Annotated in this window: 55 protein-coding genes and 3 tRNA genes (1 of these 58 only partly in view); 33 read left to right on the forward strand and 25 right to left on the reverse strand. The window is 64.0% G+C overall.

Features of this window, described 5'->3' with window-relative positions:
* Nucleotides 1–856 precede the first annotated feature (856 nt).
* A complete protein-coding gene (locus tag AX729_RS37790; protein WP_061030010.1) occupies nucleotides 857–3,319 on the forward strand; it encodes a putative bifunctional diguanylate cyclase/phosphodiesterase in 2,463 nt (820 codons plus the stop codon).
* Here the strand turns inward: AX729_RS37790 and AX729_RS37795 are convergent.
* On the reverse strand, nucleotides 3,305–4,573 hold the full coding sequence (locus AX729_RS37795) for a serine hydrolase domain-containing protein (protein WP_061030137.1): 1,269 nt from the start codon (nucleotides 4,571–4,573) through the stop codon (nucleotides 3,305–3,307). The two genes, AX729_RS37790 and AX729_RS37795, sit on opposite strands and share 15 nt — an antisense overlap.
* 62 nt (nucleotides 4,574–4,635) lie before the next feature.
* A complete protein-coding gene (locus tag AX729_RS37800; RefSeq protein ID WP_061030013.1) occupies nucleotides 4,636–5,199 on the reverse strand; it encodes a nitroreductase family protein in 564 nt (187 codons plus the stop codon).
* 153 nt (nucleotides 5,200–5,352) lie between these two features.
* Here AX729_RS37800 and AX729_RS37805 point away from each other — a divergent pair, with 153 nt between their 5' ends.
* Entirely contained in the window at nucleotides 5,353–5,658 is a 306-nt protein-coding gene (locus AX729_RS37805) for a type II toxin-antitoxin system HigB family toxin (protein WP_061030015.1), read from the forward strand.
* 10 nt (nucleotides 5,659–5,668) lie between these two features.
* Nucleotides 5,669–6,040: a helix-turn-helix domain-containing protein gene (locus AX729_RS37810; protein ID WP_061030140.1), complete on the forward strand. Its 372-nt coding sequence runs from the start codon at nucleotides 5,669–5,671 to the stop codon at nucleotides 6,038–6,040.
* A 6-nt stretch (nucleotides 6,041–6,046) separates the two neighbouring features.
* Here AX729_RS37810 and thrS read toward each other — a convergent pair whose 3' ends face one another.
* The gene (gene thrS, locus AX729_RS37815; RefSeq protein WP_061030017.1) at nucleotides 6,047–8,089 is read right to left on the reverse strand and encodes a threonine--tRNA ligase; all 2,043 of its coding nucleotides are present in this window, start codon (nucleotides 8,087–8,089) and stop codon (nucleotides 6,047–6,049) included.
* A 184-nt stretch (nucleotides 8,090–8,273) separates the two neighbouring features.
* On the opposite strand from thrS, the gene AX729_RS37820 reads away from it, so the two are divergent.
* Nucleotides 8,274–9,449, forward strand: coding sequence for an MFS transporter (locus AX729_RS37820; protein ID WP_061030019.1), 1,176 nt, complete (start codon nucleotides 8,274–8,276; stop codon nucleotides 9,447–9,449).
* A 90-nt stretch (nucleotides 9,450–9,539) separates the two neighbouring features.
* Complete coding sequence (locus AX729_RS37825) at nucleotides 9,540–9,917, forward strand: hypothetical protein (protein WP_061030021.1); 378 nt, start codon at nucleotides 9,540–9,542, stop codon at nucleotides 9,915–9,917.
* Nucleotides 9,918–9,983: 66 nt separating this feature from the next.
* Here AX729_RS37825 and AX729_RS37830 read toward each other — a convergent pair whose 3' ends face one another.
* Nucleotides 9,984–11,321 carry an alpha/beta hydrolase gene (locus tag AX729_RS37830; RefSeq protein WP_061030023.1) on the reverse strand — a complete coding sequence of 446 codons (1,338 nt, stop codon included), beginning with the start codon at nucleotides 11,319–11,321 and terminating at the stop codon, nucleotides 9,984–9,986.
* Nucleotides 11,322–11,648: 327 nt separating this feature from the next.
* Between AX729_RS37830 and AX729_RS37835 the strand changes: the two genes are divergently transcribed.
* Nucleotides 11,649–13,016: an APC family permease gene (locus AX729_RS37835; protein WP_061030025.1), complete on the forward strand. Its 1,368-nt coding sequence runs from the start codon at nucleotides 11,649–11,651 to the stop codon at nucleotides 13,014–13,016.
* A gap of 2 nt (nucleotides 13,017–13,018) precedes the next feature.
* Nucleotides 13,019–14,233: a hypothetical protein gene (locus tag AX729_RS37840; protein ID WP_156457441.1), complete on the forward strand. Its 1,215-nt coding sequence runs from the start codon at nucleotides 13,019–13,021 to the stop codon at nucleotides 14,231–14,233.
* A gap of 184 nt (nucleotides 14,234–14,417) precedes the next feature.
* Here the strand turns inward: AX729_RS37840 and AX729_RS37845 are convergent, their stop codons facing one another.
* The 3 genes from AX729_RS37845 to AX729_RS37855 form a co-directional block, all read right to left on the reverse strand.
* Entirely contained in the window at nucleotides 14,418–15,476 is a 1,059-nt protein-coding gene (locus AX729_RS37845; RefSeq protein ID WP_061030031.1) for a SphA family protein, read from the reverse strand.
* A 77-nt stretch (nucleotides 15,477–15,553) separates the two neighbouring features.
* Nucleotides 15,554–17,992, reverse strand: a complete 2,439-nt coding sequence (locus AX729_RS37850) for an arylsulfatase (RefSeq protein WP_061030033.1) — start codon at nucleotides 17,990–17,992, stop codon at nucleotides 15,554–15,556.
* A gap of 99 nt (nucleotides 17,993–18,091) precedes the next feature.
* Nucleotides 18,092–18,343 (reverse strand): hypothetical protein, encoded by a 252-nt coding sequence (locus AX729_RS37855; protein ID WP_061030142.1) that lies wholly within the window; start codon nucleotides 18,341–18,343, stop codon nucleotides 18,092–18,094.
* A gap of 121 nt (nucleotides 18,344–18,464) precedes the next feature.
* On the opposite strand from AX729_RS37855, the gene AX729_RS37860 reads away from it, so the two are divergent.
* Nucleotides 18,465–19,964 (forward strand): DUF1254 domain-containing protein, encoded by a 1,500-nt coding sequence (locus AX729_RS37860; RefSeq protein WP_061030036.1) that lies wholly within the window; start codon nucleotides 18,465–18,467, stop codon nucleotides 19,962–19,964.
* A gap of 281 nt (nucleotides 19,965–20,245) precedes the next feature.
* A complete protein-coding gene (locus AX729_RS37865) occupies nucleotides 20,246–22,597 on the forward strand; it encodes a tetratricopeptide repeat protein (protein WP_082770649.1) in 2,352 nt (783 codons plus the stop codon).
* 74 nt (nucleotides 22,598–22,671) lie between these two features.
* Here AX729_RS37865 and AX729_RS37870 read toward each other — a convergent pair whose 3' ends face one another.
* Nucleotides 22,672–22,878, reverse strand: coding sequence for a hypothetical protein (locus tag AX729_RS37870; protein ID WP_061030038.1), 207 nt, complete (start codon nucleotides 22,876–22,878; stop codon nucleotides 22,672–22,674).
* A 90-nt stretch (nucleotides 22,879–22,968) separates the two neighbouring features.
* Complete coding sequence (gene yidD / locus AX729_RS37875; RefSeq protein WP_061030042.1) at nucleotides 22,969–23,301, reverse strand: membrane protein insertion efficiency factor YidD; 333 nt, start codon at nucleotides 23,299–23,301, stop codon at nucleotides 22,969–22,971.
* 230 nt (nucleotides 23,302–23,531) lie between these two features.
* Here yidD and AX729_RS37880 point away from each other — a divergent pair, with 230 nt between their 5' ends.
* Nucleotides 23,532–24,431, forward strand: a complete 900-nt coding sequence (locus AX729_RS37880; protein WP_061030044.1) for a COG3904 family protein — start codon at nucleotides 23,532–23,534, stop codon at nucleotides 24,429–24,431.
* A gap of 85 nt (nucleotides 24,432–24,516) precedes the next feature.
* On the opposite strand, the gene AX729_RS37885 is transcribed toward AX729_RS37880, so the two are convergent.
* Nucleotides 24,517–24,984 carry an iron-sulfur cluster assembly scaffold protein gene (locus AX729_RS37885; RefSeq protein WP_027576793.1) on the reverse strand — a complete coding sequence of 156 codons (468 nt, stop codon included), beginning with the start codon at nucleotides 24,982–24,984 and terminating at the stop codon, nucleotides 24,517–24,519.
* A 242-nt stretch (nucleotides 24,985–25,226) separates the two neighbouring features.
* Here AX729_RS37885 and folE point away from each other — a divergent pair, with 242 nt between their 5' ends.
* The 4 genes from folE (at nucleotide 25,227) to AX729_RS37905 (ending at nucleotide 28,931) form a co-directional block, all read left to right on the forward strand.
* Nucleotides 25,227–25,919, forward strand: a complete 693-nt coding sequence (folE, locus tag AX729_RS37890) for a GTP cyclohydrolase I FolE (protein ID WP_061030047.1) — start codon at nucleotides 25,227–25,229, stop codon at nucleotides 25,917–25,919.
* Between the two features lie 27 nt (nucleotides 25,920–25,946).
* Nucleotides 25,947–26,369, forward strand: coding sequence for a phosphoribosyl-AMP cyclohydrolase (gene hisI / locus AX729_RS37895; protein ID WP_061030049.1), 423 nt, complete (start codon nucleotides 25,947–25,949; stop codon nucleotides 26,367–26,369).
* A 107-nt stretch (nucleotides 26,370–26,476) separates the two neighbouring features.
* Nucleotides 26,477–27,538 carry a hypothetical protein gene (locus AX729_RS37900; RefSeq protein WP_061030147.1) on the forward strand — a complete coding sequence of 354 codons (1,062 nt, stop codon included), beginning with the start codon at nucleotides 26,477–26,479 and terminating at the stop codon, nucleotides 27,536–27,538.
* Nucleotides 27,539–27,755: 217 nt separating this feature from the next.
* Complete coding sequence (locus tag AX729_RS37905) at nucleotides 27,756–28,931, forward strand: DUF2336 domain-containing protein (RefSeq protein ID WP_061030052.1); 1,176 nt, start codon at nucleotides 27,756–27,758, stop codon at nucleotides 28,929–28,931.
* Nucleotides 28,932–29,047: 116 nt separating this feature from the next.
* Here AX729_RS37905 and AX729_RS37910 read toward each other — a convergent pair whose 3' ends face one another.
* Together AX729_RS37910 and AX729_RS37915 are read right to left on the reverse strand one after the other, a co-directional pair.
* The gene (locus tag AX729_RS37910) at nucleotides 29,048–29,626 is read right to left on the reverse strand and encodes an Hpt domain-containing protein (protein WP_061030054.1); all 579 of its coding nucleotides are present in this window, start codon (nucleotides 29,624–29,626) and stop codon (nucleotides 29,048–29,050) included.
* A gap of 28 nt (nucleotides 29,627–29,654) precedes the next feature.
* Nucleotides 29,655–30,200: a response regulator gene (locus tag AX729_RS37915; protein ID WP_008549760.1), complete on the reverse strand. Its 546-nt coding sequence runs from the start codon at nucleotides 30,198–30,200 to the stop codon at nucleotides 29,655–29,657.
* 172 nt (nucleotides 30,201–30,372) lie between these two features.
* On the opposite strand from AX729_RS37915, the gene AX729_RS37920 reads away from it, so the two are divergent.
* The 3 genes from AX729_RS37920 to AX729_RS37930 are packed head-to-tail and all read left to right on the forward strand — an operon-like array spanning nucleotide 30,373 to nucleotide 31,833.
* Nucleotides 30,373–30,936 carry a DUF2975 domain-containing protein gene (locus tag AX729_RS37920; RefSeq protein ID WP_061030057.1) on the forward strand — a complete coding sequence of 188 codons (564 nt, stop codon included), beginning with the start codon at nucleotides 30,373–30,375 and terminating at the stop codon, nucleotides 30,934–30,936.
* Between the two features lie 2 nt (nucleotides 30,937–30,938).
* On the forward strand, nucleotides 30,939–31,193 hold the full coding sequence (locus AX729_RS37925; RefSeq protein WP_061030058.1) for a helix-turn-helix domain-containing protein: 255 nt from the start codon (nucleotides 30,939–30,941) through the stop codon (nucleotides 31,191–31,193).
* A 34-nt stretch (nucleotides 31,194–31,227) separates the two neighbouring features.
* On the forward strand, nucleotides 31,228–31,833 hold the full coding sequence (locus AX729_RS37930) for a hypothetical protein (protein WP_061030148.1): 606 nt from the start codon (nucleotides 31,228–31,230) through the stop codon (nucleotides 31,831–31,833).
* Here the strand turns inward: AX729_RS37930 and AX729_RS37935 are convergent.
* The gene (locus AX729_RS37935) at nucleotides 31,827–32,606 is read right to left on the reverse strand and encodes an NAD kinase (RefSeq protein WP_061030060.1); all 780 of its coding nucleotides are present in this window, start codon (nucleotides 32,604–32,606) and stop codon (nucleotides 31,827–31,829) included. The two genes, AX729_RS37930 and AX729_RS37935, sit on opposite strands and share 7 nt — an antisense overlap.
* A gap of 253 nt (nucleotides 32,607–32,859) precedes the next feature.
* Here AX729_RS37935 and AX729_RS37940 point away from each other — a divergent pair, with 253 nt between their 5' ends.
* Nucleotides 32,860–34,428 carry a S10 family peptidase gene (locus AX729_RS37940; RefSeq protein ID WP_061030064.1) on the forward strand — a complete coding sequence of 523 codons (1,569 nt, stop codon included), beginning with the start codon at nucleotides 32,860–32,862 and terminating at the stop codon, nucleotides 34,426–34,428.
* On the opposite strand, the gene AX729_RS37945 is transcribed toward AX729_RS37940, so the two are convergent.
* Both AX729_RS37945 and AX729_RS37950 read right to left on the reverse strand, forming a co-directional pair.
* Nucleotides 34,415–35,803, reverse strand: coding sequence for a serine hydrolase domain-containing protein (locus AX729_RS37945; protein WP_061030066.1), 1,389 nt, complete (start codon nucleotides 35,801–35,803; stop codon nucleotides 34,415–34,417). The genes AX729_RS37940 and AX729_RS37945 overlap by 14 nt on opposite strands.
* A gap of 123 nt (nucleotides 35,804–35,926) precedes the next feature.
* A complete protein-coding gene (locus tag AX729_RS37950; protein WP_061030068.1) occupies nucleotides 35,927–36,469 on the reverse strand; it encodes a tetratricopeptide repeat protein in 543 nt (180 codons plus the stop codon).
* 250 nt (nucleotides 36,470–36,719) lie between these two features.
* Here AX729_RS37950 and AX729_RS37955 point away from each other — a divergent pair, with 250 nt between their 5' ends.
* From AX729_RS37955 to AX729_RS37970, 4 genes are all read left to right on the forward strand, one after another.
* Nucleotides 36,720–37,112 carry a His-rich protein BRANT gene (locus AX729_RS37955; protein ID WP_061030071.1) on the forward strand — a complete coding sequence of 131 codons (393 nt, stop codon included), beginning with the start codon at nucleotides 36,720–36,722 and terminating at the stop codon, nucleotides 37,110–37,112.
* Nucleotides 37,113–37,341: 229 nt separating this feature from the next.
* Nucleotides 37,342–37,737: a hypothetical protein gene (locus AX729_RS37960; RefSeq protein WP_061030150.1), complete on the forward strand. Its 396-nt coding sequence runs from the start codon at nucleotides 37,342–37,344 to the stop codon at nucleotides 37,735–37,737.
* Nucleotides 37,738–38,022: 285 nt separating this feature from the next.
* Nucleotides 38,023–38,730 (forward strand): outer membrane protein, encoded by a 708-nt coding sequence (locus AX729_RS37965; RefSeq protein WP_061030073.1) that lies wholly within the window; start codon nucleotides 38,023–38,025, stop codon nucleotides 38,728–38,730.
* Nucleotides 38,731–38,974: 244 nt separating this feature from the next.
* Entirely contained in the window at nucleotides 38,975–39,217 is a 243-nt protein-coding gene (locus AX729_RS37970; protein WP_061030075.1) for a DUF6719 family protein, read from the forward strand.
* 28 nt (nucleotides 39,218–39,245) lie between these two features.
* Here the strand turns inward: AX729_RS37970 and AX729_RS37975 are convergent, their stop codons facing one another.
* The 3 genes from AX729_RS37975 to AX729_RS37985 all read right to left on the reverse strand — a co-directional run bounded on the left by AX729_RS37975 (nucleotide 39,246) and on the right by AX729_RS37985 (nucleotide 40,644).
* Nucleotides 39,246–39,500 carry a hypothetical protein gene (locus AX729_RS37975; RefSeq protein WP_061030077.1) on the reverse strand — a complete coding sequence of 85 codons (255 nt, stop codon included), beginning with the start codon at nucleotides 39,498–39,500 and terminating at the stop codon, nucleotides 39,246–39,248.
* A 299-nt stretch (nucleotides 39,501–39,799) separates the two neighbouring features.
* Nucleotides 39,800–40,174: a hypothetical protein gene (locus tag AX729_RS37980; RefSeq protein ID WP_061030080.1), complete on the reverse strand. Its 375-nt coding sequence runs from the start codon at nucleotides 40,172–40,174 to the stop codon at nucleotides 39,800–39,802.
* Nucleotides 40,175–40,443: 269 nt separating this feature from the next.
* Nucleotides 40,444–40,644, reverse strand: a complete 201-nt coding sequence (locus AX729_RS37985) for a hypothetical protein (protein ID WP_061030153.1) — start codon at nucleotides 40,642–40,644, stop codon at nucleotides 40,444–40,446.
* Between the two features lie 179 nt (nucleotides 40,645–40,823).
* On the opposite strand from AX729_RS37985, the gene AX729_RS37990 reads away from it, so the two are divergent.
* Nucleotides 40,824–41,537, forward strand: coding sequence for a class I SAM-dependent methyltransferase (locus tag AX729_RS37990; protein ID WP_061030155.1), 714 nt, complete (start codon nucleotides 40,824–40,826; stop codon nucleotides 41,535–41,537).
* 41 nt (nucleotides 41,538–41,578) lie between these two features.
* Here the strand turns inward: AX729_RS37990 and AX729_RS37995 are convergent.
* Both AX729_RS37995 and AX729_RS38000 read right to left on the reverse strand, forming a co-directional pair.
* Nucleotides 41,579–41,653, reverse strand: a tRNA-Thr gene (locus tag AX729_RS37995).
* A 179-nt stretch (nucleotides 41,654–41,832) separates the two neighbouring features.
* The gene (locus AX729_RS38000) at nucleotides 41,833–42,306 is read right to left on the reverse strand and encodes a hypothetical protein (RefSeq protein WP_061030082.1); all 474 of its coding nucleotides are present in this window, start codon (nucleotides 42,304–42,306) and stop codon (nucleotides 41,833–41,835) included.
* Between the two features lie 281 nt (nucleotides 42,307–42,587).
* Here AX729_RS38000 and AX729_RS38005 point away from each other — a divergent pair, with 281 nt between their 5' ends.
* Entirely contained in the window at nucleotides 42,588–43,073 is a 486-nt protein-coding gene (locus AX729_RS38005; protein ID WP_061030085.1) for a hypothetical protein, read from the forward strand.
* A 43-nt stretch (nucleotides 43,074–43,116) separates the two neighbouring features.
* Nucleotides 43,117–43,638 carry a hypothetical protein gene (locus AX729_RS38010; RefSeq protein WP_061030087.1) on the forward strand — a complete coding sequence of 174 codons (522 nt, stop codon included), beginning with the start codon at nucleotides 43,117–43,119 and terminating at the stop codon, nucleotides 43,636–43,638.
* A gap of 186 nt (nucleotides 43,639–43,824) precedes the next feature.
* Here AX729_RS38010 and AX729_RS38015 read toward each other — a convergent pair.
* Nucleotides 43,825–43,910, reverse strand: a tRNA-Tyr gene (locus AX729_RS38015).
* Between the two features lie 206 nt (nucleotides 43,911–44,116).
* Here AX729_RS38015 and rlmB point away from each other — a divergent pair.
* A complete protein-coding gene (gene rlmB / locus AX729_RS38020; RefSeq protein WP_061030089.1) occupies nucleotides 44,117–44,959 on the forward strand; it encodes a 23S rRNA (guanosine(2251)-2'-O)-methyltransferase RlmB in 843 nt (280 codons plus the stop codon).
* Between the two features lie 14 nt (nucleotides 44,960–44,973).
* Here rlmB and AX729_RS38025 read toward each other — a convergent pair whose 3' ends face one another.
* The 3 genes from AX729_RS38025 to AX729_RS38035 all read right to left on the reverse strand — a co-directional run bounded on the left by AX729_RS38025 (nucleotide 44,974) and on the right by AX729_RS38035 (nucleotide 49,195).
* Nucleotides 44,974–46,005, reverse strand: coding sequence for an LLM class flavin-dependent oxidoreductase (locus tag AX729_RS38025; RefSeq protein ID WP_061030091.1), 1,032 nt, complete (start codon nucleotides 46,003–46,005; stop codon nucleotides 44,974–44,976).
* A gap of 95 nt (nucleotides 46,006–46,100) precedes the next feature.
* Nucleotides 46,101–47,081 carry an NADPH:quinone oxidoreductase family protein gene (locus AX729_RS38030; RefSeq protein WP_061030094.1) on the reverse strand — a complete coding sequence of 327 codons (981 nt, stop codon included), beginning with the start codon at nucleotides 47,079–47,081 and terminating at the stop codon, nucleotides 46,101–46,103.
* 56 nt (nucleotides 47,082–47,137) lie between these two features.
* The gene (locus AX729_RS38035) at nucleotides 47,138–49,195 is read right to left on the reverse strand and encodes an ATP-dependent helicase (protein ID WP_061030096.1); all 2,058 of its coding nucleotides are present in this window, start codon (nucleotides 49,193–49,195) and stop codon (nucleotides 47,138–47,140) included.
* A gap of 128 nt (nucleotides 49,196–49,323) precedes the next feature.
* Here AX729_RS38035 and AX729_RS38040 point away from each other — a divergent pair, with 128 nt between their 5' ends.
* A complete protein-coding gene (locus tag AX729_RS38040; protein ID WP_061030098.1) occupies nucleotides 49,324–49,920 on the forward strand; it encodes a TMEM175 family protein in 597 nt (198 codons plus the stop codon).
* 9 nt (nucleotides 49,921–49,929) lie between these two features.
* On the opposite strand, the gene AX729_RS38045 is transcribed toward AX729_RS38040, so the two are convergent.
* Entirely contained in the window at nucleotides 49,930–50,310 is a 381-nt protein-coding gene (locus tag AX729_RS38045) for a YciI family protein (RefSeq protein WP_061030100.1), read from the reverse strand.
* A gap of 157 nt (nucleotides 50,311–50,467) precedes the next feature.
* Here AX729_RS38045 and AX729_RS38050 point away from each other — a divergent pair, with 157 nt between their 5' ends.
* The 6 genes from AX729_RS38050 to AX729_RS38075 form a co-directional block, all read left to right on the forward strand.
* Complete coding sequence (locus AX729_RS38050) at nucleotides 50,468–50,689, forward strand: hypothetical protein (protein WP_156457446.1); 222 nt, start codon at nucleotides 50,468–50,470, stop codon at nucleotides 50,687–50,689.
* 26 nt (nucleotides 50,690–50,715) lie between these two features.
* Nucleotides 50,716–50,919 carry a hypothetical protein gene (locus AX729_RS38055; RefSeq protein ID WP_061030102.1) on the forward strand — a complete coding sequence of 68 codons (204 nt, stop codon included), beginning with the start codon at nucleotides 50,716–50,718 and terminating at the stop codon, nucleotides 50,917–50,919.
* Nucleotides 50,920–51,258: 339 nt separating this feature from the next.
* Nucleotides 51,259–51,332, forward strand: a tRNA-Gly gene (locus tag AX729_RS38060).
* A 397-nt stretch (nucleotides 51,333–51,729) separates the two neighbouring features.
* Entirely contained in the window at nucleotides 51,730–53,058 is a 1,329-nt protein-coding gene (locus AX729_RS38065) for a TetR/AcrR family transcriptional regulator (protein ID WP_156457447.1), read from the forward strand.
* Between the two features lie 177 nt (nucleotides 53,059–53,235).
* The gene (locus AX729_RS38070) at nucleotides 53,236–54,468 is read left to right on the forward strand and encodes a branched-chain amino acid ABC transporter substrate-binding protein (protein WP_061030104.1); all 1,233 of its coding nucleotides are present in this window, start codon (nucleotides 53,236–53,238) and stop codon (nucleotides 54,466–54,468) included.
* 111 nt (nucleotides 54,469–54,579) lie between these two features.
* Nucleotides 54,580–55,074, forward strand: the 5' portion of a protein-coding gene (locus tag AX729_RS38075; RefSeq protein ID WP_061030158.1) for a branched-chain amino acid ABC transporter permease. The gene runs 453 nt beyond the window's last position; the window shows 495 of its 948 coding nt (coding positions 1–495); its start codon is at nucleotides 54,580–54,582; the stop codon falls past the right edge of the window.

Genomic DNA, 55,074 nt, shown 5'->3' on the forward strand with positions numbered 1-55,074 from the left:
TATTCCACTTTACCGAAATTCGGAAACGGCGTATGTGTCGCCGCAACCCGGCCCATGGAAGAGGGGCCGTATCGCGATCGTCACGACACGCGGGCCGGGCGGCGGTGGACGCTGATTGCATCGGCGCGAAGAGCTTCGCAGGGCGGGCAACCGTGAGCGAAGCCGTCGCGCACACGACCGGTGCCATCAGCGTACGGCAAAATCGTGTGGGCCTGGCGCCCGGGGTCTGTGCGCCAAGTCTTGCGGTGATGTGTACTGTCCGACCGGATACGCGCATCACTCATCCGCAAGGCGACGGGGGCAATAGTGCATCGCTCCCCGGGGAGAGCACGACATAAGCCGTAAAACCACTGCGCAGGGAAGGCCGGGATGTCTCCGGTTGCCCTGTTACCCGCTATGCATCGAAGCGCACGCAGTTTGCGTCCGGCATGGCGGTCGATGGGAGCCAACCGGCTCCCGGTCTTCCCTGCGCCCTTGTTCATCGGGGGTGAGGCATCGACGCAAAGCTCGGGCGAAATGCGCCGCGAGGATGCGCTCGTGCGTCTACAATAAAGATGCAATCGAAAAAGCCGCCGGTACCCCAAACTCCGTCATTGCGAGCGAAGCGACGAAGCAATCCAGAATCTATCCGCAGAGAGACTCTGGATTGCTTCGCTTCGCTCGCAATGACGGTTGAGCCAGTTGCATTCCAAACATCGATTGCCTTCGCACAACCGTCATAGTCTCTAACGTCCACTAACCAACGCCCGACTTAAAACTGTCATAATCGCTGAATGGAACCCGCGCCTGCGCGCTTTTTACACGGCGTTAAGCGCGCCTGCATTGGATGCAGCGGCAAAGTGCGTTGGGGACTGCAATGACTGCCGCAAAGAAGACGCCGGGGAAACCGGTCGCCGAAATGTTCGATGACATCCCGGTGCTTCAGCGCAAATGGTATGCGGCCCTGAAGCCGGGCGCGCGGCTGCCGCGCTACGAGGACGTCATGCTCGGCAGCCTCGGGCGGCTCGCCGATCACATCGCATTGTTGAAGAACGACGGTGTGCTCGAGCTGTCGCGCAGCGGGCGTTACGTGCAGAAATGGCTCGGCGAAGAACGCTGGGACATTCCGGTCGCCGAGCTCTCGCCCGATTGCGCCACCGCGCTGTCGGAGGCAGCAAGAAACGCGCTTGCGACCAGACGGCCGCACCGGGCGAGCGCGCATTGCGTGCGCGACGGCATGGTCAGGACCTACGATTTGCTGGCGCTGCCGACAGCCTCGCGCTGGGGCGCCACGCTGGTCGGCACCTACGTCAACGAGTCCGGCACGCAATACAATCTGCTGGACGCAATCTTTTCCTCGACCGACGACGCGGTGGTCTCCCTGGTGACGCTGCGTGATGCCGGCGGCAAGCCGTTCGATCTGCAGGTCGTGCACCACAACAAGAGCGCGAGCGAGCTGCTGGAGGTTGCGGGCGGAAGCCTGTTGTGGCGGCGGATCGGCGAGGGCGGCACGCTGCTGGCCAAGCCTGAGGTGTTTGAATTCCTGCTCGAGGCCCTTGCGGGCCGCGGCTGCGAGCAGCTCGAGCTCGAAAGCGATGGACGCTCCCTCAGGCTCAGCGCCACCGCGTTCGCGGACGTGGTCTCGCTGACGATCTCCGACGTCACCGCGCTGAAGCGGCGTGACGCTTCGTTCCGCCTGCTGTTCGACAACAACCCGATGCCGATGTGGGTGTTCGACGCAGAGACCAGGGGTTTCCTCAGCGTCAACGACGCCGCGGTCCAGCATTACGGCTACAGCCGCGCCACCTTCCTGCGCATGAAGCTGCATGAGATCTGGCCCGAGGACGAGTGGGAGCGCCACGCCGAGGCGCTCGAACGCGTCGGCGACGCCTATCATTCCCCGCGCAACTGGCGGCACCTGCGCGCCGACGGCAGCGAGATCGAGGTGCTCACCTTCGGACGCCGCGTCGCCTTCGACGATCGCGACGGCTACCTGGTCGCGGTCGTCGACATCACCGAACGGCGCAAGGCCGAGGCGCGGATCGCCCACATGGCCCATCATGACGGGCTCACCGATCTGCCGAACCGCGAATATTTCCAGGAGCGGCTGAAGCAGGCGCTCGACCAGGCCGGGGGAAGGCCGGTCGGTGTGCTCTACATCGATCTGGACCTGTTCAAGAACATCAACGACTCGTTCGGGCATCCGGCGGGCGACCGCCTGCTCAAGCAAGTCGCCGAACGACTGTCCACAGCGGTCCGCGGCGCCAATCTCGCGGCCCGGCTCGGGGGCGACGAATTCGCCGTCATCCTGGCGGCCGACATCTCGCCGAACGAGGCCAGCGCCTGCGCGACCCTGCTGATCGACATGTTGAAGGCACCCTATGACATCGACGGCCAGGAGATGGTGATCGGCGCCAGCATCGGCATCGCGCTGTCGCCGGGTGACGGCACGACGTCCGAGGAACTGATGCGCAACGCCGACATGGCGCTGTACCGGGCGAAGTCCGACGGCGGCGGCGTGCATCGTTTCTTCGAGCGCGAGATGGATCTGCAGGCGCAGAAGCGCCGCGACATGGAGCTCGACCTGCGCCGCGCGTTTGCCAATGGCGAGTTCGAACTGCACTATCAGCCGCTGGTGTCGATCGCCTCCGACCGCATCTCCGGCTTCGAATCACTGCTGCGCTGGCGTCATCCGGAGAAGGGCATGATCTCGCCCGCCGAGTTCATCCCGGTCGCCGAAGACATCGGCTTGATCACCCAGCTGGGTGAATGGGTGCTGCGAGAAGCTTGCGCCGAAGCCGCCAAATGGCCCGCCGACGTCAAGGTCGCGGTCAATCTGTCGCCGGCGCAATTCCGCAGCCGCAATTTGGTTCAGATCGTGATCTCGGCCCTGGCGCAATCCGGCCTGTCGCCGAAGCGGCTCGAGCTCGAGATCACCGAGTCGATCTTCCTGGCCGAGACCGAAGCCAATCTCGCCATCCTGCATCAGTTGCGCGAGCTCGGCGTCTCCATTTCGATGGATGATTTCGGCACGGGCTATTCCAGCCTGAGCTATCTTCGCAGCTTTCCCTTCGACAAGATCAAGATCGACCGGTCCTTCGTCAAGGATCTCGCGCAGCGGCCCGATTGCAGCGCGATCGTGCGCGCGATCTCCGGGCTCGGCCGCAGCCTCAACATCACCACGACCGCGGAGGGCGTCGAGACCGAGGATCAGCTCGACTGGCTGCGCGCCGAAGGCTGCCACGAGGTGCAAGGCTTCCTGTTCAGCGCCGCGCGACCGGCCGCCGAGATCGGCAAACTGCTTGCCGATTTCGGCCAGCGCGCCTCACGGGCGGCGTAGGCCCTCGGGGTAGCAGTCGTAGACCAGCGCCTTGAACGCCGGCGTGATGCGGCCGCGCTCGTTCTGGGTCTGCTGCATCATGAGGTAGACCATGTCGAGCTTGGGATCGACGCCGAAATAGGTGCCGGCGCCGCTGTCCCATTTCAACTCGCCGAGCGAGCCCGGCGGCGGCGGTTTCGCGTTGCCGGGATCGGTCCGCACCGCAAGGCCGTAGCCATAGCCGAAGCCGTCGCCCGGGAAGTAGAAATAGTCGCGTCCGACGCCGGAGCCCGGGCCGATGTGATCGGTCGTCATGGCCTTGAACGCGGCTCGGCTCAGATAGCGTTTGCCCTCGAACTCGCCGCCGTTGAGCAGCATCTGCGCGAAGCGCTGATAGTCGGTGATGGTCGAGAGCAGGCCGCCGCCGCCGGATTGCCATTCGGGATGGGCGAGGCGCTCGCGTTCGCCGGCAAGCAGGATGAAGTCGTTCGGCAGCGGCCGTGCCATCCGCGCCAGTTCGTTCTCCGTCGCGAGCACGAATCTGGTGCTGTTCATGCCGAGCGGATCGAAGATGCGCTGTTTCAGGAACTGATACAGCGTCTGCCCCGAGATGATCTCGATGACGCTGCCGAGCACGTCGGTCGAGTGGCCGTAGCGCCACAGCGTTCCAGGCTGCCGTGCCAACGGCAGCCTGGCGATGCGATCGGCGAACTCCCTGTTGTTGAACGGGCCTTCGAAGATGTTGGCGGCCTTGTAGGCCTGCTCGACCCATTCGCTGCCGATATAGTCGTAGCTGATGCCCGAGGTGTGCCGCAGCAGGTCCTCGATGTTGACGGGACGGAGCGGCGGAACGAGCTCGAGCTCCAGCTTGCCGTCCGGCCTGGTGATCTGGAGGCCCACCTTGGTGTCGGCAAAGAGGGGGACGTATTTCGACACGGGGTCGGTGAGCGCGAGCCTGCCCTCGTCGATCAGCATCATCGCGCCAAGGCAGGTGATCGGCTTGGTCATGGAGTGGATGGCGAAGATCGTGTCCGGCGTCATGGCGAGGCCCGTCCTGGTGTCGCGCACGCCGAAGGTCTTCAGGTAGACCGGCTTGCCATGCTGCTGCACCAGGATCACTGCGCCAGGCAGCCGGCCGCTTCCCACCTCGTTGTCGAAGTACGCCGTGATGCGGTCGAGCCCCTCGGACGAGGGGGCGGGAATATCGGCAGCACGGCTTCGCGCCATCGAGCCGGCGAGCATCGCGGCCCCGACAAGAAATTCACGCCGTCGCATCTGGGCTTCCTCCCTCGCGGGATCAAAGCCGTACAACGTTCTTGGCGTCAACAAGACATCGATTAAAATCGCGTCACGATTTCCGAAAGGAACGGCCGCGGACGGTCCTCGCTCGGCTTGGTCGGCTTGCCGATATGGATGAAGCCGGCGAGCTTTTCGTCCGGCTTGAGGCCGAGCCCATCGAGCACGTCGCGGTCGAACGAGAACCAGCCGGTGAGCCAGCAGGCGCCGTAGCCGAGCGCGGTCGCGGCCGTGACGACGTTCATGGCGCTGGCGCCCGCCGACAATTCCTGCTCGAAGGCCGGCACCTTCGGATGCGGCTTGGTGAAGCTGACGATGCCGATCACCAGCGGCGCATCCATGAGGCGGTTACGCTCGGTCTCGACGTCGGCGGCGGGCGCGCCGGGATTCTTGCGGGCGAAGACCTTCGCGATCACCTCGCCGGCGCGCTGGCGGGCGTCGCCCTCGAAGATGATGAAGCGCCAGGGCGCGAGCTTGCCATGGTCGGGCACGCGCGCGCCGATGGTGAGGATCGTCTCGAGCTCGGCCGGCGAGGGGCCGGGGCCGGTCATGTCGCGCGGCTTGACAGAGCGGCGGGTCTTCAGGAGTTCGATGGCGTCAGGCACTGCGGCGTCCTTATGGCATGGCTTGCTGTTCTCGCCCGGAGATAGGCCCGACAGACGACGAATGGAAGGGATTTTAGAGCGATTATGAGGTCGACAGCTGCGCCCGTCCAGAAAGTTATGGTCCCAAGATGGGACTATGCTAAGATGGGTTGAATGAGGATCATCGCGCTCAGCACGATCAAGGCTTTTCTGGATCGGGCCGGCGAGTCGGCCTCCGATGCGCACGATCCCCTGATGGCCTGGTTTCGGCAGGTCAAGCAGGCCGATTGGGCGAAGCCCGCGGACGTCAAGAGAGATATCAGAACCGCCAGTATCCTCAGGGATGGCCGCGTCGTCTTCAACGTCGCCGGCAACAAATATCGGGTCGTGGTCTGGATCAACTACCCATACCGCGTGGTCTACATCCGCTTTGTCGGAACGCACCGGCAGTACGACGCAATCGATGCGCAAACCATTTAGAAGGTCGATGATGGAAATCGCGCCAATCAAGTCCAACCGAGACTATCGTCGCGTGCTCAAGGAGATCGAGACGTTGATGAGTGCACGCCGGAACTCGCCTGAGGGCGATCGGCTGGATGTTCTTGTGACGCTCGTGGAAGCGTGGGAGCGGAAGCATTACCGGCTCGACCTTCCAGACCCGGTCGAAGCCATCAAGTATCACATGGAGCAGAGCGGTCTGCAGCCGAGGGACCTGATTCCCTTTATTGGCAGTCGCAACCGGGTTCACGAAGTGCTCAACCGGCGGCGCGAACTGACGCTCAGCATGATCCGACGTCTGCATGAGGGGCTCGGCATTCCCGCCGAGTCCCTCATCAAAGTTGGGCAAGACAGAGCCGCTTGAGCGCCGTCAGACCGCGCCGCGCGCTCGCTTCACGTCCGGCGGGGTCGCCTCGTCGACGAGGGCGGCGATCGCCTCGGCCGTCGTCATCACCTTCTGGCCGTCGCTGCCGAGCCGGCGGACGGAGACCGAATGCGTCTCGGCTTCCTTCTTGCCGACCACGAGCAGCGCCGGAATCTTGGCCAGCGAGTGCTCGCGGACCTTGTAGTTGATCTTCTCGTTGCGCAGGTCGATCTCGACGCGCAGGCCGGCGCGCCGTGCCTGTTCGAGAACCTGCTTGGCGTACTCGTCGCCTTCCGAGGTGATGGTCGTGACCACAGCCTGCACGGGCGAGAGCCAGAGCGGGAAGTTGCCGGCATAGTGCTCGATCAGGATGCCGATGTAGCGTTCCATCGAGCCGCAGATCGCGCGGTGCACCATCACGGGCGGCTTCTTGCCGCCGTCATGGTCGATGTAGAACGCGCCGAACCGCTCCGGCAGGTTGAAGTCGACCTGCGTCGTGCCGCACTGCCAGTCGCGGCCGATGGCGTCGCGCAGAACGTATTCGAACTTCGGCCCGTAGAAGGCGCCTTCGCCGGGATTGATCTCGGTCTTGATGTGGTTGTTCTGCGACTGGATCTCGCGCAGCACCGTGGCCATCACGCGCTCGGCGTGATCCCACATCTCGTCGGTGCCGACGCGCTTCTCCGGCCGGGTCGAGAGCTTGACCGTGAGGTCGCCGGTGAAGCCGAAATCGGCATAGGTCGACAGGATCAGATCGTTGATCTTCAGGCATTCCTCGGCGAGCTGGTCCTCGGTGCAGAAGACGTGCGCGTCGTCCTGGGTGAAGCCGCGCACGCGCATCAGGCCGTGCATGGCGCCCGAGGGCTCGTAGCGATGCACCACGCCGAACTCGGCGAGCCGCAGTGGCAGGTCGCGATAGCTCTTCAGCCCGTGCTTGAAGATCTGCACGTGACCGGGGCAGTTCATCGGCTTGAGCGCAAACCAGCGCTTGTCCTCGGCCTCGTCGCCGGCCGACTGCGCCGCGAACATGTTCTCGCGATACCAGCCCCAATGGCCCGAGGTCTCCCACAAAACCTTGTCGAGGATCTGCGGCGCATTGACCTCGTTGTAGTCGCCGGTCAGGCGTCGCCGCATATAGGCGATCAGCTGCTGGAAGATGGTCCAGCCCTTCGGATGCCAGAACACCACGCCCGGGCCTTCCTCCTGGAAGTGGAAGAGGTCGAGTTCGCGTCCGAGCTTGCGATGGTCGCGCTTCTCGGCTTCCTCGATCTGCTTGAGGTAGGCGTCGAGATCCTCCTGCTTGGCGAAGGCAGTGCCGTAGATGCGGGTCAGCATCGGGTTGTTGCTGTCGCCGCGCCAATAGGCGCCGGCCACCTTCATCAGCTTGAAGGCGTTGCCGACCTTGCCGGTCGAGGTCATGTGCGGGCCGCGGCACAGGTCGAACCAGTCGCCCTGGTAGTAGATCTTGATCGGCTCGTTGCCGGGAATGGCGTCGACCAGCTCGACCTTGAAGGCCTCGCCCTTGTCGCGGAACACCTGCTTGGTCTTCTCGCGATCCCAGACCTCTTTCGTGAACGGTTTGTCGCGCGCGATGATCTCGCGCATCTTCTTCTCGATCGCGGCAAAGTCTTCCGGCGTGAACGGCTCGTTGCGGAAGAAGTCGTAGTAAAAGCCGTTCTCGATCACGGGACCGATGGTGACCTGGGTGCCCGGCCACAGCGTCTGCACGGCTTCCGCCAGCACGTGCGCGCAATCGTGGCGGATCAGCTCGAGCGCGCGCGGGTCGTCACGGTTGACGAACTCGATCTTGGCGTCGGCTTCGATCGGATCGTTGAGATCGGCGAGGGTGCCGTCGAGTGCCATCGCCACCGTGCGCTTGGCCAGCGACGGCGAGATGCCTTTGGCGATGTCGAGGCCGGTGATGCCCTTGTCGAAATGGCGCTGGGCGCCGTCGGGGAAGGTGAGGCTGACTTTGGGAGCGGGGGTCACGGGCTTCAGATTGGACAGGCTGTACTGGAATCCGGACTCGGATTTGGGCTGGTCGGTCATTGCTTTTCTCCTGAGGCTCACTCCTGCGAACGAGCGCAGGTAAGCGGGAACGAGCGATATATCAGGCGATTCGGCCTGCGCAATCCGGCATTTCCAAGAAAGTGGCGCGCAAAAGCGGACAGTGCGCCAACTAATTGGCTTTGTGGCCTTTAACTCGTCGCGAGCGGCCGCTAGATGCGTTTGCATGGAAAAAGCCCCCGCCATCGGCCGTTTCGCGCCCACGGCGCTCATGCTCGGCAATCTCGTCACCGGCTGCTCGGTGCTGGCGCCCGCGGGGATGCTGCCGGAATTGGCGACCGGGCTCGGTGTCGGTATCCATGCGGCCGGGCTTCTGATCACCTTCGGCGCCGTCACACTGTGCATCGGCTCGCCGCTCACGGCCTGGCTGACCAGTCGCATCGAGCGGCGGATGCTGCTCACGGCGACGCTTGCTGTGCTGGCCTTCGGCAATCTCGCTTCGGCCTTTGCGCCCGACTACACCAGCCTCCTCGTCATCCGCCTCGTGATGCTCGCGGTGGGCGCGCTCTACACGCCGCAGGCCGCCGGCACGGCGGCGCTGATCGTGCCCGCGGCGCGGCGCGGCAGCACCATTGCGTACATTTTCCTCGGCTGGACGCTGGCGGCCGACGTCGGCCTGCCGCTGATCACCTTCATCGCCAGCCGCTACGGCTGGAGCGCGGCCTTTGGCGGGATCGGGGCGCTCGGCTGCATCAGTTTTCTGCTGTTGCTGCTGCGTCTGCCGGCGGGCTTGAAGGGCGCAGCGGTGGATCTGAAGACATGGGCTGCGGTTGGCCGAAGCAGGACGATCCTGCTGCTGCTCGCGATCACGATGCTGCAAATGTCGGGACAGTTCGTCGTTTTCACCTATATGCGCCCGCTGCTCAACAAGCTCGCCGGCGCCGGGCCCGATGCGGTCGGCATTGTGTTCGCGCTTTACGGCGTCTGCGGCTTCCTTGGCGTCGTCATCGCGACGCGCATCGTCGACACCTCGGGGCCCTATCGCACCTCGTTGCTGTTCACCTGCCTGCTGCTTGCCGGGATGACCGGCTGGGCGCTCGGCGCCGGCTCGCTCGTCTTGATGGCGGGCGCGGTCGCGATCTGGGGCCTCGGCTTTGCCTCGACCAATTCGATGCAACAGGTGCGATTGGTCGCCGCCGCGCCGCCGCTGGCATCGGCCACCGTCGCACTCAACACCTCGGTCCTCTATATCGGGCAGGCGGTCGGCTCGGCCATCGGCGGACTGCTTTTCGCCCACGAGTTCCTGCATACGCTCGGCTTCGTGGCGGTGGGTTTCGTCGTGCTGGCGCTGATCCTGGTGGTGCTGACCCGGCCGCGGTCGGCTGCCGCCACGACCGCTTGAACGCCGTCTTTCCTGTGCGCAAGGTGCTTGGCAAACCTCGCGTGAGGGGGCTAGAAGGCCGATCATGGGGACCAAAGAGAGTTGACTGAAATGAGGATGATTCTGGCGGTTGCCGCGGTGCTCTATTCAACCTCCGCATTTGCGCAAGCCGACAAGCCCCCGATGGTGGGGGACAAGCCGCTTGTGCAGGTCAAGCCCAAGGGGACTACAGAGGCTGCGGCCAAGCCCGCCGCCGCGGCGAAGGGCAAGCCGCAGTCGGTCGCCGTCCGACTTCAGGCCTGCCTCGATATCGACGACGGCACCAAGGATCGCCTCAACTGCTACGACGCCGTGATCCCGCCGGCTCCGAAGCCGAAGCCGGCGAAGGCCAAGGGCTACGCAGACTGCCGTTTCTTCAAGGAAGAGGACGAGCGGCTGACCTGCTTCAACGGCTTTGCCGAGAGCATCCCGAAGCTGCCCAAGAACTGATGGTCGTCAGCCTGAAGCGCGATGTGCGCCAAGGCTCGGCCGCCGATCGCGCTGGGCAATATGCGCCTAACGGCCCGATGCGGATGGATTGGTGGAGGCGACGCGCGTAAGCGCGAGCGAGGGCGTCGCCGACATCTTCACCAGCACGTCCTTGAGCGGATCCTGCGTCCAGGCCCGCGTCACGTAATCGCGATGCGTGATGCCCTCGCCGGTCTCGACGAACACCACGCTGCCGGGTTGTAACGGCCCGTCCATATCCTCGGAGAAGCTGATGCCCTTCTGGCGCAGCATGCTCATGAGCTCGCGGTCGCGCCGTGCCGTGTGGCGAGTGTAGGAGCTGACGAAGAAACCGGAACGGTGGTTCTCGATCCAGGAGGCGAACTTGTCCATTTCGCCGTAGACGGCGTCGAGCAACACCACGCCGCGGACGCGGTCGCTGATGCCGCCGACCTCTAGGCTCCAGGCCGTCGGCAGGAAACCGCCGCTGTAGCCGACGATCACGATCGGCATGTTGGCGAAAGCGCGCGCGCTGTTGGGATCGCCGCTGATGCGGGCGAGATGGTCGGCCGATTCCGCCATGAAGCGCTTGAAGCCGCCCGGTTGCCAGAACTTGCCGGCGCTGGAATCGGCGGCATCGACGGCCATCTGTGGTGCAAGGAGCACCGCATTGGCGCCGGAATCGGTGATCTGCTTGGGCACCAGCTGGCGATTGCGTACGTCGCGTTCGAGCGTCGCGCCGTTGCCGTGGAAGAACACCACGATCACGCCCGGCTTGCGCACGTCGAAATGCTCGGGCACGTGCACCAGCACGCGGCTGTCGCTGTAGGTTTCGTCCTGCCAGTAGACGCGCCCCGAATAGCTGCGATGACCGCGGCGCTCGCCCTTGGAGATGTTGAGGAAGGGCGCGTCGGAGGCGGGGTTGTTGCCGAAATAGGGGAAGGCCGAGGACTTCATGCTGACGAGCGTCGTCAGGTCGTCGCGCGGCGGTCGCTTGTAGGGGACTTGCGGCTCGAGCGAAGCCACCTTGTAGGGTGCCTGGTCCGCCGGTTGCTGCTGGACGGCGCGCTTGGGCGAGAAGTCCGACATCTGCCGCTGCAGGAAGCCTTCGCTCGCCGAAGGAAAACGCTCCCTGAACTGCGGGGCCGGAAAGCGATCCTCGAACGTATCGCCGCTCGCTACGCGCGGGTTGGAGGTTTGCGAATTGGTTTTGGCGACGACCTGGACATTGGCCTGCGAGTGCGCCGCCAGCGCCGCCGGATCGGGCGCCTTGCCGCATTGAACCAGCATCAGGGACAACGGCGCCAAGGCCGAGGTCAGGCCGATCCGGAGCGCGCGACCACGCGCGCCGGACGTCGTCCGATCGGCACGAAGGTCAGCTCTCAGTCTCGAAACGGCCCCGAACATCCACCCATGACCCCAAGCCACGACATCAAGTCCGTCGGCATTTTCAAGACAATTGAGCCGACTGGCATTTAGGCGACGTTAAGCGTCCGGAGAAACTTCCCCACATCCGGAACGCTCAAAAGGACCATGCAATCGTGTCCTGATTGTGGGGGCGGGGACGGGCCTTTCCGCCGGCTTGCCCAGGATTATTGGCCAAGACCACGCAAATAGGTGTCGAAATACCCGTTGCGGCTGCCTCATTTAACCCTTGTTAACCCTGCTTGAATTGACTGGATCAATCTGCACGATGCGTCCCACGAGCCGTGACGCCTGAGCTTAAGGACCCCGATGACGGCATCAGATGCGGGACCCGCGCCCTGGATTGGCCGGCTGACCGGGGGAGGGGCCGGGGTCTCCGTTCCGGTCGCAACCGCCATCGTCGTGGCCGACATGATCGGGGTCGGCGTCTTCACCAGCCTCGGTTTCCAGGTCAAGGATATCCCGTCCGGCTTCTCGATCCTGTTGCTCTGGACGATCGGCGGCGTCGTCGCGCTGTGCGGGGTGTTCGCATACAGCGAGTTGGGCGCGATGTTTCCGCGCTCGAGCGGCGAATACAACTTCCTCGGCCGGGCCTATCATCCGGCCTTCGGCTTTCTCGCCGGCTGGGTCTCGGCGACGGTGGGTTTCGCGGCGCCGGTTGCGCTCGCTGCGATGGCCTTCGGCGAATACGCCAAATCGGTCATGCCCGATCTGCCGCCGATCCCGCTGGCCATCGGCGTGGTGTGGCTGGTTTCGCTCGTGCAGCTGACCGGGGTCAGGCACTCCGCCACCTTCCAGCTGATCTCGACGATTCTGAAGGTCGTGCTGATCGTCGCCTTCCTGGTCGCCGGCTTCGTCATCGGCGTGCCGCAGCAGATCGCCTTCACGCCGCAGCCGGGCGACCTCGCCCACATCGTCAGCGCGCCCTTCGCGATCGGCCTCGTCTTCGTGATGTATTCGTTCTCGGGCTGGAATGCCGCGACCTACATCATTGGCGAGATGAAGACGCCGCAGCAGAGCCTGCCGCGCGCGCTGCTCGCGGGCACGCTGATCGTGCTCGTGCTGTACGTCGCGCTGAACGCGGTCTTTCTCTATTCCACGCCGGTCAGCGCTCTTGCCGGCCAGCTCGACGTTGCCAGCGTCGCCGGCAACGCCATTTTCGGCGAACTCGGCGGCCGGATCGTCGGCGCCATGATTTGCGTCGGCCTGATCTCCTCGATCAGTGCGATGATGTGGATCGGGCCGCGCGTGATGATGACGATGGGGGAGGACATTCCGGCCCTGCGCGTATTCTCGAGGCGATCGGTCAGCGGCGCGCCGGCCTATGCCGTCCTGTTCCAGCTCGCCATCGCCAACCTGCTGCTGTTCACGCGCAGCTTCGAGGCGGTGCTCGACTTCATCCAGTTCGCGCTGTTGTTCTGCTCGTTCTTCACGGTTGCCGGCGTCATCAAGCTGCGTATCACCGACCCCGACCTGCCGCGGCCCTATCGCGCCTGGGGATACCCGTTCACGCCGCTCGTTTTCCTGCTCGTGACCGCGTTCATGATGTACTACCTCTTGACCGAGCGGCCGGTGCAATCGCTCTCGGGGATGCTCGTCATGCTTTCGGGCCTGTTGATTTATGCTGTCTTCCGCAGGCGGCCGGTCGCCGCTGCCGCTTCACCGCATCGCGAATAGACATGTTCCGACCCATGAGAATTGCGGCGCTCGCTCTCGCCCTGCTGGCCGCGTCCGTCTCGTCCACGCGTGCCGCCGACGTCACCTTCGACGACACCGCGCGCTTCCTTGCGGGCATGCAGCCTTCGGCGGACTCGCCGCTGGTCCCGCTCACCAGGGACCCGGGCTGGCAGCGCCATGCAAAGTTCTTCGACGGCGCGTTCGCCCAGCTCGAGCAGCGCCAGCTCTCCAAGATCCGCAGCTGGGCCGACACCAATCTCGCCGCGCCCCGGCCGACCATGTTCTACATGTTCAGCGGCCCGGATTTCCTCTACGCCGACGCCTTCTATTCAAAGGCCAATACCTATGTGCTCGGTGCGCTGGAGCCGGTCGGCGCCGTGCCCGATCTGACGCGGCTGCCGCGCGGTTCGGTCGGCGCGGCGCTCTACAACGTCGAGCGCTCGCTCGGCTCGATCCTGAGCTTCTCCTTCTTCATCACCAAGCAGATGAAGGTCGACCTGCGTGCCAACCAGGTCAACGGCACCTTGCCGATCCTCTATGTCTTCCTCGCGCGCTCCGGCAAGACGATCCGCAATGTCGAGATGGTCGCGCTCGACGACAAGGGCGGGGTTCAGGTCGGCGACGACAATCCGGGCCGGAACGCGACGCGCGGCGTCCGCATCACCTTCGCCGGCAGCGATGGGGAAGCGCGCACGCTGTATTATTTCTCGACCGATCTTTCCAATTCCGGCGCGCGCGCGACCGGTTTCCTGAAATTCTGCGAGACGCTCGGGCCCGGCAACAGCCTGATCAAGAGCGCGTCCTATCTGATGCACTCCGGCAATTTCACCGTCGTGCGCGACTGGCTGCTTGCCAACAGCGCCACCATCATCCAGGACGATTCCGGCATTCCGCTTGCGAACTACAACGCGCGGCAATGGCGGTTCTTCCCGTTCGGCCGCTATCTCGGTCCGATCGACGAATTCCCCGGCCGGTATCAGGAGCGCTACGCCGAACTGTTCAGGCGCGCCCAGCCGATCGATTTCGGCGTCGGCTACCGCTGGCGGATGCATGAGTCGAACTTGCTGCTGTCGGTGAAGGTGCCGGGCAGCGAGACCGCGCCTTCCGCGGAGACCACTTCGGCTACCGAGCCGCCGCCAAAGCCGCCGCGACCGAAGCGGCTGCGGCCGCCGGAATCGATCCCGCCGCAGTCCGGGCGCTTCTTCTGGTTTCGCTAAAGCATGATCCGGACAAGTGCGCAGCGGTTTTCCGAAAAGATCATGCTTGAACAACAACCTGAAGCGCGATGACGACTCGTCCTATTCGCATCGCGTCGGGCGGACAGCTCAGGAACGTCCGCTGCGCTGATGAGGTCTGACGTCAAGTTCCCAACAATATCGGTTCGCGCCGGCCTCCGCTGGATTACTTCCGCACGTGATGCTTGGTCGATGTCACCGTGCTCGCTGGCGGCGCGGGCGAGATGGAGAACGTCAGCCAGGTATTCCAGCCGGACGGCCGATTTGCCGCGTCGAATTCTCCATAAGCTTTCACGTTCAAGTAGCCCTGCATGTCTCCGACGGGAAACAGGTAGCCGAATTGCGGGCCAACGCCCAGGACGCGCGAGCGGAATGGGCCGAGAATCGGGTGCTGACCGGAATCGTCGGTGATCTGCTGATAAGCATATCCAACGAAGCCCACGAACGCGTGCTTGGAGAGAAACTTGGATACGCCCCAGTCGAAATGAAAATCGATTCCGCTCTGGTACTGGGTGTCGGGGTTCTTGAAATTGTAGGTGAACCCGGCAACGCCGGAGAATTCCTGCCCCGTCGCGAGATCGAGATAGGTGTATCCGCCGCCGGCATCGATGGCGCCGTGACCGAGGCCGGTGTTGGCCAGACGGGTCGATTGATAATCTCCGACGGGAATGTCGCCAGTCGCATACGTCATCCAGTTGTGAACGCCGTTGTGCCACTTCAGCGACATCACCGGATAGAGATCGCCGACCGACACCAGCGTGTCGGAGAGACTGCCGGTTCGAGTCGAGCCGAACGGGCCGACGTTGGTGGTCAGAGTTCCGTCGATTCCGACGGCGCTCCGCGCGAATGTGCCGGTGAGACCCACGGCCAATCGTCCGCCCAGCACCGGCGTGCCGAACGTATAGCTCGGCGCCAGGATCAGGATATCGGCTTGTGCGTTGAGGCTGGCGTTCAGGCTGACATTGACCGTCGCTGGAAGTTTGCCGGTCGAGATCTGCCGCGACGCGGCGACCCCGCCGGAGCCGCCGACGGAGGTATGGTAATAGACGGTGCCGAGCGACCATCCAGGCATCATCGGCACGGCCGCCAGGCTGCCAAACTGGCCCGGAAGCCAGAACGAAATGCCGTTTTCGTCGGCGAGGGCCACCTGCGGAGAAAGCAAAGCAAGCGCGGCGGCAGCGAGAGCGCCACCCAACCGACGCGCGGGTGTAGCAATGTGCTTCATGGTTGCCGCCTCACAGCCAATCTGATGAAGTCTAGCGATCCCGCCGGGGCGAACCGGGGCTTCCGCCATGCGATTGCTCAATCCGACAAACCTCTCTTCAACATGGCCGCCTTGCGACCCTCTGCAGCTTCCTCGCTGTCGGCCCTCTTCATTTCCTTCAGCTCAATCGTCACCTGACTGATCTTGCCGGAGAATTTGAACGGCACCTTGTAGGCTTCAGTTACGGGAGTACCCTCGTCAGCACCGACGTCCGCGCCTTCGTCAGCCGAGAAGCCGCAGCATTGTGTCCGATCGATCCGGCCTGTCGCAACACTCTTTCCGTTGACGAACAGCGTGCCTACGGCGCCCTTGCCGATTCCGCCGCCATCGTAGGCGAACTCGAAACGGATCGTAGACTTGCCGGCAGGTAACCCCTGCGGGGCAGATATCGTAAATCGCTGGAGACCAAGGAAATTGTAGGTGTAGGTCGGTTTGCCGTCCTTCAGATACAAACTCCAGCCGCCGAACCGGCCGGCCTGGGCGAGGATGGCACCGCTGGTTCCGGCCTTGGGAATTTCCACATCGGCGGTGATCACATGCGAGCGGTTCTTCGTGTTGATGAAGACGTTCTCCGACATGCCGAGCATGCCCTCGTGAACCGTCAGCGAGGTGCGGCCCGCCATCAGGTCGGGGCGGCCGACGAGGGCCGGGTTCAGTCGCTCCAGAGTTCGGTCGTCGAGCGGCAGCACGGAATATTTGACGGCTTCCTTGAGGAAGAGATCCTGAAGCTCTTTTAGTTTGTCCGGATTCTTTGCTGCCAGATCGTTAGTCAGGCTGAAGTCCGATCGCGTGTCGTACAGCTCCCAGATATCCTGCTCGAGCGGCCTGCGGTTCGTCGTTTCCCACGCTGCACGGTGAATCGTGCCGGCCAGCCAGCCGTCGCTGTAAATTGCGCGATTGCCGAATATCTCGAAGTACTGAGTTGTATGCCGGCTCGAAGCGTTGGCATTGCCAAAACTGTAAGCCATGCTCACGCCCTCGATCGGGGCTTGTGCCGTTCCATTCACGCTCTTCGGTTCGGGAATCTTCGTGGCTTCGAGGATCGTCGGCACGATATCGATCACGTGATGCCACTGCGAGCGCACTTCACCCTTCGCCGCAATGCCCTTGGGCCAGTGAACGACCATGCCGTTGCGGGTGCCGCCATAGCTCGAAGCCACCTGCTTGGTCCACGTGAAGGGCGTATCGCCAGCGACGGCCCAACCGGCAGCATAGTGACTATACGTCATCGGGCTGCCCAATTCATCATAGTGCTTGAGAATGTCCTGAACGCTCTCCTGCACGCTGTTGAAATAGGTCATCTCGTTGAACAGCCCGTTCATGCCGCCTTCCGCACTCGCGCCATTGTCGCCGACGATGTAGAAGACCAGGGTGTTGTCGAGCTGACCGGTCGCCTTGACGGCGTCGACGAGGCGGCCGATCTCGGTGTCGGCGTATTCGCCAAAGCCGGCGAACACTTCCATCTGGCGAGCGAACAGCTTCCTTTCGTCAGGGCTCAGCGCGGCCCAATCCTTGATGGCTTCCGGCTTGGGCGCGAGCTTCGTCCCCGACGGCACCACACCGAGCTTGATCTGGCGGGCCAGCGTCTCCTCGCGCAGCTTGTCCCAGCCCTGATCGAACTTGCCCTTGTACTTCGCGATCCATTCCTTCGGCACGTGGTGCGGCGCATGGGTGGCGCCCGGCGCGAAGTACATGAAGAACGGCTTATCGGGCGTCAGCGACTTCTGGTACTGCATCCAGTCGATCGCCTTGTTGGTCATGTCCGTCATGAAGTTGTAGTTAGGATCCTTCGACGGCTCCACCTGCGTCATGCCGTCATAGATGAGGGGAGCCCATTGGTTGGTCTCGCCGCCCATGAAGCCGTAGAACTTGTCGAAGCCCTGGCGGGTCGGCCAGCGATCGGTCGGCCCGGAGGGACTCACCTCCCATGCCGCCGTCTCGTGGTTCTTGCCGAAATGGGCGGTGCTGTAGCCGTTCAGTCTCAGCATCTCCGCGATCGTGGCGACGCTGTTGGGGCGCTGTCCGGTCTGCCCGGGAAAGGTCGTCGCGGTTTCCGCGATCGATCCAAAGTTGTTCATGTGATGGTTGCGGCCGCTCAACAACGCAGAGCGCGTCGGCGAACAGAGCGCCGTGGTATGGAATTCGTTGTAGCGCAGCCCTTCATTCGCCAGCTTCTCCACCGTCGGCATGCGGATCGGACCGCCGAAGGCACCGGACTGGCCGAAGCCCATGTCGTCGATCAGCACAATGAGCACGTTGGGTGCGCCGACAGGTGCCCTGACCTCGAAGCGTGGCGGCGGCGTTGCATTGCGGGCGTCGAACACGATGCTGTGCGGATATGACGGCTCGGGAATCGGCAGCACCGTGCGATCGGTCGGAAGCACGACCGCGGGTGGAGCAACCTGCTGGGCATTCGCCGGAATTGGCAGCAGCAGGATCAAGGACAGCGCGGTGACCGCCGTCGTCATACGTCTCATGTCAGCTACCTCAGCGAAGAAGGAAAAATAGAAATCGATTGATCAAATGGCGGGATGCGACCAGCGCATCCCGCAGATCGACAACAGTTCGATGCCGTCTCAGCGCCGCCCGGCGCGATTGACCGGACCGCCGCGATTCACCGGTGTTCCCACCCGTCCGACTCCGGGGGTTGCCACGGCCCGTGCGACCGGCCGCGGCCGTAGCACGACGCCGGGCCTGACGATGCATCCGACGGGATAATCGACGTACTGGCAGTAGACCACCGCACTGGCCTGGTCTGTGCTCGCGGCTACGAAGCCGGCGACCAGTCCAGCCGTCAGCAGGGCAGACAATGCGATTGAGCGCTTCATCCCGGTGTCCTCCATTGTTGATTACCAAATTTACCCGATCGAACGACCGGTGGATTGACCCAGATCAATCCCCTCGGCGGGCGGTCATCGCCTAATGTTTCGACTTCAAAAGGATCGGCTCATGAAGCGCATGGCGATTGCGATTTCAGCTCTGTCGTTGATTGTGAGTTCTGCGCCGCAGGCACGCGAGCAGCAATACAAGATGCAAACTCCAATTCCGCCAGGCATCGCCTCGCCGGATAAAGTCGAGACGCGCCTCGGTACGCTGAAATTCTTCGACGGCTTCCCCGACAAAGCCACGGTCGAAAAGCTCTACGACAATCTCGACTTCCAAAGAGCGGTGCAGGCTTATCTACTGGCACTTCCCGCGGTGAACATGGCCGGATTACGTGAGGGGTTGCTCCAGGTTGGGCCTGCCAACGCCACGATTCCGACCTTCGAAACGCTGATGGATGCCCGTTCGCTGTTTCTGACGGCCAATGCCAACGTTGCCTACACGTGGATATGGATCAATTTGCACGACGGCCCGCTGGTGGCTGAGATCCCACCCATGGTGCTGGGCATGATCGACGATTTCTGGTTTCGCTACGTCACCGACATAGGAGTGGTCGGCCCCGACAAAGGCAAAGGAGGCAAGTATCTGCTGCTGCCGCCCGGCTACAAAGGAGAAGTACCCGAAGGGTATCTCGTCGTTCGTGTTCCTACCTATGAATCGATTCTCGTCTGGCGCAATTTTTCCGTGAACGGGGACATGACCCCGGCCATCGAAAGGCTGAAGAAACTTACGCGCATCTATCCCTTGTCGAAAGCGGCCAATCCTCCGGCCAACACGTTCGTCAACGTGTCCGGCAGGGCCTTCAACACGGTGGCGCCGGCCGACGACAAGGTCTGGGATTATCTCAATCAGGTCGTTCAGAGCGAGCCGATCGAGTCGCTCGACCCGGTCACGCTTGGCTACTTCGCCTCCATTGGCATCGAGAAAGGCAAGCCGTTCGCTCCCGATGCACGCATGAAGAAGATTCTGACGGAGGCGGGTGCAGTCGGCGACGCTACAGTGCGTGCCATACTCTTCAGAAGCCGGATTCCGGAAGCCTTCTACTATCCGAACAGCACCTGGCGTCAGTGGCTTGGCGGCTACCAGTTTGAATCGCAACCCGGCGTGCGCTTCCTCGATGCCGCGTCGTTTTTCTATTTCTATGCGACCGGCGTGACACCCGCGATGGAAGCAAAAATGGTCGGGCAGGGTTCCCAATACGCAGTTGGGTTGGTGGACTCCACGGGCGCTCCCCTGGATGGCGGCAGAAACTACAAGCTGCATTTGCCCCCGAACATTCCAGCCAAGGAGTTCTGGTCGGTGATCCTCTACGACAACCAGACACGTTCAATGCTCCAGACGGACCAGAAATTCCCGATGGTGAGCAGCCAAGACAAGGACATCCTGACGAATGCAGACGGTTCGGTGGACGTCTATTTCGGACCTGAGGCCCCGGCCGGTAAGGAACACAATTGGGTGCAGACCGTTCCCGGAAAAGGCTGGAATACGCTTCTGCGTCTCTACGGCCCGCTCGAACCGTGGTTCGACAAGACGTGGAGACCGGGAGAAATCGAGTTGCTGAAATGATTTGAGCCGGCATCGCCGCCCTTGCTGACTAAGTGCGCCGGGGCCGCTGAGCAATTCGAGATTCACCCGTGATCCATCGCTTCTCGACTCGATAGAGCTGAGGCTGAAGATTAGTGTGGCCATCTTGATCGATGCTGGACGCCCGATCGCAGGACGGAAGGCCGCCGTTGGCACGCAAGGCACGCAAATCAGGCCGGGATAAACCGAGGGGGCTTGCCCGAGCGCCATCCCCGGCTTCGCAGTCGCCGAAGCACGCTGGGCAAAGTGCCTCGCGGTTGCCGATGCGCCGAATCTGGATTGCCGTCGCTGCGGCTGCCGTATTCGCTTTTGGCGTCGCCTTCCAGTTTCTCAGTCATCGCCACCCAGTCTCGCAGACCCAACCGTCATCCGCCGCGGCCTATGTCGGGAGCGACACCTGCGCAGGCTGCCACCAGGCCGAAGCACAATCGTGGGCCGCCTCGCAGCACAAGGCGGCGATGCAGCACGCCACCGACAAGACCGTGCTCGGCAACTTCAATGATGCGAGTTTCGAATATTACGGCGTGCGTTCACGCTTCTTCCGCAAGGACGGAAAATTCCTGGTCGAGACCGACGGCGCCGACGGCAGCCTTTCCGAGTTCGAGGTCAAGTACACTTTCGGCCTCGATCCGCTGCAGCAATATCTCGTCGCGTTCCCGGATGGGCGCGTCCAGGCACTGCCGATCGCATGGGACAGTCGGCCGCAAGACAAGGGCGGCCAGCGCTGGTTTCACCTTTCGCCCGATGAAGCCATCAAGCATGACGATATCCTGCACTGGACCAAGCTGAACCAGAACTGGAATTTCATGTGCGCGGAGTGCCACTCCACCGGCCTGCGCAAGAACTACGACGCCGCAAGAGATCGCTTTTCGACGACCTGGGCGGAGATCAGCGTCGGCTGCGAGGCCTGTCACGGTCAGGGCTCGCGCCACGCCGCCTGGGCGCGCGAGCAGCAGAGCTGGTGGCCGTTTGGCAAGCAACAGGACGCCGCCAAGGGCTTGCTGGTGCGTTTCGACGAGCGGCACCGCATCACCTGGCCGATCGATCCGCAGACCGGAAACGCAACGCGTTCCGCCGAGCCGGCAGTGCTCCGCAAGGAAGTGGAGACCTGCGGTCTCTGTCACGCACGGCGCGGTGCCTTCGACGAGAATTGGGTTCCCGGCCAATGGCTGTCGCAAACCCATGTCGTCGAGCCGCTCGCGCGCAACACCTATCATGCCGACGGGCAGATCCGCGATGTCGAGGAGCCCTATAACTATACGCCCTTCAAGCAAGGCAAGATGTTTGCGGCCGGTGTCACCTGCAGCGACTGCCACGAGCCGCACAGCGCGAAGCTTCGTTTGCCGGGCGAGGGCGTCTGTCTGCAGTGCCATGCGTCCGACAAATATGCCGACGTGAAGCATCGCCAGCACGCCGAGGTCGGGCCATCGCCGACCTGTATCTCATGTCACATGCCGGTCAGGACCTACATGGTGATCGATACCAGGCACGATCACACCTTCAGGGTCCCGCGTCCCGATCTGTCCGTCACCCTCGGAACGCCGAACGCCTGCAACGACTGTCACCGCGACAAGTCACCACAATGGTCGGCGGCAGCCGTCGAGCGATGGTTCGGTCCGCTCCGGAAGGGCTTCCAGAATTACGGAACGGCATTCCATGCCGCCCGCACCGAACAAGCCGATGCCGCCGCGCTGCTTGCCGTCCTTGCGGCGGATCGCAAAGCGCCCGCCGTGGCCCGCGCCAGCGCACTCGACGAACTTGCATCGCGCGTGACGCCGGCGAGCATCGCGACGGCCCGTGTCGCGCTGGCCGATCCCGATCCGATGGTGCGGATAGGCGCGCTCGACATGCTGGGCAACGTGCCCGTTGATCGGGTCTGGTCCCTCGTGTCCCCGCTGTTGTCCGATCCCGTCCGCGGTGTCCGCATCAGGGCGGTCTCTCTGCTCGCGGGCGTTCCTTCCGCAAGCCAGCCTCAGCCGGATCGTGCGCGCTTCGATCAGGCGGCAGCGGAGTTCGTCGCCGCCCAGCGCGCCAATGCCGAGAGACCGGAGGCCCGCACCGCGCTCGGAGATTTCCTCGCGCGGCGCGGAGAGATACAGGAAGCCGAGGCCGAATACAGAGCGGCCCTCAGGCTGAGCCCGCAATATGCGACGGCAGCGATCAATCTCGCCGATCTCGATCGGCAACGCGGCCGGGACGGCGACGGCGAATCCGTCCTTCGCGCCGCGCTTGCGAGTTCACCGCGCGACGCGGCGCTGCACCATGCGCTCGGCTTGACGCTGACGAGGCTGAAACGGTCCGAGGACGCGCTCAACGAACTCCGTCGGGCGACGGAGCTGGAGCCGGACGAGCCGCGTTACGCCTACGTCTACGCCGTCGCGCTGCACTCCGGTGACCGTCGCGGTGAGGCCTTGGACGTCTTGAAGGAAGCCTTACGCCGTCATCCTAACGACCTCGATATTCTTCAGGCCCTCGTCTCGTTCAACCGAATGACCGGAGATACGGCGTCGGCGCTGAAGTACGCGGAACAGCTCGCGACTTTCCGCCCAGCTGACCAGGGTCTTGCGACCCTGATTCAAGAACTTCGCCGAGCCGTCCGGCCCCGCGCAAAGTGAGCAAAGACCGGGAGTAGTGGCTGCTGGGGCTTGGGTCGGCAACCGGTGGCTCGCGCAATGGGTCCACGCCTGAGCTACCAATGCACGCTCTGGCTCGGCACGATGAAGGTCGTCGTGCTCGGCTGTATCGCAAGGCTTCTGGCCAGATACCAGCCTGAACCGAGGACGAGTGCGAGCAGGGCGATGATGGCGAGCAGGTCGATGGTCCTGGGATCGTGTCCCCTGTGACCGACACTCGGACCGGGCCTGAGGTGAAAATGAGGGCTGATTTTCCAGCGCATTGTTGTTTCCTCCCGTGGGAGCATCAAAACAACGCGGGCGGAAAGGGGCAGTTCCTGTCCGGCAGCGATGCACAGGCATCGCAGCCTTCATCAGGGCGCATTGACCCCGCGCCAGCGGCCGTAGCGCCAGGGCAGATACCAGCGCGCCCCTTGCGGCGCGGCGTGGGGCACGTTGTCGATACCGGACGTGCCGAAGGGATGGCAGCGGAGCAGGCGCGCGAGCGTCATCCAGCCGCCCGCCCAAAGGCCGAACCGCTCGATCGCCTCATCGCCGTAGACGGAGCAGGTCGGCAAGTGCCGGCAGTTGTATCCGACCAGGGGTGACAATGTATGCCGATACAACCAGATCAGCGCGCGGCCGAATCTGCGCGGCAGCCGGAGCACGCCGGAACTGGAACAGTGCTCGCATGCTGAATGCTTCATGTGCGCTTTGCTGCGACGTTAAGCGCCGGATTGCCCGGTTCCGGCGCAGGGAACTGTAAGCTGTTGTTTATGCGCCATATTTTGCGTGCTTTTGGGGGGCAGTGCAGCAAGAACCTATGGACGAGCTGTATTCCCCCGGATACCATTTTTGTGACGTTCGTGTGTAGACTTATTGAAACGACAAGACGGGGCTTACCTGAATCGCTTTGGGGCTTGGGGAAGGGACCAGTTTGAAACTCCTGACGTCGCTCAATCTTCGCGGCTGGTTGCTGGTGGGAACCGCCGTTTGTGGAGTTGTGATGGCCGGCGCCGTCGCGACTTTCGGGTCGTCGGCCCGGGCGGGCAGCACCCTCGAAGAGCGCAAGCTGCCGATGAAATTCAGCTGGGTCGCCTGCGAGCCGAACTGCCGCGGCTGGGTCAGCGCGGTCGGTATCATCACCGCCGATACGCCGAGGGAATTCGAAGAGTTTTCGCGTGGACGTCAGCTCGGGGGCGCGACCGTTGTGCTCGATTCGAGTGGCGGATCCGTCAATGACGCGATCACGCTGGGCCGGCGCTTCCGCAATCTCGGACTCTTGACCACGGTCGGCGTAAGCCTCCGTGGCGGGCCGTCGACTCGCCCGGCGGTCGCGCCCGAAGCCTATTGCGAATCGATGTGCGTATTCCTGCTGCTGGCCGGCAAGAAGCGCTACGTGCCGGAAGCCGCCCACGTCCGTGTCCATCAGATCTGGATGGGCGACCGGGCCGACGATGCCAAGGCGGCGAGCTACAGCGCGCAGGATCTGATGATCGTGGAGCGCGACATCGGCCGGCTCGCCAAATACACCTTCGACATGGGCGGCACCGGCGACTTGCTGTCGCTCGCGCTCAGCGTTCCGCCCTGGGAAGACCTGCACGAGCTTGACGCCGGCGAGCTCAAGCTGACCAATCTGGTTACGACCGATCTCGTGGCAGATGTGCTTCCGCATATGGATCTCTCGACGCCGGCAATGGCGGAGCTTGCGCCGAAGACCCAGGCCAGGTTCGGAGCGGAACCGGAGCAGGGGCAGCCTGCCAAGTCGACCAAGACGGCCGAAGCCCTGGTGCCGACGGGCGGCGTGGGCGCACCGGCTGCGGCAACGCAGAAGTAAGCTCTCCGAATCCGGAATCCAGAAAGTTGTGGCGCAAGATTCCGGCTTCGCCCTTCGGGCGCCCCGGAATGGCGCCGGCTTGGGATCAGCCCTGTGCAGCGGCCGGCTGCTTGGTCTCGGCCTTGGCTTTCGCCTCGATCTGGCCGATCGCATCGACCACCGCATCGAAGGTGAGAAGCGTCGAGGCATGGCGCGCCTTGTAGTCGCGGACGGGCTCGAGGAACTTGATCTCCTCCCATTTGCCTTCAGGAGGCGCGCCGTTCTCCTTCAGCATCTTGCGAACGGTTTCGCGTAACTCACGGAGTTCGCTCGCAGTCGAGCCGACCACGTGACTTGCCATGATGGATGAAGAGGCCTGACCCAAGGCGCACGCCTTCACGTCATGCGCGAAGTCGGTGACGGTATCCCCGTTCATCTTGAGGTCGACCTTCACCGTCGAACCGCACAGCTTGGAGTGGGCAGTGGCGGAGGCGTCGGGGTCCGACAGCCGCCCGAGGCGCGGAATATTCCCGGCCAGCTCGATGATGCGCTTGTTGTAGATGTCGTTCAGCATGTGATGGAGTCCAGCACTTCCGCACCCGATCGGCCTTGGCGGGCGGCGTCCAGGGTCCTATATAGGGTCGGAACTCGCGGAAAAACAGTCCAGCGGTGCGGCGGCGGTGATCCAGAACCGTGGCTCCGACGTTATAGCTTGCGGACGTTTCGCCAGGAACTGTTCTCTTCAGGCGTCCGGCGGCTTGGCCGCCCCGTCTGCCGGTGACACTCCGGCCCCTTAGGCCGTCGAACGGAGTCGATATGGACGCTGCAATCAAATCCATCCGCCCCAGCAAGCCCTCTGACCGGCAGCCCGAGAGCCGGCCCGCCGAGCTTGATCCTGCCGAATTCCTCGCGGCCGCCGTCCGCGCCGACCAGCCGCGCCCCGCGCGTGCCGAAGCGGAAGCGGCTGTGAAGACGCTGCTCGCCTATATCGGTGAGAACACCGAGCGCGAGGGCCTGCTCGACACGCCGCGTCGCGTGGTCGAGGCCTTCGACGAGCTCTACCAGGGTTACCACCAGTGCCCGGCCGAGGTGCTCGACCGCACCTTTGGCGAAACCGCCGGCTATGACGATTTCGTCCTGGTGCGCGACATCGAATTCACCTCGCAGTGCGAGCATCACATGATGCCGTTCTACGGCAAGGCCCACATCGCCTATACGCCGGTGGAACGCGTCGTCGGCCTGTCCAAGCTTGCGCGCCTGACCGACATCTTCGCCCGCAGGCTCCAGACCCAGGAGCACCTGACGGCGCAGATCGCCGCCGCCATCGACGAAGTCCTCAAGCCGCGCGGCGTTGCCGTGCTGATCGAGGCCGAGCATACCTGCATGTCGGTGCGCGGCGTCGCCAAGCATGGCGCCTCCACCTTCACCAGCCGCTTCACCGGCATGTTCCGCGACAATCCGGCGGAGCAGGCCCGTTTCCTGTCCCTGGTGCGAGGCCTGCAACGCTGACCTCGCAAGTGAACTCGCGAGGGTCCTGTGTCCGCTCACTCTCATGAGATCGAGGAAGGCTTGTCCTTCCAGCCGCGCTTCGACGCGAGCGGCCTCGTCACGGTCGTCGTGACCGACGTCGTAACCGGCGACGTGCTCATGGTCGCGCACATGAACGAGGAGGCGCTGCGCAGGACGATTGCGACCGGCGATGCCTGGTACTTCAGCCGCTCGCGCAATGCCTTGTGGCGAAAAGGGGAGACCTCCGGTCAGACCCAGCGCGTCGTTGAGATGCGCACCGATTGCGATCAGGATGCAGTCTGGATCCGCGTCGAACAGATGGGTGCGGCCTGCCACACCGGGCGGCGGTCGTGCTTCTATCGCAAGGTCGAGGCCGAAGGCGGCGGCGCCAGGCTCGTCTTCGCCGATGCGGAGCGGCTGTTCGATCCGGGCGACGTGTACAAGAAATGATCTCCGTCGTTCCGGGTTCGCGCTGCGCGCCCCCGGAATGATGGCCACGGCCGAATTAACCCCGCATTAACCATAACTGTCCCACGGTGAGACGCACGGGTGCCGAATTGCCGGCGCCGCTCAATGCCGCGCGGGGCGGGCACGTCATCATGTCGGTCGATAATTCCGGTGCCACGCAGACGGTCGGACTCGATCCGTCGCGGGCGCGTGTTGCCGGCGCGATCAAGCAAGCCTCGAACATCAGCGGCGTCAGCTTCCAGTACATGCTGACCACTGCCAAGATGGAATCGGATTTCGATCCGACGGCGGGGGCCACGACCTCGTCCGCGCACGGGCTCTACCAGTTCATCGACCAGACCTGGCTCGGTACGGTGAAGGAGGCGGGCGCCCAGCTCGGCTATGGCAGCTACGCCGAGGCCATCACCAGGACGTCGTCGGGCACCTACACCGTCGACGATCCCGCGATGAAGCGGTCGATCATGAAGCTGCGCGACGATCCCGAAGCCGCATCCACCATGGCGGCTGCACTGACGCAGTCGAACAGCTTCAAGCTCACCGGTCTGCTCGGCCGCAGGCCGAGCGACAGCGAGCTCTACATGGCGCATTTCATGGGCGTCGGCGGAGCCGCGAAGCTCATCGCCAACGCCGAGGACAATCCGCAAGCGGTCGGCGCGCGGCTGTTTCCCAACGCGGCCGCCGCCAATCGATCGATCTTCTACGCCAAGGACGGCCGCGCGCGCAGCGTGTCAGAGGTCTACTCGGTCCTGGATTCGCGCTATGCCAGCGCGGCAAATTCGAAGGTCACCCGCAGCGCGATGGCGATGTATGGCGGCACGCCGTCGACCACTGAAGTTGCGAGCGCCAACGGTGTGCAGCCGACCGCACCGGTGATCGACAATGCCGCCTATCTTCAGACCTTTCCGAACGCACGCGCCGTAACGCCCGTCAGTGCGACTTCGCCGACGACCGTCGCCGACAACGCGCCGAGCACGCCGGTGTTTCGTTCAATCTATCAGCCCGGTGATGCCACGCAGCCGGTCTCGACCACGGTGCAGAAATTGTGGGGCAACAATGCCTCGCTGACCTCGGTCGCATCGGCGGCGCCGGATGTGCGTGCGCCGCAGCCGCTCGATCTCTTCAGCGATCGTAGCGGTACGTTCTCGAGCTAGTATCTCCACTCCTGTCCCGGACAAGGCGCGTCGCGAAGCGCGCGCCTCGCTCTGAGAGTCCGGGCACGGCACGCATCCCGGGCGGCTCTGTTCCCTTAACAAAACGTCAATAATACCAGTCGGTTATGGTGAACGCTTTGTTAAGCGTCGTGGTTTATTTTGTGTTGCAGGTGACGAGCCGTCACCGTTCTCGTTTGTTGTGTAAGCCGGAAGCAGGATGATCGTTCGGCAGTTCATCAATTGGATCAGGACGGCGCCCGCCGGCGAGCGGGCCGAAGCAACACGGGCGTTGGCCCGGGCCTGGCTGATCTCGGACCTTTCTACAGACGACCGCATCGCCGCCGAAGGCGCGCTGCTGATGTTGCTCGACGATCCCTCGCCGCTGGTGCGGCAGGCGATGGCGGAGGCCTTCGCCCGCAGCGCCGAGGCGCCGGCCGCAATTGTCCGCGCGCTCTCGGCAGATCAGCCGACCGTCGCGCTGCCCGTGCTCGAACATTCTCCGCTTCTGGTCGACGCCGATCTCGTCGATATCGTCGCGACCGGCAACGACGAAGTGCAATGCGCAGTCGCCCGCCGCATCGCGTTGCCGGTATCGGTCTGCGCTGCCATCGCCGAAGTCGGCTGCGCCGCTGCTGCGCTGGAGCTGATCGAGAACCCTCACGCCGAGCTCGCGCCGTTCTCCTGGGACCGCATCGTCGAGCGCCACGGCCATCTCGCCGCGATCCGCGAGGCGATGCTGGTGCTGGACGATCTGCCGGCCGCAACGCGTGCGGCGTTGGTGGCCAAGCTCTCGGAGACGCTTGCGCAATTCGTCGTGGCGCGGAACTGGCTGAGCGCGGACCGTGCCGAGCGCATCACGATCGAGGCACGTGACCGCTCCACCATGAATATCGCAGCGCGCTCGCGCGGCGAGGACATGGAGGGCCTGGTCCGGCACCTGCGCATCACCGGCCAGCTTACCGCGGGGCTGATCCTGCGTGCACTGCTCTCGGGCAATCTCGATCTGTTCGACGCGGCGCTGGCCGAACTGGCCGATCTGCCGCTGCCACGCGTGTCCGCGCTGCTGCACGAACGCGGCGGCAACAGCCTGCATGCGTTGCTCCGTCGCGCCGGGCTTCCCGAGACGACGTTTGCGGCGTTCCAGGTCGCGCTCGACGCCTGCCACGAGCAGGGCTTCGTCGACAGCGACGACGGCGCGGTGCGACTGCGCCGGCGCATGGTCGAGCGCGTGCTCACCCATTGCGAGACCGACCGTGGCGCTACCCAGCCGCTGATGGTGCTGCTGCGCCGCTTCGCCACCGAATCCGCGCGCGAAGAAGCGCGGCTGTTCTGCGACGAGCTCGTCGCGGACGACGCGGTCGATCCGGTTTATGATGACCTGATTGCGGCGTAGCTGGACCCGCAAAAGCTGTCATTGCGAGCGCAGCGAAGCAATCCAGACTCTTTCCGCGCAGGGATTCTGGATTGCTTCGCTGCGCTCGCAATGACGAGACGAGAGACCTGCGAAGCCTACTCCGCCGGCGCGATGCTCGGGGCCAGGATCACCTCGAGATGCTCCGGGCGGTCGCGGTTGACGTGGGCGAGATAATCGTCCGCGACCTTGCGCAGGCGGCGGCTGAGCTCGGCCGAGACGCTGCTGCTGTCGAGCCTGGTGTTCTCGTGCACGATGGCGAGAATGGCGTTGATGTGGTGCGTGAAGAGCTCGGCCGGCACCTTTGCCAGATCAGGCGCGTGCTCGATGACGCGACACAGGCTCTCGGCGATTCCAGCCGCCGAAGGAAAGCCGAAAGTCGCCGCATCGCCCTTGATGTCGTGTGCGGCGTGGAACATCTCGTCGCGCAGCTTCTTCGTGAAGCCGTCCTTCTGCACGGCAGCCCAGGCGGCGGACAGTCGCTCGACCTCGATCGCCATCCAGTCCTCGAACTCACCGGCGAGGCTCGCGAGCGCCTGTTCGGCGCGGGCGACCGGATCGTCCATGTCCTTTTCTTCGACGCGGCGCAGGACCTTGCGCAGCGGGTTGGGCTGGGTGATGACGTGATGCGTGGCGAAGGCTTTGACCTCGATGTCCTTTGCGCTGTTCCTCGCCATGATACCTGCCTCGGTTGAAGACGTTGCGCTAGATGGAGGAGCGGGCCTTGTCGAGCAGCGAGGGCTGCTGCAGCACCTCGTGCTTTTCGCCCACGCGGCGCTCGGGACCCATATAGGCGGAGTTGGTGTTGCGGCGCCGGTCGGGCCCGAAATAGGTCTTGGTCTTGATGAAGGGGCGGGGGTTGGCGACCACGTTGAGGATGCGCTGGTAGAGACCCTTTGCCGAGATCGGCTTGGCCAGGAATTCGGTGACGCCGGCATCGCGCGCCACCGTGACGCGGCGCTTCTCGGAATGACCGGTCAGCATGATGATCGGTGCGTAAGGATTGCCCTTGGATTCCGGCTGCCGGATCATCTGCGCGAGCTCGAGCCCGTCGAAGATCGGCATGGCCCAGTCGGTGATGACGATGTCGGGCACGTAGTGGCTGTACATTTCGAGCGCGGTCGCGCCGTCCTCGGCTTCATAGACCTCGCGCGCGCCGAAGGAATGCAGCAGCGTCCGCAGGATGCGGCGCATGTGCGGATTGTCGTCGCAGACGAGGAAGCGCAGCTTGTTGAAGTCGATACGGAACATGACGCCCGGGCCAAAAGCGGGTCAACCTTCGTTAACCATATCGTGGCGGGAGTTAATGAAGGGTTGCCGCTGCGTTTACCGGTCCATCGAAGCAGATGCGTTGAAATATCGTATTTCTGCCATTTTTTATTGTAAAACAATAAAAATACTCAGTCGAACGGGAGCTACTCCGATGAGCGTGATCGTGTTTCCTTTTCCTGTGCCAGCCGAGCCGCGGTTGCGGCGTATCGGGCGGATCGTCAGCGTCGGAGCGCTCGTCTGCGTCGCGGGAGCGGTGCTCGCGGTGCCCTTGCTCTGGTCGAGCGACGAGGTGCTACGGCACTGGATCGCGACCCAGTCCCCACTGGGGGCCCGGCCGTTCACGCTCGATTCCGGTACGCGCCTCGCCGGCGCGTTGATCAGCCTGATCGGCCTTGCGCCTGTTATCTACGCCCTGCTGCAGCTCTCGATGCTGTTCTCTCGTTTCGCTCGCGGCGAGGTGTTCGTGACCGACAATGCCTGGCGCATCCGCCGAATGGGCCTAGCGCTGATCGGCAATGCGTTGATCTCACCGTTGGTGCAGATGCTCACCACGATCAACCTGACGCACGCCAACCAGCCCGGCCAGCTCGTAGTCATGTTCGGTATCGAACAGTCGCATGTGCTGTCGGTGCTGAGCGGCCTCGCGCTCGTCGCCTTCGCAACGGTGATGGCCGATGCCGTTCGTGCGTGGAACGAGAACAGTGAGATCATCTGACCATGCCGATCATCGTCAACCTCGACGTCATGCTCGCCAAGCGCAAGATCAGGTCGCGCGAACTTGCCTCGCGCATTGAGCTCACGGAAGCGAATGTCTCCCTGCTCAAGTCGGGCAAGGTGCGCGGCATCCGCTTCGATACGTTGGAGCGAATCTGCGCCGTGCTGGACTGCCAGCCCGGCGATATCCTCGAATACGTCGCCGACAACGCGGTTGGCGCGTTAGGGCCTCGCGCGGACGGCCAGAAATCGGCCTAGCCAATCCTTCAAATCCAGACTGGAGATGCCTGCGATGAACCGCCTTGCGCGCGTTCTCTTGAATGCGGCTGCGCTCGTGCTTGCCGGATGTGGCTCGGTGCCGTTGACATCAATTCCGCCGCTGGCCCGCATCGATGCCAAGACGACCGATTTGTCGATGTTACGGGTCGCCATCCAGCTACCCGAGACTCTGCGACCGCGCTCGGGCGGCGTCAAACTTGATGTCGTCACCAAGCTGACGGGCGAGGCAGAAGCAAGAACCAGCTTCGCCATGATGGAGATCAGCGAAGCCCGCGAGCGCGCCGGCCTGCAGGCGCCGCCGCAGGGAGCTTCGATCCACGCCTATCGTTTGTCGCCAGCGGATGCGGCGCGCTTCGAGGCGCTGCGTGCGTCGATGATCGAGCAGGGCAAGCAAGGCAAGCGCGGGTCGATGGGGCTCGGCGTCGGCGCCAGGGAATTCTGCCGCGCGAAGGCAGCACCTCAGACATCGCTGCCCGTGACGATCTATCTGATGACATCAGAGACCAAGAGCTTCGTTCCCGTCGTCAGGGATTTCGACCTGCTGAGCGATCCTGCAATGGCAGGCGGGCTGGCATCAATTCAGCCGTGCGGCAGTGAGCCGCGCGCTGAATCTCAATAGCCGAATTGCTCGCGCAGAATACGCTCTTCCAGGCTGTGGCCGGGGTCGAACAGCATCCGCATCGAAATGGTCTTGTCGGAGAGCACCTCGACGCGGCGGACGTCCCGCACCTCGTCGTGGTCGGCGACCGCCGCCACCGGCCGCTTGTCGCCCTCCAGCACCTCGATCACGACATAGGCCGTGTTGGGCAGAAGCGCGCCGCGCCAGCGGCGCGGGCGGAAGGCGCTGATCGGCGTCAGCGCCAGCAGCGCGGCGTTGATCGGCAGGATCGGCCCCTGTGCGGACAGGTTGTAGGCGGTCGAGCCGGCCGGCGTCGCCACCATGATGCCGTCCGCGATCAGCTCGGACATGCGCTCGCGCTCGTCGATCAGGATCCGCAGGCGCGCGGCCTGGTAGGTCTGCCGGAACAGGGCGACCTCGTTGATGGCGTGGTGCAGGTGGACGCGGTCGTTGACGTCGGTCGCGCGCATCAAGAGCGGATTGATCTCGGATTCGTGAGCGGCCTCGAGCCGTGCGCGCAGATCGTGGGTCGAGTATTCGTTCATCAGGAAGCCGACGGTGCCGCGATGCATGCCGTAGATCGGCTTTCCCGTCCGCATGTTCTGATGCAGCGTCTGGAGCATGAGCCCGTCGCCGCCGAGTGCGACAACGACGTCGGCTTCTCCGAGGTCGCAATTACCATAGTCCCTGGTGAGCTGGCTGAAGGCGGCCTGCGCCTCGCTGCTCGGGCTGGCGACGAAGGCGATCCGGTCGTATCGCGAGGGCTTTGTCATGGCTTCCCGGGCAGTGCCGCTGGCTCGAGTAAGTTCCGCCGGGCTCGTCTATACGAGGTAGGCCTGCATTGTCGAGGAGGACCGCCTTCCAAAGCTAACGGAGACTGTCCATCCGGATTTGGACACGACCGTGCGATCTGGACCTGGACGGCGCCTTCAGGCCCCGCCAGACCAATGATCCCCCAAACCGTCGCAATTCCGCGCTAATCCTTCCGTCCGCACCGGCTGTCACAGCCGGGCAGGGAGAACGATCATGGTCACGAATTTACAGATGCTGCGCCGCGCGAGCCTGGTGCTGGCGGTGTCGGCTCTTGCGCTTTCGGGCGTTGCACGCGCGGATGATCCGCCGCAGCCGCGCGCCGAGGCGGCATCGTCGGCCGGACAGAAGGGCGGTCGCAGCAGCAACGCGCAAAGCGTGACGCAGGCTTCCCCATCGGCGGCCGATGCGCGCCGTCTCCCGCCGGATTCGACCACGAAACAGACGCTCGATCTGCCCGGCCGAACCCTCAACTTCGCCGCGACTGCCGGGTCGATCCGTGTGTTCGACGGCAAGGGCGAGCCGCTGGCCGACATCGCCGTCACCTCCTATGAGCTCGACGGTGCCGACCGCGCGACGCGCCCCGTGACGTTTCTGTTCAATGGCGGGCCCGGCGCGTCCTCGGCGTGGCTCCAGTTCGGCGCGGCCGGTCCGTGGCGGCTGCCGCTCGACGGCGAGGCGCTGTCGCCCTCGGCCTCGCCCGAGGTGAAGCCCAACGCGGAGACCTGGCTCGACTTCACCGATCTGGTCTTCATCGATCCCGTCAGCACCGGCTACAGCCGCTTCGTCGCCAGCGGCGAGGATGCGCGCAAGTCATTCTACTCCGTCGACGGCGACGCCAATTCGATCGCGCTCGTGATCCGCCGCTGGCTCGAGAAGCACGACCGGTTGGTCTCGCCGAAATACGTCGCGGGCGAGAGCTATGGCGGCATTCGCGGACCCAAGGTGGTGCGCCAGTTGCAACTCCAGCACGGCGTGGGTGTCAGGGGATTGATCCTGGTCTCGCCGCTGCTCGACTTCCGCGAATTCACAGGCACGAGCCTCCTGCAATATGTCGCGACGCTGCCGAGCTATGTCGCGGTCGCGCGCGAAGCCAAAGGCCCGGTCAAGCGTGCCGACCTCGCCGACGTCGAGGCTTACGCGCGCGGCGAATTCCTGACCGATCTCGTCAAGGGCGAGGCGGACAAGGAGGCGACCAATCGGCTTGCCGACAAGGTCGCCGCGCTCACCGGCATCGACCAGGCGGTGAGCCGCAGGCTCGCCGGCCGTTTCGATGTCGGCGAATTCCGCCGCGAATTCGATCGCAACAATGGCAAGGTGACGGGACGTTACGATGCCTCAGTGCGTGGCTTCGATCCGTATCCGGATTCCACCAGCTCACGCTTCGGCGATCCCTCGGGCGATGCGCTTCAGGCGCCGCTGACGAGCGCCGCCGTCGACGTCCTGACGCGCAAGCTCAACTGGCGGCCCGACGGCTCCTATGAAGTCCTGAACGGCGCGGTCGAAGGCCAGTGGGATTTCGGACGTGGCATCAACCCGCCGCAATCGGTCTCCGAGCTGCGCCAGATCGTCGCCACCGATGCGAAGCTGAACGTGCTGGTCGCGCACGGCCTGTTCGATCTCGCCACGCCCTATTTCGGAACGAAGCGGGTGCTCGACCAGTTGCCGGCCTTCGTGACGCAGCGCGTGAAGTTCGTCGTCTATCCCGGCGGCCACATGTTTTATTCGCGTGATGGTTCGCGGCAGGCATTCCGGAGCGAGGTCGAGGCGCTCATTCGGGAATAGGGCGCCGCTTGCGCGGCTTGTATCGTCGCGCGATCTCGCGTGCCACGGCGCTCGCCGGCTTGACGTTCGCGCCAGCGATCCAGATGTCGCTGACCTTGCCGCGCGCGTTGCGGACGCGGCGCACCGGCTCGCCGTGGCTGGCATAGCCGGCAGCCCAGGCGAGCTTGCCTGTGTCGCGGCCGGTGACCTCGATCTCGGCGGCATCCATGAACGGATTGCTGAACTGCGGATTGGCGACGAGCACACGGTTGCCCGCGGGGACGAGATCGGTCGCCCCCCAGATCGTCCACCAGCGGCCGGTCCAGTCGCGCACGCGCCGGTCCGGCCCGCCGCGCGTCTGGAACACGCGCAGGATCTGCATCGCGCCGTCCATCCAGACCGGTGCCGCACCGTCGATGGAGTTGCTGAGGATGCTGATCGCGAGCTCGCAAGCCGGAATGCAACAGGTCCGGGAGATGTAGCCCTGGAAGCCGCCGCCATGGCCGAACCAGTCCCAGCCGTCGGTCTTGCCGGCATTGACGCCGAGGCCGTAATGGGCCTCGAAGCTCTGCGGGATGCGCCAATGGTGCCGCGTCATCTCGCGGCGGCTCGCGAGCGAGATCACGCTCTTCTTCGCGTTGGGGGCCAGCTGCGCGAAGAAGCGGGCGGTATCGGCGGCGGTGGCGACGAAGCCTGCGGCTGATGCCATCGCATGTGCGGGATTGTCGCCGGGGATCACGCAGCGCTCGCCTAACGGCATCTTTCGCGTATGGCCTCGCGCGAGCGCCGCGCCCCTGGGAAGCGGTGCGTCGGGCTCGGTCTCCCGCAAGCCGGCCGGTTCGATGATCTCACGCTTGATCCAGACCGGGTAGGGCTCCCTGGTCACGGCTTCGATCACGAGACCGATCAGGCCGAACCCGTGATTGGAATATTTGAAGCGGGTGCCGGGCTCGATCGCTGTGCCCAGCTTCAATTCCGCAAGCAGCTCCCTGGCGTCGAGATAGGGGCGGCTGTCGATGAACTGGCCGGAATCGGCGCCGTCGCGCGTCAATCCCGCGCTGTGCGAGAGCACTTGCGCGATGGTCGTCTCGGCGACGCGCGGATGCAGGCCGTCGACATATTGGCCGACCGTGTCGTCGAGCCGGATCTTGCGCTGCTCGCGCAGCTTCATGATGCCGGCCGAGGTGAAGCTCTTGGAGTGGGAGGCGATGCGGAAGCGGTGGCGCGGGGTGAGCTTCTCGCCGGTATCGAGATTGGCGAGGCCGAACGCGTGCTCGGCGACGATCTTGCCGCGATGCGCGAATGCGACGATGACGCCCGGCTGCTGCAACGTCGTCTGCTGGAATTCGATCCAGGAGCCGATGTAGTCGATCGCGGACCGCAACCACTTGTCCATTGCGCACCAGTTTGTGTGGGAAAACAAGGTACGCGAAGCTAGCCGAGAAAGCGGAACGGGCACAACCCGGAAGGTTGTGCCCGTTCTCGTCGTTTAAAACGCCAGGTCGCTATAGACCACTTCTTAGTAGACGAGCGTCGCGCCGGTCGGCTTGTCGAGCGCGGCGGCGAGCGAGCGATACTCCGAGCTATCGGTGCCGGCGAGCGAGGCGATCTTGTTCAGGTGATATTGCGCCTGCTCGCGGTTGCCTTGCTCGAGCTGCCAGAGGCCGTAGTATTGCCAGGTGCGGACGTGGTTCGGATCGTCCTTCAGCGCCAGCTCGTAATAGGTCTTCGACGACTGGTAATCGCCGAGCTTGCGATAGGAGTAGCCGATCAGATTGGCGACATCGGCGACGTCGTCGCGCTTGAGCGACTTCAGCTGGTCGATCGCGCCGGTGTAGTCGTGGCGGTCGTAGATCGCGGTGTAGGCGGTGCGATAGGCTGCCAGGAATTTGGGATCGCTGACGGAGGAGCTCTTCTTTTTCCCCTTCTTGGTCGACGTGTCCGACTTCGGCGGCGACGAAGGTTCATCGCTGCCGGCGGCATAGGCGGTGGTCAGCATCGGCCCGGCCGCCAGCGCCATCGAGACCAGTCCCGGCACCAGAAGCATTGAGAGTCTGCGCATTGATGTTCTCCCGTATGGAACGTGGCGATCCTACACGATTGCCTGAAGACCGGAACACCCGTGGGGCAAAAACATTCCCGCTTGGCACGATCTATTCGTCCGGTCCGGAGATGACAAACGCGTCATCGAGATGAACGGAAGCCTGCAACGGCCTTCAGAACCGGTTCAGTGGGGGGCTCCTAGGCTCACACCACGATCGAAGGGGTGACGAGAGGGCGCCGCCTCAAGATCCTTCCAAGAGGAGACCACCATGCTGAAGACCATTTCCGCAGCCTTGCTTGCGGCTTCCGTGATCGCCGCCCCGGCGTTCGCGGCCGAGACAAACAAGACCACCACGACCGCGCCTGTCATCAAGGCGGACCAGGGCCAGACCAAGGCGGCGAACACCGCCGTGAAGCCGGAGGCGGGCGTCAAGGCCGACACGAAGGCTGCCGACGTCAAGGCGGATGCCAAGACGGACGCCAAGACGGATGCGAAGACGGATGGCAAATCGAACGCGATGAACGCCAACGCGGCCGTCAAGTCCGACGAGCACAAGACCGTGCGCAAGGATCGCCATCCCCACGAGCAGGTCACGGCCAAGGAGCAGCAGAAGGCGCAGCCGGACGCGACCAAGCCGGCGGCATCAGACAAGCGCAACTGAGGCTGATCCCGCGCGGCGGCAATCCCTGGCATTGCCCCGCCGCCGCGTGCGGACTTCAGGCTGGTCCGTTGCCATGTCTCGCGCGAAAGCTCGAGGTGCCGGCGGCGGACCGGTGCGCTGTTTGCGCCTCTGCAAGCGAATTCCCTTCGTGCAGGCTTGGGGCTAGAACGGCCCCTGACCTGATCGAGCGGAGAGCGGGCCTGTGGGGCGATTGGCGACATGTGCGGTGATATTGGCGTTGCCACTGGCGCTCGCGGCGTGCTTCGGCAGCGACGGTGACCGCCCAACCCTGCTGGGTGGGACGCAGGCCGGTGGGCCGCAGCCGTTTCCCGACAATTTCCGGAGCGATACGCTGGCCTTGATGCGGACCTATCTGAACAATCCGGTCGGCGTGCGCGATGCCAGCATGGCCGAGCCCGTGCAGCGCGAGGTCGGCGGCCGGCAGTTCTATGTGAGCTGCCTGCACTTCACCCCGCGCGAGACCGATGGCAGCTACAAGGGCATGCGCGAGCGCGCCGTGATCTTCGTCAATGGCCGCGCGGACCGCGTGGTCGACCGTACCAGCGATCTCTGCGCCGGCGCGGTTTACGCACCCTTTCCGGAACTGGAAAAGATGACGCGGTAGCGCAAAGCCCGCCTTCATCGCCTGATGTTAGACGGGAAGCAGCCGGAGCCGCTGGATCACATTTCGGCGAGCTTTGAACGGGGTGGTTTCGGGTTGCGACAAATCGCTACGGCAGCCCTTGCGCGGACAAAAAACAGACGGCGCAGGGCGATGTGGCGGAACAAAATCGCGTTGTTGCCGACCCGTCACAGTCACGAACGATCAACGTTCCGGCATCGCCGCGAAGCAACCTAAATCACGCCACGTTGTTTCCGGAGTGTCGATTTTGAAAGAACGGGGATGACAATGAAGACGATTTTGCTGGGTGCAGTCGCTCTGCTTGCGCTGGCCGCGCCGGCCGCCGCGGCCGACATGCAGCCGCGCACCTACACCAAGGCTCCGGCCTATACGCCGCCGCAGGTGATCTACAACTGGACCGGTTTCTACATCGGCGGCCATGTCGGCGGCGCGTTTGCCGGCGACAGCAGCTTCCAGTCGAGCGACGCCCGCTTCATGGGCGGCGTGCAGGGCGGCTTCGACTACCAGTTCGCACCCAACTGGGTGGTGGGTATCGAGGCTCAGTATTCCTGGCTGCCGACCAACAACAACGGCGTCACCTTCCCGCTGGGTACGCAGGTCACCTCCAACACCGACCAGATCGGGTCGGTGACCGGTCGGATCGGCTACACTTGGGGACCGACGCTGCTTTACGCCAAGGGCGGTTATGCCTGGCGTAACAACAATCTCGGGGTCAACATTGCTGGCGTGCCGCAGGGTTTCACAACCACCGGCAACGCCAAGGACGGCTACACCGTCGGCGCAGGCCTCGAATACATGTTCGCGCCGAGCTGGTCGGCCAAGGCCGAGTACCAATACTACAATTTCGGCAGCACCACCTTCACCTCCGGCCCGGCCGACGTCGTCGGCGTGCGTGGCCGGGAGGACGAGCATACCGTCAAGGTCGGTGTGAACTACCGCTTCGGATGGGGCGGCCCGGCGGCCTCCCGTTACTGAGCCAGCCGCAACCACGTTCTGACAAAGGCCGGCCCCGCCGGCCTTTCGTTTGTCCCCGTCCGGCCGGCCCCTCGTTTGCCGTGCGTGAACCATTTGGCGCGTCATTTGCTTGCACACGGTCATTGGCGCGCCTTCTCACGGGCGTCATGGGGCCGGGGTAAAGCAAAAATAATTTTTGCGATTTACGGAACTCGCGCTCCGGAACGCGTTATATGAGAATTACCGGGCTGGTGGGACAACGGACATGCGTATCTTGGTGTCGGCAGTGGTGCTCTCGTGCTTCTTCGGCCTGCCATGCTCTGCACAGACAATCCTGAGATCCGAGCCTCTGATGCTGGCACCCTATGAGGTCGCCTTCGTCAAGGACGCATCCTGTCCCTCGGGCAAGGTGATGAAGGTCACCGGTGCCATCCGCGGGCTGCACCGCCGCAAGGCCTGCGTGGCCATGCCGGGCGAGCAGGCCTCGCTTGCGGCCGCCACGCCCTGATCTCCGCGCTTCGATTTCGGGCCGGCGCTCAAGAATTCAGCTCGAGCTCCATCCTCGACTGCTGGTCGGCCTCGGCCTTGTTCCTGGCGGGGTCCTCGCCCTGGGCCGCCTGGCACGGCGCGATCTCGTAGCCGTTGTCGAGCACCCGGCGCGGTCCCGGCTGCCCGTCGTCCGCAATCGCATCCACGACGAGGCCACTCCGCTGCGCGAGCTTCCAGACGTCCGACTCGCTCGGATAGGCCTTGCTGATCTGGGCGTCGTTGCAGAACAGGGCGTAGGGCATTCTTCCCACTCCAGGAAAGCCAGTTAACGAGTTTGCGGGGCAGGGAGTTCCGGCCTCCAGATGATCACGGCGCCGTGATCGAGGTATCGGGCCCTGAGTCCTTAACGAGTCCTGAATCCGCAAAAAAAGAATCCCTGGGACTCTCTGGCCGGAATCAGCAGATGTTTTGGGGCATGACGAGCGACCTGAATACCTCCTGCGGGCACATGCTCCTGCCGCTCACGCTGGCGCTGTTCGGCGCCTGCGCGGCCAATCTCTGGCTGGTGTGGTCCTGGCTGTAAGCCGTTGAGCAGGCGGCCTTATTTCTTGGCCGGCGGGCCGGACGCATCACGGATGGCAGCACGCAATTTGGTCAGGGTTGCCGCACAATATTCCTCACGCTCGCGCTCGAAGCGCTCCTGATGCCTGCGGAAATCGGCGATGCGGGCCTGCATCTCGGTGCGGAAATCACCTCTTGCGCGCGGTGGCGGGAGAGGTGCGGGCGGAGGCGGAAGGGGGGCTTGCGGCGGTTCGATCTCGGCCGCGACTGCCTCCAGGGCGACGATCTCCACTGCGCCTCCCAGGCCAGGCGCGGGCGCATCCGGCTGAACGGCATCATCCCTCCTGCCGGTCACCGATTGGACGAAGGCCATTGTCTGCGCGATCAGTGCGTCGCGCTCCCTGATCCATTTCATGATCCACCTCAGCCGCGCTCATTCCAGCAAAGCGGCCGGATCGAATCAAGAAGCTTCGCAAGGGGATTGCATATTTTTCCCGGCCGCCTGACACTCAGCAGATGATTGCCGGATCAGAAGGGTCGGACGAGGTGGAGGGCCTGAGGCTCGTTCGCGCATTCCTGTCGCTGCCGCCCGAAAAGCGGGCCGAGGTGATCGCGTTTGTGGAAGAATTGGTGCGGACGCATGCCCGGCCCGGGGAGGGCACCGAGACCTCTCCGAAGTGAGCGTTACCGCTCGCGCGGATTGACGTTCGGCTCAAACGGCGCGCCGACCACCCGAACCGCCTGCGCGGTGTCGCCCATCGCCACCCGCTCCGTTGCCGGCTTGTCCCGCGGCGGTCCAGCTGTGGGACCAACGACAGGTTCGAACAGCGTCAGCGTGCCGGCCACGGCGCCGCAGCACAGCGTCACCGCCGTCAGCAGAAACATGTTTCGGTTTTCTTCCTTGATCCGCATGGTTCGAGAACGAACGACCCGCGTCTTTGGTTCCGATCCGGCCTCATCTCCAGGGGCCCTGAAGCTGATGATCGGATCAGATGACGCGCGCCGATGACGGCCGCGAGGCATCGCCTGTACACTGGCTCGCGACCAGGCTTGAGGCTCGTCCGATGATCTCCCGTCGTCCGCCGGTGCTCGCCCACGAGCGCTTCCTCGCCGACCGCGAGAACTTCGCGGGCCTCGATCTTGCCGCCCGCTTCGAGCGCATCGAGCGCACGAATTTGTGGGGCGCGGCGACCTCCGTGTCGGGCCTCGGCTCGGAGGACCCCGCGACAGCCGCAATCCGGGAAGCGCTACCTGCGCTGCTGCAACGGCTCGGCGCGCGCTCGCTGCTCGATGCGCCGTGCGGCGATGCCGGATGGATCGGCCGTTTGAAGCTCGATGTCGATTACACCGGCATCGACATCGTACCGTCGCTGATCGACGCCAACCGCCGGCGCATGGCAGGCGGCAACGCGTCGGTCCGTTTTCTCGTCGCCGACATCACGCGCGATGCATTGCCGCGTGCCGACATCATTCTCTGCCGGGACTGTCTGGTGCATCTGAGCTTTGCGAACATCGATCGCGCACTCACGCAATTTCGGATGAGCGGCGCGCGCTTCCTGCTCGTCACCACCTTTCCGGAATGGGAGGACAATCGGGATTGCGAGGACGGCGACTGGCGCGCGCTGAACATGGAGAAGCCACCGTTCGACTGGCCGGCGCCGCTCGCGCTGGTCAACGAGCGCTGCGAGGAGGGCGATGGCGGTTGGCGCGACAAAAGCCTCGGGCTCTGGCAGCTGGACCAATTGCCGAATGCAATGCCCGATCGCGTCTCGGAATAGCAGCACCCTGGAGGCTTCGAACTAAACCTGCGCGTCAGAGCTGGTGCCGGCTGAGGGGATTGAACCCCCGACCTTCGGTTTACAAAACCGCTGCTCTACCGCTGAGCTAAGCCGGCGACGCTGGGGTGCGGGGCGAGGCCCGGCCTGCACCGGGGCCTGTCCGCCCATGCGCGCGGCAATACCAGACTTGGCTGGAAAGTGCCAGAACCCGCAAATCGTGGTCGCAAACATAAAATCAGGCGGTCCGAAGACCGCCTGATGCGAGCCGCCTGACGTGCGCGTTCGGCTCTCTGCCTTACTGGCAGATGTGCCGGCGGCCGTCTTCGCCCTTGAACCAGGTGCCGGGCGTACAGACGAAGCCGTTGCGCTGGGCGTAGGTGCGGGTGTCCCAGCCACGATTGTCCCAGCCGCGATCCCACGAATTGTCATAGGCGTAGGAATTGTCCCAGGCGCGGAATGGAGCGGCGGCAATCGCGCCAGCGGTGCCGATCGCGGCGCCGGCGACGCCGGCTGCGACGTCGGTCGGCCAGAAGCCGGTGCGGCTCCGGTTCCAGTCGTTGTTCCAGTCGCCATTGGTTTGACCATAGGCCGCGCGGCGCTGACGATATCCGCTATCGGTGTAGGGGTTTCCGGGGCCGAGATTCTGGCAGTTGGCGTTGGGGAATTGCGCCGCGCAGCGGCCGGGATTGGTGATCACGGCCTGCGCCATGGCGGAGCCTGCCAGCATGGTCGCTGCAATCGCCGTTGCCCCGAGAAGCTTGATGTTCATGGTTGTTCGCTCCCACTTTGTTGACGGGGGCTAAACGCTGGCGACACCGGACGTTCCGATGCAATCGAGGGAACCTCGCCGCTGAGCAGTCAAACGGATGTGAGCGCACGGCGATGTTCCGGCGAGGAAGTCCGCGCCGTTAACGCTTCGCTAGTTCGCCTTGCAGCATTTGAGCGGCGCGCAATCCCTACGCATTAGGCTTACCGGAATTTGGTGAGCAGGCCTTAACCCTCTCTGAGTCGCGATCGGTTAGGTTGTCGCCGGACAATCGGGGACTCCTCATGCGCGCCGTGGCGCTCGCCGCCTTTCTGATCGGACTGCCTGCGACGGCGTTTGCCGGCGAGGGCTTCGATATCGTCGTTCCCGGCCGCCCGGGGGTGCCGATCATCATCAATAACATCGACGCATCCTACAGCGTGGTCGAAGGTGTCTGGGGTCTGGGTAAGAACCAGCAGGTGCAGCCAACGATCTATGGCGGACGCTATATCGCCGATCGGCAGCCGGACCATGTCGGCCACTACTATCCGACGCTCGGCCTGCGGCCCGGCTACGGCCGGCTCGAGGTTGAGCCGCCCGCGAACCGCAAATTGCCGAAGCCCGCCGAGAGCTACCACCAGAGTTGGGGCGCGTCGTCCGCGCCGCTGCCGCCGCAGATGGACGCGCCGGTCGATCCGCCGGCGGTGATCTACGCGCCCGAGATCAACGAGCGTCCGCGGCCTCCGCGACCGCGGCCGCGCACAGAGATACCCGGCAGGCCGCCGGGTTGAGCAACGTGAAAATCCAAAAAACGGAAATCAACAGGAGAGAGTAATGCGTCAGATGATTTCGGGACTGGTCGTGGCGGCTGCCGCGATGTTCGCCGCCACCGCGCCCGCCGCGGCCTGCGGCTTCACCACGTGCGCGCCTGTCGCACCCGTCTACTCCGGCTGCAACACCGGCTGTGGCGGCTATGGCTACGGTTACGGCTATGGCGCCTACGAGCGTCTCGCCGAACCGACCACGCAGTACTATTACGTCAACCAGGGGCCGACCTACACCGGCCCGGGCGCCTTCGCGCCGTATCCGACCTATCGTGAGGACGCGGTCGTTGCGCCCGCAAATTACGGCTACGGCTATCGCGCCCACGGCTACGGCTATCGGGCCGCCGTGGCTCCCTATCAGCGCCCCTACTACCGTCCGTATCGCTACGGCTACGGTCCGCGCTACGGCTATCTGCCGCGTGTGCATTACGGCCATGGCCCGCGCTACGGCTATGCGCATCGTTACGGCTATGCCCATCGTCACGCGCCGCACTATCACGGCGGTCACCGCGTGCTTCGCCGCCATTACTGATCTCTGATCGGTTCAACCAACGAGGCGCCCGTTCGCGTGATGCGGACGGGCGTTTTGCTTTTGCTGTGAGGATCGTGTGGTCGCCCGCCAACGCCTGTCGGCTACGGCGAGGCAGCCTTCGCTCGCTTCGCGTGGTGATGTTCTGAGCTGGCTTGCCGAGCCGAAGCTCGCGAAGCGAGCGAAGGCTGGTGGGGGAGGCAGGACTCGAACCTGCGAAGCCATGAGGCGGCTGATTTACAGTCAGCTCCCTTTGCCACTCGGGACACTCCCCCGCTCGACGGCAGCACAATCGGGCCGGGCCTTGCCGGCGACCGAAGACGGCCATGGAACGTGAAGGCCGCGACAACCCGGATCGGGGCGCGACCGGGCGCGTTTATGGGCGAAGCGGAGGGGCAAAGTCAACCGAGGCAAGCAGCTAAAATGGCCCCGGCTCGCACCCAAATTGCCATATTCCGGGACCCGTGACACAAGCGAGCCCATGAAGGATCGAAAATTCGTACCGAAAGGTTCCCGCGGGGGGGGTAAGCCCTTCAAAAGAACGGGAAAATCGTCCGGCCGTCCGGCCTGGCGCGAGCGCGATTCGCACTCCGACGGGCCTGTCATCCTCTATGGCTGGCACACGGTCACCATGGCGCTCGCCAACCCCGCGCGGCGGATCCGCAAGCTGACGCTGACCGAGAACGCCGCAAGGCGCCTTGCGGATGAGAACATCGCATCCCCCGTCGTGCCCGAGATCGTCCGGCCCCAGGAGATCGACCGCCTGCTGTCGCCGGACGCCGTGCATCAGGGCCTGCTTGCGGAAGCCGATCCTCTGCCGTCGCCCGACATCGAGACCTTGGAGCAGGACGGCATGGTGCTGGTGCTCGACCAGATCACCGATCCGCACAATGTGGGCGCGATCCTGCGCTCGGCTGCGGCCTTCGCCGTGAAGGCGATCGTCACCACCGCGCGTCACAGTCCGGAAGCCACCGGCGTGCTCGCGAAGGCAGCTTCCGGTGCGCTCGAACTGGTGCCGCTCATCACCGTGCAGAATCTCGCCCGTGCGCTCACCGCGCTGAACGAGCGCGGCTTCCAGACGGTCGGCCTCGACAGCGAAGGTAGCGAGGACCTCTCGGACGTGGCGCTGCGCGCGCCGCTGGCGCTGGTGCTCGGCGCCGAAGGCAAGGGACTGCGGCAACTGACCCGCGAGACCTGCAGCGTCGTGGCGCGGCTCGACATGCCCGGCGAGATCAAGAGCCTGAACGTCTCCAACGCCGCCGTGCTGTCACTCTATGTCGGCGCAAGCCGGCTCGGCCTGATGAAGCCGCGTCCGGCGTCGTAGAGCGAAGGCGGGCTTTACCCGATCAACTCCCGCACCATCGGCACCACCTTGCGTCCATAAAGCTCGATGCTTCGCATCAGCTTCTCATGCGGCAGGGGGCCGGCCGAGTACTTCAGCTGAAACCGCGAAATGCCGAGGGCTTTCGCGGTCGCGGCGATCTTGCGTGCGACAGTTTCCGGCGAGCCGACATAGAGCGAGCCGTGCTCGGCCTCGCTGACGAACTCGTCGCGGCCCATCGGAGGCCAGCCGCGCTCCTTGCCGATGCGGTCGCGCATGGCCTTGTAGTCGGGCCACAGCTCTTCGCGGGCCTGTTCGTCGGTCTCGGCGACATAGCCGGGCGAATGCACGCCGATCGGCTGGGCCGGGCGGCCGAACTCCTTGAAGGCGCGGTGATAGAGATCGACGTAGGGCGCAAACCGCTTCGGATCGCCGCCGATGATCGCTAGCATCAAGGGCAGATCGTAATGCGCGGCGCGAACCACCGATTGCGGACTGCCGCCGACGCCGATCCAGGTCTTGAGCCGGCCGTTCTCGACCGGCGGATAGACCAGCTGGGCTTTCAGCGCCGGGCGCAGTTTCCCTTCCCATGTCAATGGCTCCTGCGAGAGCAGCGCCGCGAACAGGTCGAGCTTCTCCTCGAACAACTCCTCGTATTTGCGCAGGTCGAAGCCGAACAGCGGAAAGGATTCCGTGAACGAGCCGCGGCCGAGGATCACCTCGGCGCGCCCGCCCGAGAGTGCATCGAGGGTAGCAAAGCGCTGGAAGACGCGGATCGGATCGTCCGAAGAGAGCACCGTCACGGCCGAGCCGAGATGGATGCGTTTCGTGCGCGACGCGATCGCGGCCAGAACGGTCTCCGGCGAGGAGATCGCAAAGTCAGAGCGGTGGTGTTCGCCGAGGCCGATGAAGTCGAGGCCGAGTTCGTCGGCCAGCACGGCTTCGTCCACGACGTTGCGGATCACCTGCGCATGCGGGAGCAGGTCGCCCGCGGCGTCCCTTGTGACGTCGCCAAAGGTATCCAGTCCGAATTGAAGCGGTGCGGTCATCGATCAGGTCTCTGTGGGATGATCGGCCAGATCTAATGGACCGCTGCCGCGCGGCAAGCCGGCTTTCGGAAAAGCTCGGTTTCCGTTTGTGAGTCCTATGGTGCGATCCGCACGACCATCTTGCCGACCGCGGCGCGCGTCTGCATCGTCCTGAACGCCTCGCGAAAATCCTCCAGCGCGAAGACGCGGCCGACTGCCGGCTTCAGCTTGCCGTCGGCGAGCCAGCCGATCAGCTGCGACATCAGGCGCTTCTGCACGTCGGGCTCGCGCACGGGAATCTGCGCGAGGTCGACGCCGAGCAGGGCGCCGCCCTTCAGCAGCGGCAGATTGAACGGCAGCGCGGGGATGGCGCCTGCGGCAAAGCCGACCACGAGATGGCGTCCGCGCCAGGCGATGGAGCGAAAAGCCTGCAACGAGATCTCGCCGCCGACGGGATCGAAGATCACGTCGGCGCCGTGTCCGCCCGTCAATTCCTTGAGCGTGTCGCGCCAGCCGGGCTGCGTATAGTCGATCACCGCGTCGGCACCGTGTTGCTGCGCGAACTCGCGCTTGTCCGGTGTCGAGGCCGCCGCGATCACGCGGGCGCCCAGCAGCTTGCCGATCTGCACGGCCGCGGTCCCGGTGCCGCCGGCGGCGCCCAGCACGAGCAGCTGCTCGCCTGCGCACAATATGGCGCGGGCGCTCAGCGCGTAGAGCGCGGTCAGGTAATTTGCGCGAAACGAGGCCGCGAGCTCGGCCGAAACGCCATCCGGCAGGGGGTGGAGCGCGGCGGGATCAACGACGATCTCTTCGGCGAGCGCGCCCGACCGCGTCATGCCCATCACGCGCATGCCGGGTCGATAGCCGCCCGATGCGCCCGAGGTGTCCTCCACGATTCCCGCGAACTCCGTTCCGGGAATGAAGGGAAGGGGATCCTTGGTCTGATAGAGCCCTTGAATCTTCAAGCCGTCGACGAAGCCGATCCCGGCCGCCTCCACCCGGATGCGCAGCCGTCCGGGCTCGATGGGCGGCGACGGAATGTCCTTCAACCCGATCTGATCGATTGGCGCGTATTGCTCGACGACGACGGCTTTCATGTCGGACCTCTATTGCTCCTGACATCTTGGCAAATCTCGACACCAGCCTCTTGTGTCTATCGCCACATCCCGCGCATCTTTGCCCCGATGTCGATCTTCGGCCCGTGCGCCGCGGTGCGGGCCGCGCCTGCGCCGGCCTTCGGCCAGGCGGTGCGTTCGAACAGATAGACCAGGGATTCCGGGATGAAGCGGGTGCGCGAGGCGTAGACGTGGCGGTCGCCCTTGGCCGCCTGACCGTGCACGAAGAAGCGCTGCGGCACGACGAGGTGCAGATCGTCCTTGGCGCGCGTCATCGCGACATAGAGCAGGCGGCGTTCCTCCTCGAGTTCCGCGGTCGTGCCGGCGCCGAGGTCGGAGGGCATGCAGCCGTCGACGACGTTGAGCACGAACACCGATTTCCACTCCTGGCCCTTGGCGGAGTGGATGGTGGAGAGGATCAGATAGTCCTCGTCGCGCAAAGGCGGTCCGGACTTGTCGCTGGTCGCATCCGGCGGATCGAGCGTGAGCTCGGTCAGGAATTTTTCGCGCGAGGCATAGCCGCTCGCGATCTGCTCGAGCTGCATCAGATCGGCGCGGCGCGTTTCCGAATCCTCGTGGATGCGATCCAGATGCGGCTCGTACCAGAGCCGCACGCGCTCGAGGTCGACGGGCCATTCCGTATAGCGCAGATTTGCGACCGTGCGGACGAAGTCGGTCCAGTCGGCACCGCTGCGTGGCGGCACCGGCATCTGCCCGAGCGCGGCAAGCGGATCGGTGCTCTCGGCCATCTGGTCGAGCACGCGCTGGGCGGTCGCGGGCCCGATGCCCGGCAGCAGGTGCAGGATGCGGAAGCCGGCGACGCGGTCGCGCGGATTTTCGGCAAAGCGCAGCAGCGCCAGCACGTCCTTGACGTGAGCTGCGTCGAGGAATTTCAGTCCGCCGAACTTCACGAACGGGATGTTGCGGCGGGTCAGCTCGATCTCCAGCGGGCCGGAATGCGAGGAGGTCCGGAACAGCACCGCCTGGTGCTTGAGCAGCGCGCCTTGTTCCCGGTTCGCCAGCACCGCTTCGACGATGTAGCGCGCCTGGTCGGCCTCGTCGTGCACGGTGACGAGCTGCGGCTTCTGCCCGGAGGTACGGTCGGTCCAGAGATTTTTCGTGAAGCGCTCGCGCGCGAGGCCGATGACCCCGTTCGCCGACGCCAGCACCGCTTGCGTCGAGCGGTAATTGCGGTCGAGGGTGATCATCTCGGCGCGCGGCGAGAAGCTTTGCGGAAACTCCAGGATGTTGCGCACGGTGGCGGCGCGGAACGAATAGATCGATTGCGCGTCGTCGCCGACCACGGTGAGGCCGCGCCCGTCGGGCTTGAGCGCCAGCAGGATCGAGGATTGCAGGCGGTTGGTGTCCTGGTATTCGTCGACCAGCACGTGATCGAAGCGGCCGCCGATCTCCTCGGCGATCGGCGCATCGCTCATCATCTGCGACCAGTAGAGCAGCAGGTCGTCGTAATCGAGCACGTGCTGGGCCTGCTTGGCCTCGACGTAAGCCGCGAACAGGCCCTTGAGCTCGGTGGCCCAGCCGCTGCACCAGGGATAGTGCACCCCCAACACTTTCTCGATCTCCATCTCGGCGTTGACGCAGCGGGAATAGATCGACAGGCAGGTGCCCTTGGCAGGGAAGCGACTCTCGGTCTTGGACAATCCGCGCTCGTGCCGCACCAGATTCATCAGGTCGGCAGAATCCTCGCGGTCGTGGATGGTGAAGGCGGGATCGACGCCGATCCGCTCGGCATATTCGCGCAGGAGCCGCGCGCCGATGCCGTGGAAGGTGCCGGCCCAGCTGAGCGCATCGCGCATGATCGCGGCGTTGTTCTCGCCCAGCACCTTTCGGGCGATGCGCTCGACCCGGCCGGCCATCTCCGCCGCCGCGCGGCGGGAGAACGTCATCAGCAGGATGCGGCGCGGATCGGCGCCTGCGACGATCAGATGCGCGACGCGGTGGGCGAGCGTGTTGGTCTTGCCCGAGCCGGCTCCGGCGATGACGAGCAGGGGGGCACCCACGGTCGCACCGTCCGCCACGCCATGCTCGACGGCGCGGCGCTGCTCCGCATTGAGCGTGTCCAGATAGGTTGCCACGAATCGCCCCGGTGAAAGGGCGAGAGTCGGCCATTGCCGCGCGAATCGCAATGCGGCTGGACGCAACTCGATTTAACACCTAGGGAAAAGAAGGCCCAAGGTTCCAGCCCGAAAAGCGCACAGCCGGCATGACCGATCCCAAATTCAAGCCCGAGCAGTTCGAGATGCGGCGGCTGGAGTCGCTCAGCAATACCATCTTTGGCGTCGCCATGACGCTGTTGGCCTACGACCTGCCGAAGGCGGCTGTGTTTACCGGCGCGCCCGACTGGAACGATCTGGCCCGGGTCTATTCCGGCAAGCTGATCGGCTTCGCGCTCAGCTTCATCATTGCCGGCGTATTCTGGATCAGCCATCATCGGCGGCTGGCGCGCCAGCCGGTGGGCAGCCGCGGTGCGGTGATGCTCAATTTGTTCTTCCTGCTCTCGATCGTGCTGCTGCCTGTCACCAACGGCCTCTACACCAATTATCCCCTGAGCAGCGCGGTCGCGGTGCTCTATGGCCTGCATCTGAGCGCGATCGCCGGCCTCAACGCCTGGCTATGGTGGAGGATATTGGGGGGCTGGAGCCATGAGATCATGGCCTCGCTGTTTCCGCTGCTCGTGTTCATTCCGGGCACGATCGTGGCGGCCTTCGCGCCGCACGCCGCGCCCTTCCTGTGGTTCCTCGCCTTCGGGGGACTCCTGATCCAGCGCTTCTATCGTGCGCGGAGCGGGCCGGGCGCGTAGGGCGCCAGCTCACCCCTGTGTCGCGCCGAACCCATCGGCCGGCACGTAAAGCTTGACCGGGCGGATTTCGTAGACCGCCGTCGGATTCACCGCACGCAGCTTCCGCGCCGCCGCGATCGCCTCATCCTCGGTTTCGCATTGCATCAGGTGGAAGCCCAGGAGCTGTTCCTTGGTTTCGGCAAACGGCCCGTCCAGCACCATTCCCGCGCCGGGACCACGCAAGGTGCGGGCCTTTCGGGTCTCATCCAGGCGGGCCGCCGGTCCAAACTGTCCGCTTTCCCGGAGAGGCGCCTGAACCTCGATGACTTTGGCCACGACTGCGGCGTCCTGCTCCGGCGTCCAGGACAGGATTTCGTCTTCCACATGGTAGGCCAGGATTGCGTAGAGCATCGTCACCTCTCTTTTTTGCACAGGTCCCAAGGACGTAGCACCGCAGCCCGTCCCGACAATTCCGACGCAAATATTGCGTGCCCGGCGAACGGCGAAACCGTTCTGAAACCCGATTGCGATCCTGCCGTGTGAACGCCGCCGGAGCGGGTCGCGACTGATGGACCATAACAACAAGCTTTTGCTGGAGGCGGCAATGTCGGGTCACACCATCAAGATCATCTGCGACGCGCGGCGGGCGGGACAGTCGGGGCCGGCTGACTTGCACGATCAGGCCGGCCATCACCGCTATTACGGCAGCTCGGCCGAGAACGGCGGCGAGCGAATCGTCGAGAGCCGGCGCGGCAAACGGCCGCGCGCGCCCAACGTCTGCGGCTTCTGAAGCCTCTCGACGCGCCGGTCGTTCAAATGAACGCCCTGCAAATATCGATCGCCGCAATGCCGTTGCTGCTGGCGTTGATAAGCCGGATGCGCAAGGCCATCGCGCTTTGCCTTTTGACCAGCCTCTTCACGGTGCTGCCCGGTGGGACGCCGCACCACGCAGTCGTCGCCTGGTGTGTCGGCATGCTGATCGCCGCCGTCGCGCTGCGCGAACGGCTTCGCGCCGGCTGACCCGGCTTCAAGAAACCCGCAAAAGAAAGGCGCGGCGGGGGAGACCCCCGTCGCGCCCGATTTCTTGCTCGCTGGTCCAGGGCTGAGAGCGCCCCGATGCCAAGCCTCTATTCAAAGCTCAGCGGGCGATCCCAGCGAGGTGACAGCGCTTGGTAAAAGACACTGGATCACCTCCTTTCGTTGGTTTCGGGAGATTCCAATATAGGCGGCATTGCTGCGGCTGTTAAGGGGAGCGGGATCGGCCGGAACCGGGTCTTATCCGCGAGGCTGGCAAGCTGCCGAAAAGGCGTCGTCGCGGCAGTTGAGACCGCCGTCCGGCCGTGTTAGGGAGCGACTTACGCGGGTGTAGCTCAATGGTAGAGCAGCAGCCTTCCAAGCTGAATACGAGGGTTCGATTCCCTTCACCCGCTCCAATAAAAGCCCGATTGCGTCCCGGCTACTTCATACGTCCTGCTTTTTTCCGGCCGCGGTGCGCGGTTCACTGCATCAAAGACCTCTTCGCGCCATATTAGCTGCTGGTTCGATCGCGCTCGGTGGGAATGCCGCGAGTGAGACGGATGTTGATGGTACGGCCGAGCAGCACTGCAATCTGGAGCGCCGGCTTTAGCGCTGCGGGCCGTTGGTATCGGACGCATCGTACCGAAAGGATAGACGGCTTTCGATCTGCGTCGCGGCCAAGGCGCGTCGCCGGCAATCCACTGTCACCCGATTTGCGATGCCGCCCCGGCCGAGACGGTTGTCGGACGATACTGGCCGAGCTCCTCATCTGGTTGTAACAATATACCCGACGTGGGCTACTGGACATCGCTCGTGGACGAACCGATCCACGATCAGGAAGGATATTCGAGCTTGCAGATTGCCGCCTTCCCGTCGGACCGAGCTGAAGAAATCCTCGCGTCAGCTTCGAGGCTATTTGCCCGCCATAGCTATGCGAATGTGACGATGGAGCAGGTTGCAGCGTCCGTTCGATCGGTGCCGGGTGCGCTGTACCATTACTTCCGCGACAAGGAGGACCTGATCTTTCACTGCTACCGGCGGGGCCTTGCGATCTACAGGGACGAAATCGAGACGGCGGCCGAACCCGGTATCGATGGCCTCGAGGTCGTCAGGCGCATCATACGCGCCCGGCTGCGGCCTGAAGGTCAGCGTATGATCCTGTTTTCCGACATCGATGCGCTCGCCGCACCTTACAGCAATGACGTGCACGCCAGGCGCTGGCAGAATGCTGCGCTGCTGGCGGAGATTTTGGGGCGAGGCGTGGCCGACGGTTCGATCGCTTGCGACGAGCCGCTCCTGACGGCGGTGGCGCTCATCTCCATCCTGGACTGGGTTCCGTTCTGGTTCTCCGAGCGCGACTACTACACGCGCCAACAGGCGGTTGATGCAATCGATGACATCATCACGCATGGAGTCTATCGGCGCGAGCTTGCTTTACCGGACATGCCTGAACCGCCGAGCCTCGCGCCGTTTCTCGAGGCTCGCTCGAACTTGAACAAACGCGCCGCGAAGCTGGACAGGATGCTCTCAATTGCCTCGGACAGTTTCAATCGAAGGGGGGCGCTGGGCACGTCTCTCGAGAGCATCGCGGCGGATGCTGGCATGACCCGTGCGGGCATCTACTATCACTTCAGCGAAAAAGAGAGCCTGTTACTGGCCTGCCTGCAGAGAGGGCTCGTCGGCGAGATCGGCATTCGGGAACATCTGCAAGACCAGGGGCTCGGAGCGTTCGATCATATGGTTCAAAGAGTTCGTCTGCTGTTGATGCTGCACGACACCCCATGCGGCCCAAAGGCGACCTATCACAACATCAACTATCTCAACGACGCTGACCGAAAGCACTTTGTCAAACAGGTGCTCGCAACGATCGGGCAGGACCAGAACAACCATCAGCGTTGGATCGACGAGGGGCTCTTCCGGAAGGTTGACACGCACTTCGCGGAACGTGTTTTGACTGGCATGAGCCATTGGTACCCGATCTGGTTCAGGGATGTGCGGGACTGGTCCCCAATTCAGATCGCCGATCATTTTTCGCGGCTGTTCCTCGCGGGGCTCAAGCCGCGGGTCGCCCAGTCTAAGGCGACCGATCCGAGGCCGGATCGGGCAGCTCGATATAAGCTGGGGAAGGCAGCCAAAAGTTGACCCGAATTTCAGTATTCGGCAAGGGCAGACGATCCACGTGCGAAAGACGCAACTGAGGCTTGCGCCAAAAACTTTACACAGTATTCAATATTTGGGATAGCAGAGATGGCGCGACCGAGGCTGTGAGGCAGCTCGATCGCCAAGGAACAAGAACCAACAAAAAGGGAGAGAGCCGAGATGCACAAGCTCGTAATGGCTGCGGCGGCAGCGCTGACGGTATTCGGAGGAGCGGCATTCGCGCAGGAGACCATCAAGATCGGCTACATCGATCCGCTCTCTGGCGGCGGCGCCAGCGTCGGCGAAGGCGGCTTGAAGACTTTCCAATACCTGGCCGACGAGATCAACGCCAAGGGCGGCATCCTGGGCCGCAAGATCGAGATCCTGCCCCTCGACAACAAGACCAACCCGCAGGAAAGCCTGGTGCAGGCGCAGAAGGCGATCGACGCCGGCGCCCGCTACATCACGCAAGGCAACGGCTCGTCGGTGGCCGCCGCGCTCTCGGATTTCGTCACCAAGAACAACACGCGCAATCCCGGCAAGGAGGTCCTTTACTTCAACTATGCCGCGGTCGATCCGAGCCTGACCAATGAAAAATGCAGCTACTGGCATTTCCGCTGGGATGCCAGCTCGGACATCAAGATGGAAGCGCTCACCAGCTATATGAAGGACGTCCCCGCGATCAAGAAGGTCTACTTGATCAACCAGGATTACTCCTTCGGTCAGTCGGTGCGCGCCGATGCGCGCAAGATGCTGGGCGCCAAGCGGCCAGACATCCAGATCGTCGGCGATGAACTGCATCCGTTGCTGAAGATCACCGACTTCTCGCCCTACATCGCCAAGATCAAGGCTTCAGGCGCCGACAGCGTCGTGACCGGCAATTGGGGCCAGGACATCGCACTGCTGCTCAAGGCAGCCGCGGACGCCGGCCTGAAGGTCAATTGGTACACCTATTACGCTGGCGGCGCAGGCGGTCCGACCGCGATCAAGCAGACCGGTCTCGACCACCAGGTGTTCCAGATCACGGAGGGTTTTGCCAATTCGGGGCACCAGCCGGCGATGGAGTTCGAGAAGGCGTTCCGTGCCAAGGTCAACATGTCGCTATGGTATCCGCGCGCGGTCAACGAGATGCGCATGTTCAAGGCCGCCGCCGAGAAGGCCAACTCGCTCGACCCCGTGAAGGTCGCGGCAGCCCTCGAGGACCTCAAATTCGAGGTGCTCGATGGTGGAGAGGGCTTCATGCGCAAGGATGATCACCAGTTCTTCCAGCCGATCTATATCTCCTCGTTCGGCAAGCTTGCTGCAAACGAGCCGTTCGACGAGGAAGGCACCGGCTGGGGATGGCACCTGGTCTCCAAGATCGATACCTCCAAGACCACGGTTCCTACCACCTGCAAGATGACCCGGCCGTAAGCTGTTAAGCTGCGCCGTCCCGCGGCCGACGGGCCGCGGGACGGTCACGATTCGTGTACGGGACGGACGAAGTTGCCGAGGCCTTTGGGCTCGGCCTGAGGTGTGAATGCTGTGCTTGAACTGATCGTTATATCGACACTGAACGGTCTGCTGTTCGGCATGCTGCTGTTCCTGCTGTCGAGCGGCTTGACCGTCATCTTCAGCATGATGGGCGTGCTGAACTTCGCCCATGCCAGCTTCTACATGCTCGGCGCCTTCTTCGGTTTCCAGCTCACCAAATGGATCGGCTTCTGGCCGGCGCTGCTGCTGGCGCCGCTGCTGGTCGGCGCGATCGGGATGGCGGTCGAGCGTTACGGCCTGCGCAACACGCACAAGCATGGCCATGTTGCGGAACTGCTCCTGACCTTCGGTCTCGCGTTCGTGATCGAGGAAATCGTCGCGATGATGTGGGGCAGGAGCCCCGTCGATTATCGCGTGCCGGCGCTGCTCGACTTTCCGGCATTCACGATCTTCTCGACCAATTATCCGGCCTACAAGATCTTCATGCTGGCCGTGTCGATCCTGATCTTCGTCGTGCTGCTGATCGTGCTCAAACGCACTCGGGTC

The sequence above is a fragment of the Bradyrhizobium sp. CCH5-F6 genome (assembly GCF_001556045.1).
Taxonomy (GTDB): domain Bacteria; phylum Pseudomonadota; class Alphaproteobacteria; order Rhizobiales; family Xanthobacteraceae; genus Bradyrhizobium.

Bases quoted from the DNA above. Each gene is read 5' to 3' on its own strand.
- AX729_RS37790 (WP_061030010.1), top strand. From the start codon at position 857: ATGACTGCCGCAAAGAAGACGCCGGGGAAACCGGTCGCCGAAATGTTC.
- AX729_RS37795 (WP_061030137.1), bottom strand. From the start codon at position 4,573: ATGCGACGGCGTGAATTTCTTGTCGGGGCCGCGATGCTCGCCGGCTCG.
- AX729_RS37805 (WP_061030015.1), top strand. From the start codon at position 5,353: ATGAGGATCATCGCGCTCAGCACGATCAAGGCTTTTCTGGATCGGGCC.
- AX729_RS37810 (WP_061030140.1), top strand. From the start codon at position 5,669: ATGGAAATCGCGCCAATCAAGTCCAACCGAGACTATCGTCGCGTGCTC.
- thrS (WP_061030017.1), bottom strand. From the start codon at position 8,089: ATGACCGACCAGCCCAAATCCGAGTCCGGATTCCAGTACAGCCTGTCC.
- AX729_RS37820 (WP_061030019.1), top strand. From the start codon at position 8,274: ATGGAAAAAGCCCCCGCCATCGGCCGTTTCGCGCCCACGGCGCTCATG.
- AX729_RS37825 (WP_061030021.1), top strand. From the start codon at position 9,540: ATGAGGATGATTCTGGCGGTTGCCGCGGTGCTCTATTCAACCTCCGCA.
- AX729_RS37830 (WP_061030023.1), bottom strand. From the start codon at position 11,321: ATGTTCGGGGCCGTTTCGAGACTGAGAGCTGACCTTCGTGCCGATCGG.
- AX729_RS37835 (WP_061030025.1), top strand. From the start codon at position 11,649: ATGACGGCATCAGATGCGGGACCCGCGCCCTGGATTGGCCGGCTGACC.
- AX729_RS37840 (WP_156457441.1), top strand. From the start codon at position 13,019: ATGTTCCGACCCATGAGAATTGCGGCGCTCGCTCTCGCCCTGCTGGCC.
- AX729_RS37845 (WP_061030031.1), bottom strand. From the start codon at position 15,476: ATGAAGCACATTGCTACACCCGCGCGTCGGTTGGGTGGCGCTCTCGCT.
- AX729_RS37850 (WP_061030033.1), bottom strand. From the start codon at position 17,992: ATGAGACGTATGACGACGGCGGTCACCGCGCTGTCCTTGATCCTGCTG.
- AX729_RS37855 (WP_061030142.1), bottom strand. From the start codon at position 18,343: ATGAAGCGCTCAATCGCATTGTCTGCCCTGCTGACGGCTGGACTGGTC.
- AX729_RS37860 (WP_061030036.1), top strand. From the start codon at position 18,465: ATGAAGCGCATGGCGATTGCGATTTCAGCTCTGTCGTTGATTGTGAGT.
- AX729_RS37865 (WP_082770649.1), top strand. From the start codon at position 20,246: ATGCGCCGAATCTGGATTGCCGTCGCTGCGGCTGCCGTATTCGCTTTT.
- AX729_RS37870 (WP_061030038.1), bottom strand. From the start codon at position 22,878: ATGCGCTGGAAAATCAGCCCTCATTTTCACCTCAGGCCCGGTCCGAGT.
- yidD (WP_061030042.1), bottom strand. From the start codon at position 23,301: ATGAAGCATTCAGCATGCGAGCACTGTTCCAGTTCCGGCGTGCTCCGG.
- AX729_RS37885 (WP_027576793.1), bottom strand. From the start codon at position 24,984: ATGCTGAACGACATCTACAACAAGCGCATCATCGAGCTGGCCGGGAAT.
- folE (WP_061030047.1), top strand. From the start codon at position 25,227: ATGGACGCTGCAATCAAATCCATCCGCCCCAGCAAGCCCTCTGACCGG.
- AX729_RS37905 (WP_061030052.1), top strand. From the start codon at position 27,756: ATGATCGTTCGGCAGTTCATCAATTGGATCAGGACGGCGCCCGCCGGC.
- AX729_RS37910 (WP_061030054.1), bottom strand. From the start codon at position 29,626: ATGGCGAGGAACAGCGCAAAGGACATCGAGGTCAAAGCCTTCGCCACG.
- AX729_RS37915 (WP_008549760.1), bottom strand. From the start codon at position 30,200: ATGTTCCGTATCGACTTCAACAAGCTGCGCTTCCTCGTCTGCGACGAC.
- AX729_RS37920 (WP_061030057.1), top strand. From the start codon at position 30,373: ATGAGCGTGATCGTGTTTCCTTTTCCTGTGCCAGCCGAGCCGCGGTTG.
- AX729_RS37925 (WP_061030058.1), top strand. From the start codon at position 30,939: ATGCCGATCATCGTCAACCTCGACGTCATGCTCGCCAAGCGCAAGATC.
- AX729_RS37930 (WP_061030148.1), top strand. From the start codon at position 31,228: ATGAACCGCCTTGCGCGCGTTCTCTTGAATGCGGCTGCGCTCGTGCTT.
- AX729_RS37935 (WP_061030060.1), bottom strand. From the start codon at position 32,606: ATGACAAAGCCCTCGCGATACGACCGGATCGCCTTCGTCGCCAGCCCG.
- AX729_RS37940 (WP_061030064.1), top strand. From the start codon at position 32,860: ATGGTCACGAATTTACAGATGCTGCGCCGCGCGAGCCTGGTGCTGGCG.
- AX729_RS37945 (WP_061030066.1), bottom strand. From the start codon at position 35,803: ATGGACAAGTGGTTGCGGTCCGCGATCGACTACATCGGCTCCTGGATC.
- AX729_RS37950 (WP_061030068.1), bottom strand. From the start codon at position 36,469: ATGCGCAGACTCTCAATGCTTCTGGTGCCGGGACTGGTCTCGATGGCG.
- AX729_RS37955 (WP_061030071.1), top strand. From the start codon at position 36,720: ATGCTGAAGACCATTTCCGCAGCCTTGCTTGCGGCTTCCGTGATCGCC.
- AX729_RS37965 (WP_061030073.1), top strand. From the start codon at position 38,023: ATGAAGACGATTTTGCTGGGTGCAGTCGCTCTGCTTGCGCTGGCCGCG.
- AX729_RS37970 (WP_061030075.1), top strand. From the start codon at position 38,975: ATGCGTATCTTGGTGTCGGCAGTGGTGCTCTCGTGCTTCTTCGGCCTG.
- AX729_RS37975 (WP_061030077.1), bottom strand. From the start codon at position 39,500: ATGCCCTACGCCCTGTTCTGCAACGACGCCCAGATCAGCAAGGCCTAT.
- AX729_RS37980 (WP_061030080.1), bottom strand. From the start codon at position 40,174: ATGAAATGGATCAGGGAGCGCGACGCACTGATCGCGCAGACAATGGCC.
- AX729_RS37985 (WP_061030153.1), bottom strand. From the start codon at position 40,644: ATGTTTCTGCTGACGGCGGTGACGCTGTGCTGCGGCGCCGTGGCCGGC.
- AX729_RS37990 (WP_061030155.1), top strand. From the start codon at position 40,824: ATGATCTCCCGTCGTCCGCCGGTGCTCGCCCACGAGCGCTTCCTCGCC.
- AX729_RS38000 (WP_061030082.1), bottom strand. From the start codon at position 42,306: ATGAACATCAAGCTTCTCGGGGCAACGGCGATTGCAGCGACCATGCTG.
- AX729_RS38005 (WP_061030085.1), top strand. From the start codon at position 42,588: ATGCGCGCCGTGGCGCTCGCCGCCTTTCTGATCGGACTGCCTGCGACG.
- AX729_RS38010 (WP_061030087.1), top strand. From the start codon at position 43,117: ATGCGTCAGATGATTTCGGGACTGGTCGTGGCGGCTGCCGCGATGTTC.
- rlmB (WP_061030089.1), top strand. From the start codon at position 44,117: ATGAAGGATCGAAAATTCGTACCGAAAGGTTCCCGCGGGGGGGGTAAG.
- AX729_RS38025 (WP_061030091.1), bottom strand. From the start codon at position 46,005: ATGACCGCACCGCTTCAATTCGGACTGGATACCTTTGGCGACGTCACA.
- AX729_RS38030 (WP_061030094.1), bottom strand. From the start codon at position 47,081: ATGAAAGCCGTCGTCGTCGAGCAATACGCGCCAATCGATCAGATCGGG.
- AX729_RS38040 (WP_061030098.1), top strand. From the start codon at position 49,324: ATGACCGATCCCAAATTCAAGCCCGAGCAGTTCGAGATGCGGCGGCTG.
- AX729_RS38045 (WP_061030100.1), bottom strand. From the start codon at position 50,310: ATGCTCTACGCAATCCTGGCCTACCATGTGGAAGACGAAATCCTGTCC.
- AX729_RS38050 (WP_156457446.1), top strand. From the start codon at position 50,468: ATGGACCATAACAACAAGCTTTTGCTGGAGGCGGCAATGTCGGGTCAC.
- AX729_RS38055 (WP_061030102.1), top strand. From the start codon at position 50,716: ATGAACGCCCTGCAAATATCGATCGCCGCAATGCCGTTGCTGCTGGCG.
- AX729_RS38070 (WP_061030104.1), top strand. From the start codon at position 53,236: ATGCACAAGCTCGTAATGGCTGCGGCGGCAGCGCTGACGGTATTCGGA.